We start from the raw sequence: 57,671 nt of genomic DNA, 5'->3' as shown, positions 1-57,671 counted from the left end.
CTGCCATCGTAATGTAATTGTATGGCTGGTTGAAGTGAGGCATAAAGAAGATATCACACAATGCAAGCTCTTTAATCGTGACTTTCTTTTGAATAGCCAGCGAGAACAGGTGAATTGCGGCAGACATATCGTAGTTAGAAGCCAACTGGCATCCAACAATAACTTTAGTGTCTTTCTTGTAAACGATGCGAATCTTCACCTTTGGATTCTCAACTTCCATAAACGCAGGCTTTTGAGTATCTTCAAAATCAACGTAGTCAACGTCCATGCCCTCTTTTTGAGCGGCAGTCAAGCTCAAGCCGGTGCAAACAAGCTTGTAGTCGTAAATCATCATTGCGCTAGAGCCTTGTACGCCCTCGGTTTCTACAGGAGTTCCGCAAACGTTGTGACCTGCAATCAAGCCGCTTCGAACGGCGTTGGTTGCGAGCGCAATGTAGTTTACGCGGTCTCGAGCGTTGTCGTAGATTGTAGCGCAGTCACCGATTGCGTACACGTCTGGATCGGAAGTTTGCTGCTTCTTGTCAACAAGGAAAGCACCGTTAGCATACTGCTTTAAGTGATCTTTGCCGAGCGCAACGTTTGGGTGGAAGCCAATAGCGCAAATCACCATGTCGGCTTCGTAAGTGCCTTTGCTTGTTTTAATAGCCTTGACTTCAGTGTCTCCAACAATTTCTTCAACAGTTTGACCAAGCTCAAACTTAATGCCCTTATCTTCCATAATTCTCTTCAAATTATCGGAAAACTCTGGGTCAAAGTAGCCGTTAAGAATATGTTCTTCCATGTCAATGAGAGTCACGTTCTTGCCAAGGCGCTTAAAAGCTTCCGCAAGCTCCACACCAATGTAGCCGCCGCCAAGAACCACAACGTTATTAAAATCGCGCTCTTGAAGCTTAGCAATAACAGTTTGCGCGTTCTGGAAAAGTTTTACCATTTGCACGTTTTCCAAATCAATGCCCTTAATGCGTGGCTTGTTTGGAAGGCTGCCAGTAGCTAGAACGAGTTTATCGTAAGAATCGTGAATAACAGTGCCGTCTTTAAGCTCGACTGTTACTTCTTTCTTTGCGTAATCAATGTCTAGAACTTTGCTTTCAAGATTTACTTTTGCGCCCTTTTTAACGAAATCTTCTGGCTTCTGGTAGAACAGTCCATCGCTGCTTTGAATCTGCTTTCCAATCCACAAAGCCATACCGCAGCCAAGGAAGGAAATGTTGCTATTCTGATCGTAAATTGTAAGATCGTTTCCTGGGTAGCTCAAAATTGTGTTAGCGCAGGCAGTGCCAGCATGATTTGCGCCAATCTGAATAATCTTGGTCATCGGTAATCTCTTTTCGTCGTTGATGTTATTGTTTAATTTTCATATGCGTGCTGTTAACAACATTGTTCGTTAGTTACACGCTGGTACTAAATCTTATTACATTGATACGAGTCTTGCTAATTTTGATTCTAGGTGTGTTGTTTCTGATTATTGTATAAGTTGTAATTACCATTTAATCTTTTCTATGAACGTGAAGTATGTAATAGAATCGTAAGTGTTTTATATAAGTGCATTCGTGTATATATAGTTTTCGCAATGTCTTTTGATAAATTTTGATAAACTTTGATAAAGTTTGATAAGTGAGAGTTGTATGAGGGGGTATTTTAATGCGTATTTTGATTACTGGTTTTACGCCGTTTGATAATGAGTCTATAAATCCGTCGTGGGAGATCGCGCAATCAGTGCATGCGCCTGAGGGTGTGGAACTTGTTCGTTTGCAGATTCCTACGGAATTTAACAAGGGTGCGCAAAAAATTATTGAGAAAATAGAGGAAGTTCATCCTAATGCTGTGCTTTCGTTAGGGCAATTTGGCGGTTCTGCTTGTTTTAACGTCGAGTATGTTGGCATTAACTGTAGAGCTGCGCGCATACCAGATAATAGTGGATATAAGCCTTGGTATGAGCCTGTTGTGCAAGATGGTGATGTGGCTTATAAAGCGACTTTGCCAGTTGTAAACATAGTTGACGCTTTAAATAAAGCGAAATTGCCGGCGTCTGTGTCTTTTTCTGCGGGCGCGTACGTATGCAATGATGTGCTTTACAGTGTTTGTAATTATTGCCAGACTAAGAAATTGCCGATTAAGAGCGGTTTCATTCACGTTCCATATTTGCCTGAGCAGATTCTTGATAAGCCGAGTACGAGTTCTATGAGTTTAGCTGATATGCTTCGAGGTATTGAAATTGCGTTGCAAGTAATTGCGAGGAATTGCTAATAGTTGAAGTAAAATTAGTTAAAATGTTGCAGATTTAAGGAGAAACATGAGAAGAGAATTTTCGTTTTCAGATGCTAGGAATCTGATAAGGCTGCATAAAAATTTGCAATACAATCTTGTTTCTTTAAATAATAAACAAGATGAAGCTAGGATGCTTCTTGAGCATGTTGCACAAAAATATATATCTAATCAAGCTATCAGAATGGCAAAAAATGTTTCGATTTTAGAAGTTAATCGTGAGAAAAAAGGTATAAGAGTATCAATTCTTAAGAATGCTGGTTTTAATAATTTTGCTGATGTATTTAAAGCATCAGTGTATGAATTATCGGCTATTAGAGGTATTAGCGAGAATGGTGCAATTGAAATAAAAAGAATTGTCGATGAAACTGTAGAAGAATTAAAAAAGAGAGTTAAACTGAAACTTAGCTTAAGCAATAAGAGCAAAGATATAGAAGATATTATTCGTTTCGCTTTTCTTTATAGGTATACTAATCGGTTTACGAAGGTTAGCAATAATTTATCTGATAAGTATTTTCCTGTTATAGAGTCAGCTATCGAACAAGCTAAACCAGCAAAAGGATTTTTGAGATGGGTTTTTGCTTCAAATGAAAATAGACAGCATGCAATGGAAGCTTGTAGATTGCTCAGCGATATATTGGATGGTGAATACGGTCAACAAGCTCATCATTCTTTAGAAAATTTAGATAAGATACATAATTTTAGCTGTGATCCGTGGGAAGAATTGCAGAAGAATCCGATTCAATGTGCGAATGTTATTGAAGATCTAGTTCCGGGATTATTGGGAAGTGTCGACGATTTTTATGGTTTACCTGAAGGGCTTGCTGGTGAAGTTAAGAAACAGCCTATATTGTCAGATGGTTTATCATGTCAACTTAGACGATATCAACAATTTGGTGTGAAATATATTCTCCACCAAAAAAGAGTGTTGCTTGGTGATGAAATGGGACTTGGTAAAACTGTTCAAGCTATTGCAGCAATGGTTTCTTTAAGAAATGAAGGTGGTACTCACTTCATTGTCATATGTCCTGCAAGCATTATTGTGAATTGGTGCAAGGAGATTAAAAGATTTAGTAATTTAAGAGTAGTTAAGGTACATGGTTCTCAAAAAGATAGAGAATTTGCATTACAAGATTGGATAAGCAATGGTGGTGTTGCTGTTACTACTTATGAAATGACATCATATTTTAACCTACCAGATAATTTTGAATTCTCAATGATTGCTGTAGATGAAGCTCACTATATAAAAAATCCAGAAACAAAACGCTATCAGAATACAAAATTAATTCTTAATCATGCTAACAATATTCTTTTTATGACAGGCACTGCTCTTGAAAATAAAGTTAGTGAAATGGTGAAACTTATAAAATTATTGCAACCAGATATTGCTGCAGAAATTGCTGGTACAAGAAGTTTCGTTCTTTCAGATCTTTTTAAAGAGAAAATCGCTCCTGTTTATTACCGTAGAAAACGAGAAGATGTTTTATTTGAACTTCCTGAGTTAATTGAGAATAAATCTTGGTGTCAGCTTAATGCAGAAGAAGAATCTGAATACGAAAAAGCTTTGATGAGTGGTAATTTCCATGCTATTAGGCGAGTTTCGTGGAATGTTGATGATATGCGTAGCTCGAGTAAGGCAAAACTATTAAAAGAAATAGTCGAAGAAGCAAAATTAGAGGAGAGAAAAGTACTTATTTTTTCTTTCTATTTGGATACTTTGCATAAAGTAGTTGATGTGTTCTCAAACAAATGCATTGGTTTGATAAATGGTTCGGTTTCACCAGAAAGACGAATAAAGATTATTGAAGAATTTGATAATGCGCCAGCTGGAAGTGTGTTGGTGTCTCAAATCATGTCCGGTGGTACCGGTCTTAATATTCAATCCGCCAGTGTGGTAGTTATATGTGAGCCACAGCTTAAACCGTCTACTGAGAATCAAGCAATTTCCAGAGCATATCGTATGGGTCAATCTAGGGATGTGATTGTCTATCATCTTTTAGCTGAAAAAACTATCGATGAAGGAATTACAGAAGTTCTTGAAAATAAGCAGGAAATCTTTAATAGATTTGCTGATGAATCTGTTGCGGCTCAAAAAGTTGAAATTGATGAGAAAACATTAGGAAAACTCGTTGATGATGAAGTTAATCGTATTAGTAAGAGCAAAGATAATGTAAAAAATGTTTCCGAGGAAATCGAGAGTAATGCCGAAAATAATACTAAAAATGAATTAGTATAAGTATTTATTTTCTATGCTCGCTCAAGCACGCGCTCAATAGCGTTATTTTGCGAAAGAAGATAAACGCAATACTGGTTCATGCTTATGCCTTCGGCTTGAGATTGCTCAGACAATTGCCTGTGTAATTCTTTAGGAAGACGCAATTTGAATTGCCCAGAATAATCATTTAGCTCATGGTAAGACGGCTCTTTTATGTTTACTTTACTTTCAAGTGCTGCTTCCAGCCAAGCCTTTTTAGCATCTTGCGCATTTGCTGCTGCTGCCTGCTCGGATTCCCCAGAACTCATGCATCCTGGTAAATCAGGGTAGTAGGACACAAATCCGCCTTCATCTGGATCTTTTACAATCTCAAGTTTGTATGGCAGTGACATGTAGTAGCTAAGCGTTTTATTTGTGAGTGTTTTTACCATATTTGATTTTCCTCTTTTATTTCTTCATCTTCTGCTTCTACTACAGATTTCACCATTTCTACGTATATCTTTTTGATTGGTTCATGCTTAGGAATTGTAATTGGGTTTGCGTGATTTTTGCGAAAAGTATAATGACTGCTTCCGCTTCTTGGATTGCACATTTCATATCCGTAGGCTTCTAGCACTTTTTTCAATTCATCAAATCTCATATCTTTAGATAAGCTAAGTATTCGCTTAAGTAATTTGTCCCATTGCGACATTTCACCCCCAGTTAATAGCGTGTTTTTGTGTTTATAAAATTATAAGTGGTGTTACATAAGGTGTCAATGTATTCGGTTTGCTGCATAGAAATTATGCAAATCATGATTTGGAGTGAAATATAAGAAACGATGCAAATTTAAACTAACTTTTGTTCGTGCAAATATGGAAAGTCGTAAATTTATTTTATGAACAGAAATCTATGAACAGAAATTTATAAGACTATTTTATTAAAAGAATTATTGTAATTTGTTGCCACGTAATTGGTAGGAGTAAATCCTCCATAGTTTAGGAGTAAATCCTCAATAGTTTTAGATATTTATCCATGTGGCTATATTATTGTGATTATGGCTGATTTTTCTCATATTCTTGCAACGCGTCCAGATTTTGATGAGTCTGATCGCGAATGGCTGCATCACCTTGTAGCAGACTGGCAGGTAATAGCAGACTTAAGTTTTGCAGACTTGCTTTTGATTATTCAAAACGGCAATGGTGATTACGTTGTAGCAGAACAATGTCGTCCGTCTACAGCAATCACACTTAGAACTGAAGATTTACTAGGTGTAAAACTAGACGAATCAATGCATCAAGAATTAAATGCAGCAATGAGTAAAGAAACAAGCTTCCACTCTTCTGTATTAAGAACTGTTGGAAGGGCAACAGTTTGTAATGTTTACGCCCCAGTGCGTCATAATGGCAAGACGCTAGGTCTTGTTCTTAGAGAAACAAATCTTGCTACAAGAGAATCAAACGGTAGGTATGAGACCGAAAGCATTAATGCTGGCAAAACTCTGTTCGACATGATTTCGCGAGAGCAATTTCCATACCACGATTCAATGCTAAATCAGCGCCACAATGCTAGAGTTGCAGATGGTTTTATTATTTTAGAAGAAAGCGGAGTTGTGCGCTATGCTTCTCCTAACGCAATTAGCTGTTTCCGTAGATTAGGCGGATTAGACACTATGCAAGGCGAGTTTCTATGCGAGTTTGGAGCAAGATTGTTGCACACAAACGATGTTGTTCCTGAAAGTTTGCCTCTTGTACTAAGCGGTAAAGCGGATGTTGATTGCGAACTAGAAGTTAATAATTCTGTTGTTTCTATGCGCTCGCTTCCATTGTATGGTCCAAATGATCGAACGGGTGCAGTTGTTCTTTGTCGTGATGTTACAGAGGTTCTCCGTAGGGAAAAAGAGCTTCAAACTAAGAATGCTACTATTTCTGAAATTCATCATCGTGTTAAGAATAATCTTCAAGCTGTTTCTGCTTTACTCCGTCTTCAAGCTAGAAAAACTAAGTCTGCAGAAGTACGTAAAGAATTAGAAGAAGCACAAAGACGCGTTCAGACGATTGCTCTTGTTCACGAAGGTTTAAGTCAAACAGCTGATGAGGTTGTTGATTTTGATAAGGTTATTTCTAGTTTGCTTAAAATGTCTATTGAGCTTGCTTCGCAAAATCAGAATATTACGATAGATTTTTGTGGCAAGTTTGGCATGTTGGCGGCACAAGATGCAACTCCTCTTTCTCTTGTTTTAACAGAACTTGTGACTAATGCAGTAGAGCATGGTTTTGAGGGAGTTAGTGAAGGACATATTAAGATTTCTGTTGGTAGAGGTGGGGATAATCTGAGTATCGTCGTCGAAGATGATGGAGAGGGTATTGAAAGTGAGTCTTTGCACGGTATGGCTAAGTCTTCTGGATCTGGGTTAGGAACTCAGTTAATCAATACTTTTGTTACTAACGACTTTGGCGGAACAGTCAAATGGGAGCAACGTAGAGAAGGTGGAACTCGTGTTCTTCTCGACATTAAGCTACGAGTTCCAGGAGTGGAGTAGATGTAGATTACAGTTCTGCATTTTGGTTTCTTCTTGCACGTATAGCCCTGCGTTTTAGTGATCGTCGTTCATCTTCACTAAGACCACCCCATACGCCGTAATCTTGGCTTGTTTCAAGCGCGCATCTTAGGCAATTGTCTGCAACGTTACAAGTTCTGCACACTGCTTTGGCTTCCTCAACCTGCTGATTAGATGCACTGTTACTTCCTACTGGGAAGAAAAGCTCAGGATCTTTGTCTCTGCATGCTGCTTTTGAACGCCAATCAAATGCGCTGCTCATAAATAAATATCCCCTTTAAAAAACGTAGCTTACGCTGGTTAAAACTATTATTAAACTTTGTTTTTAAAAACTATCCGCACTCAAGGAAACCATGAATATAACTTTTTTTCAAGACTTTTTTAAGAATTTTTTATTTTTTTAATTTTTTGAATAATTTAAAATATTTTTTATGTAAAGCCTTATGAAAAACTTAAAATCTGTAATAGATTAGCACTTCCAGGAATTACCATTACGCATCTTCCTGGAGTTTGATAATCATCTACATTAAGAGTTTTTAGCAAGTCTGATGGTATTCCGAGCATTGTATCCGTTCCAGCATCTCCTGTTGGGAATATTATTCTTACTGGTGCTTGTTCTGGTATACGAATATGCCTTGCATTTTGTGCGCAGAAAATTACAGTTATTTTTGGATTGATTAGTTTACTTTGAAATTCTTGAGACTTTGTGTCGCTACTAAAAGGTTCTAGCAGTGAGTCCGCATTGTCTAAAATATAAATATTTTGCGAATTGTTGTATGTGTTTCTTGATTTTATAGCTTTAGAAATTACGTTTATAAGATTAGTTTTTCCTCTCTTATTTCCTCCAATAATTGCGATATTTCCCAGATTTATAGGTAGAATTGCCTCGCTTAAATTAATGCCATCGTCTTTTAAGCCTATTAACAATCCATCTTCTTTACTTAAGTCATAGCTAAAGTCAGAATTAAACCTAGAAGATTTATCGTTGCAAAAAGTATTATTGCAATAATTTTTGATTGTTGAATAACCTAAATATCTTGGTAATGGAGCACTGAATAATTGTTTAGGTTGATTATAGTAGTAGAATTTTCCAGCTAATTTTATTGCTTGTATAAGAGAATCTTTGTTTCTGCTTTGTGAGCATTGTAATGCTATTATTCCATCTCCAGTGTTGCAGTATGCTGCTCCAGGATTGTTTGGATTTATGCTCGCTGCACAAGATGATCCTAATAATTCATGAGATTGCATTGCATCTCTAACTCTTAAACATATGTTTATAGACATATTTGCTTTCATGTCTGCATTTACTTGTGCCATTGGATTCTGTGTACATGCTATAAGGTGCATTCCTAAGGATCTTCCAACTGATGCTATTCGTATAAGACGATTCATGTAGTCTGGCAATTGATTTTTTAATGCGTGAAATTCGTCTATAACAATAGCCAGTGAAGGCTGGTATGGTTTTACTTGATTAATATCATGGCATCCTTGGCATGCTACTAATCTTTCTCTTCTATCTAATTCTTTTTCTAATCCTCTAAGTGCTCTTACTGCATGTTGAAGGTTTAGATCTCCTACATTCCCAATGCTGTGTGGGAGTGTGGAAAGAGCGTCAAATGTGGCTCCACCCTTAAAATCCATAAAAACAAATTGCAAAGATTTGGGGGAGTAGTTGAATGCTAAAGCCAAACACCATGATGTTAGTAACACAGATTTTCCTGAGCCTGTTGTTCCTGCTACAAGAGCGTGTGGTCCGTTTCTAATAAGGTCTAAACAAAAATATCCGTTTTCACTTATCCCGATTGGTGCTACGAGTTTTTTGTTTGATTCGTTGGAAGATTTTAGCCAAGAGTAAACAACATTTTTCCATGGAGGAATACTGCTATTTACTATATTTTTAGAATTACTTATGCTGCTTATTTGATTCGCATTATTTATCAGTATTGCTTCTAAATTTATTGGAACAAGCGTATTTGGAACACCTTGAACATGCTGGCGACTTATCCTTTTAGAAAATTGTGTTTCAACATGTTTTTTAATATTATTTTCGTTTTTGTTATCACTTTTCTTATTCACATTGTATTGAATAATTTGTGGTATTAAGCAAGCAATATACATCATTATGCTTGGGACAACCATGGCTAGCATCATCCAACTTTTTTGCAAGCACGCCATTATTGCTAGAGCAATATTGGCAAAAATCGGCACAATATTAGCGATAATCTGCATCCAAAACATTGATTTTGAGGATGCGTTTTTACTATAGATTGCGTTGTTTTCATAGTTCCCGTAGTTTTTACATTCCTTATATTTCATAACGCAATCATGCATGAGTTTTTACAGTTTGTGCAAGGAAAATACAGCAGTGTGGTTAAAGGTTTAAATACGATAAAACTTTTTTGTATTAATTGTGTTAATCGCGTTAATTGTATTCGTATTATTGTTGATTCATTAATTCTGCAAGTGTTCCCACGCTTCCAGGAGCATGTGTTCCTGCAGACAACTGGTTGAATAATTCAATGTTTTTGGCGTCGTCCAACAATACTGATGATCCGACTCCGTAAACCTCATAATCAGGGTTTGTCCAATAAACTGTTCCCGTTACACCATCTTTTCCTGTAGCTTCTTTAAACGCAAGCCCCATGTTTAGTAGTGTTCCAGGATTTGAGTTTTCGTCTAACATTGCTGAATCGAGAGATGCTTTTGCAAATCCTTTTACGGTTCCAAAATTTGTAAGTGTGCTGCTAGATAAGGCTTTTTTCATTATTGCGCTTATCACCATGCGTTGTCTTGCTGCTCTACCAAAGTCGGATTGTGGATCCGCGTATCTCATTCTGGAAAAAGCTAGCGCAACTGTTCCGTCTACGCTATGGCATCCAGCTGTCCAATTAAGACCACTGTATGCATCATTTACAGTACGGTTATAGCATAAATCTATTCCGCCCAGAGAATTTACAACTTTTGTAAGTCCTTCGAATTTTATTTCTGCTACATGATCTATTTTGTGACCAGTTATTTTTTCGACTGTTTTTGTTAAGGCTCGTTTTCCAATATCTTGCGCAACAGTGTTTATTTTCATTTGCTGACCATTTATTGAAACAAGCGAGTCTCTTGGAATTGATATTAAAGAGCTGTGTCCGCTCACAGGTTTTGTTAGTACAAGAATAGTGTCTGTTCTAAAGCCTGTTATCTCTTTAGCCTCTTCGCCTTCTCTCTGGTCTGATCCTAGAATAAGCCACGTTGTTTCTTGAGTGTCTTCTGTATTAGTCAACCACGGTTCGCGTTTTATTTGTGAATCAACCCAGTTCCAAGATAACGCTCCACACACTCCTACAGTAATTAAGAGCGTTACTAACAATAGAGTTAAGTATTTTAAGAAATGATGTTTTTTTCTATAACCTATAGGGTTATTAGCAGGATTATCAACTGATTCTACATCGTCTGGTTTTTCAAAGATTTCATTAGACGTTCCTATATAAGAGTCAGGTGAAATCGTATGCGATTCGGAATTTGAATATGCTGTGCTAATCGGTTGCACATTAATTGATGGTGTAGTATTCGATATTTTTGGATGACTTGTGTTACCGTTTTTGCGCGATGTTGGTGCAAAAGATGGTGCTTTTTGGTTGATTTGTGAGTTTTGATTTTCTACTTCTTTAAATTTATGATTCTGTTTAGGAGGAAAACTCGGTATTGCATTCACATTATTTGAGCTTGAATTGTGTAAATAATAGCCATTTTTATTTTTTCTACGATTAGATGGTGCAAAACTAGGAGGATTATTCTGATTCCCTGAAGCGTCTTCTGGACGTTGCTGGCTCATTTATCCTCCTGTAGCATAACTCGTATGTGTTTGCTAATTAATAATTTCTAATCGTATTATCTCAATGCAATAACTAACAATGGCATTATAAAGCATTGTGGTTATAAAGCAGTGTCGAAAATATATTTTCTATATTTCTTATTATTTCCCTTTTGGAACTGCGCAAATAGTGTTATTTAAGTATTTATCTGCAATACCCATGTAATGCCCAGTATTTGGATCTCTTATTGTTCCATCATCTGGATCAACTATGCCTCCACTATTTGGGTCTATTAGTCTACCTAATTCGTCTTTAGCTAATCCAGTTTTTGGATTAATAGCGCTAAGTTTTCCTGCTGGTCCGCTACTTGTAGAATCGTAGGAACCTGTACTGTTCGTATTATCCGAATCGTCATTTGAGGCATTGGAATCTTTAGAAGTTGATTTTTTATCTTTTTTAGAATTTTTCTTTGTAGATTTTTCAGACTTACTTTGCTTAGAGGCAAGATGCTTAGTAAGTGGTTTATTTTCTCTCATCAATTCCCAAACGTCTTCTGCACTGTCGTCAAGAATAACACGATTCTCGTCAGCTGGATCAGCTGTAATCGGTATTGTTTGTGCATAAATATTAGAAGTATTTAACTTGTGAAGGCTTGTTGCTAATCCAACCAGTGTTGCAGGATTTGCTAATCCTTCGCTTATATTAAGTGATTTTAGAGCAGATTTTGCAAGCTGATATAGCTGTCCTGATTGTGTGAACAAGTTTTTAGACAATGCTTGATGAATAAGCTGTTTTAGTAGATATTGTTGACGCGTAGTTCGCATAATATCTGAGCCGTCGCTTGCAGTATCATGTCTCATTCTTGCATACTGTGTTGCTTGAACACCATCTAAATGCTGTAATCCGTGCTTTAAATTAACTCCAGTGTAGTAATCTTTAGTATCTACTGGAATACACAAATTTACGCCGCCTATTGCGTTAATCATGTCGCTTAGACCACTAAAGTCTGCAACAATGAAATTAGTTATATCTAATCCAGTAATTTCATTTACTGTTGCAAGAGTGCACGATGCTGCAGATGCTAAATCGCCGCCTTTAGCGTATCCAAGAGCAAAAATAGAATTGAACATCACTTTGCGTCTGGAAGGAATTTTTCCATTAGTCGTATTGCATGATGCTGCTTTAACCATTGAGTCTCTTGGAATAGAAACAATATTTATATAGGATCTGTCTGCGCTGATTTGAACAATCATTGCCGTATCTGATTGATGATTTTCATCTTCGCCACCGCCCTGAAAAGCACGGTTTCTGCCTTCTCGAGTATCTTGACCAAGAACAAGAATGTTGATTGTTTTACCAGCGTTAGGGTCTACTGCTTGAACTTTTTTGCCATCTTTTGTAATCATGTTAACAACACGGGATTGTATTGTAGACGAAAAATCAAGCCAAACAGCTGCTATGATTGTAGAAAAGAAGGCTAGAATGGCAACAATAACAATAGAAATTAATTTACGAGAATTATCTAAAATATGATTGCTTAAGCTATGATGTGGAGCTGAGGAGTCCCAATAGTTAGTTTGGTACCGGCGGTCTTGTTCATAGCGAGAGGCTGCCATGCTTCCTTCTTTCGTAAACACACATATGAGCCACTATTATAGTGCATTCTATTGAGAATTATCTAAACATGCATAATACATACCCCTTGCGTACACTATTATGTATGGATTCATTAACCGCTGAGACTGATACGTTTGAAAATAATGTTTTACACGTTTTTTCAGCTTTAAATCGCAAGCAACCGCGCGAAGTTGATTCGTCGATTATTTCAATAATGAGTGTTGAGAGAGATACGCGGTTTTATGAAGACACTTTGCAAGCTTTAATCAATCAAACTGTTCTTCCAGGAACTATTGTTGTAGCTGATTGTGCTAATAGAGTAGAAAAAGAATCTGTAACATCTTTTAATGTTCAAATAGAACCAACAACATTATCTGGTCTAATTTCTAGCGCAGATTTTGTTAGTAATTATGGTGTTGATTTTTCTAACAACAATCAGGGTTATATACAGGAATCTTACGCAAAGATAAAGGTTATTGTTCTACCTATTAAATCTGCAAAATCTTTTGGCGATGCGGTAGAAAAATCTTTGAGAAAACTTTTACCATTGCAAGGCGTTAAATCCTTGTGGCTTCTTCACGACGATTCAAAACCTTGCGATAACAAGTGTCTTGAGGCTTTAAGAGAAACATGGAGAAATACACCAACAGCTTGTATTCTCGGTGCAAAACAAGTGGATTGGCAGGGTAAGATTTTGCACAATGTTGGCATGTATGCATGGAAACATAGAGTGCATTCTCTTACTGTAGAAGGTGAACCAGATCAGGAGCAGTATGATTTTCGTGGAGATGTTTATTCTGTTTCTTTGGCTGGTGCTCTTGTTTCTCTTAGCGCATGGCAAACAATGCGAGGGACTCAACCTTGGTTAACAACGTTTGAAGAGTCTAACGATTTTTGTAGGCGAGTTATTTTAAGCGGTGGGCGAGTAGTTGTTGTGCCAAAAGCTCGCATAGCGCATAGAAGAGCGCGTTTTGATGGAATCCGCACTCGAAGTGGAGAAGAAAGACCTGTTGAAAAATCTAGTATTTGCTACGGTTCTGCATATTCGATTATGGCAAAACAAAGATATTTGTACACGGATATTCGTGTGATTATGTGGCCAATTGTTTGGCTGTGTAGCCTGCCTATGTCATTAATTCGCGCCTTGCAGTCTTTGTTTGCTAAGCAACCATATGTGGCATTCATGCACCTTATGCTCCCGTGGATAGCATTAGCGCAATTTCCTAGAGCTATTTTTGCTAGAAGAAGAGTATCTAGAGTGGCGAAAGTGTCTTTGAAGAGGCTTTCGTCCCTTATAGCAAGTCGTAGCCAAATTACACGTTGGAAAGACAAGACTGTTGCTTTTAAAACTCAAAAAAAGGGAGTTATTTTAAGTCCGCTTGCAAGACGACATTTGCATAAGCGAATTTTACTTCGTTGGAGTGCTGCTATTTTTGCTTCTTTGCTTGTGTTTGCGGCTGTTATGCTTCTTTATGGTGCTCCTATTAGTAAGATTTTTTCTGGATCCTCGCTTTATTCAAGCCAATTGCTTCCTACTGGCTCTAGTTTTAATCAACTTTTTAATTCTGCAATTGGATCTTATATTCCAGATGATGGTTTTGCCTCTGCAATACCTCCATCTCCTCTTCTTATTATTTGGATGCTCGCCTCTATTGTGTTTGGTGGCAATACAATCGCTGCAGTAAGTGTTATTTTCTTCCTTGCAGCTCCAGCAATGTTGTTAAGTTTTTGGGCGCTTGCAGGAGTATTTACTCGTTCCGATATTGTAAGAGTTTGTTCTGGTATTTGTTGGACAATGATTGCAATGGCATTTGGCATATTCGCTAGAGGCGACTTACCAATGCTTCTAACAATGGTGTTTTTGCCAGCAGCATTTGCGTTTGCTTTCCACGCTGTAGGAATGTATGTTACAGAAGACCCAGTGCTTCCTGTTCCATCTATACAATGTGCTGCATGCGCGTCGTTATGCTTTATGATTCCTCTTGCAGCTTGCCCTCAGCTTATCCTACCTATGATTGTTATTTTCGTAGCATCATTGATAATGGTTCGTTCACATCGTTTTATGCTAGCGCTTATGCCTATACCTTCTGTGTTGGTTCTTCTTCCAACTCTAGGTAGTGTAGTTCGCTATTTTGAATCTGGAATGTGGCGTCAGCTTTTTGCGACTATGGCTGTTCCATCGCAAAAAATCAATGGTGCTCCTAGAGTTGTCAACTATTTAGATGTTTTACTTAGAGCTTTCAATATTGATTTGAATCATTTTTCTTCTCAATCTTTGCCTATTATGCAGCTTCGCGGAATCATAATGATTGTGTTTGCTGTTCTCGCTTTGTTAATGGCTTTAGCTTCTCTTGCTCTTCCATTTGCTTTAAGAACTTCTAGAATGATGTGGGTTGTGATAGTAAGTGGTATGGCTCTTTCATTAGTTGCATCTCGAGTCGTTATCGCAGCAGATTTTGATGGTCCTATATCTTCTAGCGTTCTTCCAGGTGTATGTTTAAGCGCGCTTGGTGTGCTTGCTTGCATGTGCATGGTCGCTGGTAAAGCTGTTCATCGTTTTGAGCCTTTGCGAAGATCTAATATAAATATTGATAATAATCCAGACGATTATACGACGCGCGTTTCTAAGCGTGCTGCTATTAGGCGCTCTGCTAAAGCGATGCTCCGTAAGATTATTCATCTTGCTAGAGGAATTTTAGCTTTTGGTATTTTTGCTGTTGCTATTCTGCTCGGATTATTTGCTGTAACAAGTGGTCCTTTAACTTCTGTTTATGCAAGTGATAACGGTTTACCAATGGTTGTTTCTGACTATTTAAGGAAGAATGACTCTAATCGAGTCCTTGCTATTAAAGCAATAAATAGTCGTGAGCTAGATATTTCACTTATGCGAACTGTTCGCGGTGATCTTATTGATCTATCTCCAGCATTACAAGTTCGAGATGTACTTTACGGGTATTCTCCTAGCAGAAACACACTATATTATGCAGCTTCTAAGCTTCTTTCTCATGCAGACGATGAGTCTATAGAAACTCTGAAACAGCTTGGAATAGGTGGAATTTATATTGTTGACGATTCCATAGCTAAAACTAACTTATCTGCTAACAATTCCATCTTGTCTTCTGATAGTACTTCTAATAAGGAGGCTACAGAAAACCTGATTGCGAACGTTAATGCTTCGGATGGTACTCAACTTGTTGTTTCATCTGATCACGGAACATACTGCCGTTTTGATGTTGATAACAGTAAAAAAGCTGTTTCAAAAACATCGATTTATAGTCATTCTCGTCCACTTTCATGGAGAATGCCTTGGTTTATTGTTTTTGCTTTAGTCCTATTATTGTATTGCTTAGTAGCGTTGCCGCGTTTTAATAATAGCAATTTAATAGAGCGTTTAGATGATTAGTTAGATGATTATGATTTATTAAACGAATAATATGTCAGGGAAGATTTAAATGAAGTCGAATAAGAATTCTAAAAATAGTCATCGCCATGCAGAAGAGTATGCTTCTGTTAATCCTTCTACTCGTTTTAGAAGATTCAAATTATGGTCATTGTCGCTTTTAAGCGCTGCAATACTAGTTTCTACTGCTGTTGTAATATCCTACACATCTCCGTTTAAACATATTATGGATGATCCTATTTATCCGAATGGAAGTGTGGAAAAACAAGTAAGTTCTACTAATTTTCAAACGGTTTGCCCGACTAGAGTATCTTTGCCAGATTTAGCAAATTATGGCGATAGTGAGTTTCAAGAATCCGAAGGTGATTTAAAGTCGGTTGCGCGATATGCATCCTTTGGCAATGTTTATAAATCCTCGGTACATGGTTTAAAAGATTCTGGGAATTCTAAAGATTTAGTCAATAAATCTTTTACTAATGCTTCTAATTTAGATGATGATAGTAAAGCTTATTTTGTTGAAAATAATGTAGATAAAGATTCTCAAATTTTAGAAAGCAATTTTCTTAATGCACAGTCTGGTACTGGATCAGTTGCTTCTAGTGTATCTTGGGCAACAAATGGGGATTTAAAAGGTTTGTCTGCTACTTCTTGCGTATCTCCATCAATGCGACAAAACTTTATTATTCCGCAAATATCGGAAGGTGTGTCAATAAGATTAAATTCTATTAATCTTTCATCAAAACCAACTGTTGTGAGTGTTAAAGCGTGGTCAACAAGTAGATCAGGTGCTCAAATGAATCTATCTACTGGAAGTACTTTTACTGTTCCAGCGCATAGTGACTCTTCTTTTAACATTTCTGCCGCAGCCGAGAAAACTAATGGGCTGTATATTCAAGTTTCAAGTGACCAAGCACCAGTTTCATCTTTTGTTAAAGTCGTTCGCGCTCAAGGACTTGTTTCTAAGGGAGTGGATATTATTCAGCCAACAACCTCAGCGTCTAAGGAACCTGTTTTACCCGGCATTACAGATGGAGATCAGGTCAAAGCTTATATTTGGTCTGATAAAAGTGGGAAACTCGATTTATATTGGCTGGATGATTTAGGAAAGAAAAGCATTAAGGAAGTAGATCTTAATGCAAGGCAAGTTCAGGTTGTTGATTTAGGAAATGCTCCTAAGGGAGTTGGCGCTATTTTTGCTCAAAGCACTGTCCCGACTTTTATTATGGCTTCTGTTGAAAGAAACGGTAAAGATGGTCAGAGCGATATTGCTTTTGTTAATGCTGTTAATCCTATGACTAATAGTGCTTTTGTATCTCCGCTTTCTGCAGATGAAACTTCGTTATATATTGCAAATGGTTTAGTGGATAATTCTCACGTAACCATAAATGCTTATGATTCTTATGGGATAAAGGTATCTTCTAAAGTGGTTGATATTAAACCTTATACTGTTTCAACAATATCTGCAAAAGATATTAATCCTAAAGCAATTATGTTTACGCTTAAATCAAAGTTTGGTGTATCTTTTGCTTCTAGGATTCAAAATAATACGGTAAATAGCGCGGGACTTGCAGGAGTTGCTTGGATTCCTTCTAAATCGCTTGATCCTAACAGAATAAGTGTTAAGGTTAGAGCAAATCCTGCTATTGTGAAGTAATTTATTTAGTAAACTACTTTAATTATCTTTACAATCCCCAGTCTGGGTCTATTTCTTCTGGTCTTCTGCCATACAATTCTGCTAGTCGTTGGACCATCTCATCTCGAATGGCGTATTGTAATTCTGCGCGACTAGTAACATGTGTGCATAGCGGCAGCCTGTACAATACGATTCTAGGTGGTATTCCTTTGGAAGCTGGAAATACTTGAGACATTATTCTTTTGTTGCTTTCCCAAAGTACTGGTTGAGATGGTGGGACATCTTCTACAGCAAACTGCACGCCTTTTGTAAGATTAGACCATGATCCATTAAGTCTTCGTATTTGACCAGCTACCATTGAGTCAAACATTCCGCTTGCTGTTCTGTACCGTGGTAGTCTTGTGCCAAACATTGGCATTCTCATTCCTCTGCCGTGTCGATTTTTATATCTTCGCTGTTCCCATATTAAAGACGTCATGCTTTAACTTTATTTGTATGCTAGGGCAATTTGACAAACTCATAGTGGAATAGTTAGTGAAATAGATGGTGAAATAGATGGTGAAATGAGTGGTCTGCAAAACATGCAAGACACGTTGTAGTAAATATGTTAATAATATGGAATACTTGAATTGCAAGGTTTGTACAGGAGGCAAGTGTTGGAGTCTAATATTCATGAGTGGAATGAGCAAGGACTTTGTGAGTATCTTGTATCGTATTCACTTATTGGTTTTGATTTAGACAATACTCTTGCTTGTTCAAAAAAGCCTATGACAAGTGGAATGCGTACAGTTTTTGGTGATTTGATAAATAGGTTGCCTATTGCTGTTATTACTGGCGGTGACTTGCGACTAGTTAAAAGCCAGATTTTAAATGTTTTACCTGCATATACAAGACTTGATAATCTACACATTATGCCGACTAATGGAGCAAGCTATTATCGCATTTCGGATGGGCAATTGTACTGCATTTACTCGCATAATATTTCTGACGATGATGCAAATCATGTTATTGAAGTAATTATATCTTGTGCTAAAAAAATGGGTTTGTGGAAGTGTGATTCAGATGAAAAACTTTGGGGGAGTCAGATAGAGAATCGTGGTACGCAAATCACTTTTTCAGCTTTAGGTCAACTTGCTCCAGTTGAATTTAAAAAACAGTGGGATCCTAGTGGAATTTTAAAAACTACTTTAGCTCAAGAAATTTCTAAAAATTTGCCTGATTTTTCTGTGCGCGCTGGTGGTTTTACTAGTGTTGATATTGTCAGCAAAGGTGATAATAAGGCTCAAGCTCTTAAGGCTCTTTCTTCCTATTGCCATATTCCTTTAAATAAGATGGCTTTTGTTGGAGATCGGATGTATGAAGGCGGTAATGATTACCCAACATCTTTAACTGGAGCTTTGGCTATTAGAGTAAAAGATCCTAGTGACACATTTAACTTGTGCACTGGAATGTTAAAACATCTTAATTCCTAGTGCGCTGATGTTTAGCCAATTTTCTAATTCCATAAATATTTTCAAATTTTAAAATAACCTTTAACCACATTGACTTAATTTTATTGCAATTACATTTTGTAATATTTATCGTCGATTTTATGCTTTTAAAAAATCTAACTCATAAAATAAATGGGCTTATTCTTAACATTTCTTGGACGAGTGTTTTTAAAACCATGGTTAATCTTATTCTTCCAGTTGGCTGCGCAGGATGTGATCTTCCTGATTGCGTTTTGTGCGATGATTGCACGAGTATGTTTAAAGAATGGCATAAGGATCCTTTGATAAGCGTAATGTGTGGAAATATTTATTCGTGCTCAACTTATGTGGGTTTTGTAAGAAAATCCTTGTTGTGTTGGAAGGATCATAGTAATCAACTTCTCGATAAGCCTTTTTCATATTTGGTTTCTCGATTAATAATCAAAGTTATTAGTGATTATAAAAATAGTTATGAAAGTAATTGCAAAAATACAGATGAAAATATTATTGAAAATCTTATTATCGTACCAATTCCATCGTCTTCTAAATCACAAAGAAAACGCGGAAGAAAACACATGGATCCTATTGCTAAATACGTTTCTAAAAATCTTAAAGAATATGGTATTAATACGCAGGTTGTAAAAGCAATCAAAATGGGCAAAATAAAAGTAAAATCAGTTCAAGTTAAAGGAAGTAGGGGACGATCTTTGCGAACCACAAAAGGGTTTTTAGTAGACACAAGAATAGTGCCAAAAGGATGCAAGGTAATACTTTTAGACGACATTATCACTACAGGATCTACGATGAAAAATTGTGTTGAAGCATTAAAAGATTGTGGTATAACAGTTTTTGCGTGTTTTGCTATAGCAGGAGTATGGTCAAAGGAAAGTGATTTATACGGATTATAATAACTCGTTATTTGTTATACGTAAGCGGTAGTGTAATCTCAAAATTAGCTCCACGCTTATCATCAACAACTTTTACAGTACCGTTATGCAATTGTGCAGCCCATCTTGCAATAGACAAACCCAATCCTGTGCCACCAGATTCAGTTCCAATACCTTGGCTTCCCTTAACAAATTTTCGGAAAATATCAGCCCTATCCTCCTTAGGAATCTGGTTTCCAAAATTAATAACGTTACAAACTAGAGTATTCTTCTCATGATTTGATTTTGCTGTTATAAGAATCTTAGTATTGTCTGCAGAATGTTTAATAGAATTAGACACAACATTAGTAAACAATTGCGATAGGCGATTTTTGTCCCCAACAAGCGTAATATCATTTTCGACATTAAGACTTATATGATGATTATGCCCAGCATCCGCTATTTCTATAGGTTCAACAATACTGTTAAGAAAATCTTTAAAATCGAACTCTGTAATAACAAGACTTTCTGCACCAGCTTCTACTCTAGACAAATCGAGTAGAAAAGTGATTAAATCAGCCAACTTGTGAATCTGATTTAGAATAGCCTCCATATTCGACGGTGTTGGCTCTACAACTCCATCAGCAAGATTTTCTACCATAGCTTGTAATGCACTAACAGGTGTTCTAAGCTCGTGGCTTACATTAGCTATAAGATCACGCCTCATATTATCAGCATGCTCTAGTTCTTCAGCCATTTCGTTAAAAGCTAGAGTTAGTTTTCCAACCTCGTCTTTTCTATTCTCAATCTGAACTCGCACGGAATAATCGCCATCTGCCATTGCTTCGGAAGCATCTCGCATTTGTCTAAGCGGAGCAGTTAATCCTCTGGAAAATGCGTAAGTTATACCTAGCGCTACAGCTAGCGTTATAGGCATTGCAATCCATCCGCTTAACCCAACTTTTAGAAGAAACCAAGCCATTACAAATGCTATAGCTGTTGCAACAACAATAATCGCAGATAATTCACCTTTTAAAGACGCAAAAAACCCTATAAAACGATTAGGGTGCAAAGCAGATTGCAAAGTGACCTCAGAAAAAGAATCGACTTTACCTACTTTATCAACAGAATTGTTATTGTTATTTTTATTATTTCTAGTTAAATATTTGGTCATAATCTTCATCAGGTGGCTCAAAAGCATAACCTATTCCATGTATTGTGCGAATCCAAGAAGAACCAATTTTATGTCTTAAAGATTTAACATGTGAATCAACAGTTCTAGTTCCAGAAGCATCTGGCCAATCCCAGACTTCTTCTAAAAGTGTTTCTCGTTTTAAAACATCATGAGGATGCTTTGCAAAAGTAGTCAATAAAGAAAATTCAGTAGGAGTAAAATGAATTTCTTTACCGTTAAGAGTAACAAGCCTCTGTCTAGGGTCAATAATCAAATCTCCAAACTTAAATAGAGCGTTATATTGCGCTCTATTTGCGATTAAAGTAGCTCTTTCAACTCTCCTCAAAATAGCAGCACATCTTGCGATAAGTTCTCTAGGAGAAAACGGTTTAGTAACATAATCGTCTGCTCCAGCGCTTAATCCAGCAAGTTTATCCGACTCAGCATCTCTAGCTGTAAGCATCAGCACAGGAATAGGGTATCTAGATACTATTCTGCGAGTCGCCTCAATGCCGTCCATAACAGGAAGCATGACGTCCATAATTATAAGATCAGGCTTTAAGGTTAAAGCAGCTTTAACAGCAGACACTCCATCAGAAACAACTCTAGCCTTCCAACCTCTGGCAACAATACGTTGCGCAATAGCTGTGGCTAAATCTGGCTCATCCTCTACAACAAGAATTGTTCGAGGAACACCTTTTTCTGATGGAGTGTCCAACATTTTAACCTAATTCAGATTCCTAACTTAAGTTATTAATTATCAACTAACTACTTGCTGACTGGCTTAAGGAATACAGCTCCAAGCGCTGGAACAGTAATCCTTGCAGAATATGGTCTTGAATGATACTCTTCGGCAGCGGCTGTGAATGTGCCATTGTGAATATCAGAACCACAATACTTAGCGTCGTCTGTTGTAAGAACTTCTTCCCATTGACCACCCTTAGGCAATGCCACTTGGTAATCTTGCCAAGCTTGACCAGAGAAGTTAACAACCACAACAATTTCTTCACCGTTATCACCAATACGGATGTAGCTTAAAGTATTGTGATCAGAATCGTCGCTAGTAAGCCACTGGAATCCGTCTGGCGTAAAGTCTTGGCTCCAGAATGCTCTAGAACTCTTATACAAAGCGTTAAGATCTGCTACCAACTTTTGTACACCTTGATGGAACGGCCATTGAAGCTCATGCCAATTAAGCGAATTGTTGAAGTTCCATTCGCAAGACTGACCAATTTCACCGCCCATAAACAGGAGGTTCTTTCCTGGGTGAGACCACTGATATGCCAAAAGCGCACGAAGGCCAGCAAATTGCTGCCACTCGTCTCCAGGCATCTTTCCAAGAAGAGATCCCTTGCCATAGACAACTTCATCGTGGCTCAAAGGCAACACATAATGTTCGGAATATGCGTAAACCATAGAGAATGTGATTTCGTTGTGATGCCAACGGCGATTAATCGGCTCTTCCTTAAGGTATTGCAAAGTGTCGTGCATCCAGCCCATGTTCCACTTTAAGCCAAAGCCTAAGCCGCCCATGTCTGTAGGAGCAGTAACGCCTTGATATGCAGTGGACTCTTCTGCAATCATCATAATTCCAGGATTATTCTTGTATGCAGTAGCGTTTGCTTCCTTAATAAAGTCAATAGCCTCAAGGTTTTCGCGTCCGCCATACATGTTTGGACGCCATTGGCCAGCTTCACGGCTGTAATCCAAGTAGAGCATAGAAGACACAGCGTCTACACGCAAAGCATCAACGTGATACTCGCTAAGCCAGAAGCAAGCGTTAGCAACCAAGAAGTTACGAACCTCGTGTCTGCCAAAGTTAAATATGTACGTTCCCCAATCTGGGTGCTCGCCGCGGAGTGGATCTGGGTCTTCGTAAAGCGCGGTGCCGTCGAATCTACCCAAAGCAAAGTCATCCTTAGGGAAGTGTGCTGGAACCCAATCCATAATCACACCAATGCCAGCCTTGTGGAGCTTGTTGACCAAGTACTTAAAGTCGTCTGGGCTTCCAAGCCTAGAGTCAACAGCGTAATAACCAGTCACCTGATAACCCCAAGAACCTGAGAACGGGTATTGGGTAAGAGGCATAAACTCAACGTGAGTAAAGCCTTCTTGCTGAACGTAATCAACCAGGTGATCTGCAAGTTCGCGATAATTATCGTAATCGCGATTCCAGCTATTTGCCTGAACTTCGTAGATGCTTACAGGACCATCGTGAGCATTAGTCTTTGCGCGATGTTCAAGCCATTCGCTATCGTGCCATTTAAATTCGGAATCAACAACAACAGATCCAGTATTAGGTGGAAGCTCATGAGAGCGCTCCATAGGATCTGCCTTCATAATCCAGTTTCCAGCTTGAGTCATAATCTCAAACTTATAAACTTCGCCTGCACCTACTCCTGGAATGAAAAGCTCCCAAATACCGCTAGATCCAAGAGAACGCATTGCGTGGCGGCGACCATTCCAATAGTTAAAGTTGCCAACAACTCTTACAGCGCGTGCGTTTGGCGCCCACACCGTAAAAGCAGTTCCAGTAACTTTTTTAACCATCTTGCCTGTTTCTGGGCTAACAAGACCCCAAGAATCGGTAATGCTTTTAACATGAGCGCCTAAAGCTTCCCAAAGTCTTTCGTGTCTGCCTTCGCCAAACAGATACATGTCCATATCGCCAATCTGAGGCAAGTAACGGTACGGATCATCATCTACAGACTCAGTTCCATCCACTTCCACAGTGCGAATACGATAGCTAGGAACAGACCACTCTTTGCTCTTAGAATGCTTTGTGGCAGGAACAACAGCAGTAAAAATACCGTTGTATTCGTGTTTGGCTTCGTATTCTCCGCCCTTAGTAAGAATTGTTACCTTCTTGGCCATTGGTCGCAATACGCGAACCGTGGCAGTACCAGCGCCTTTGCCAGTTCCGAGATGTCCACCAAGGACCTCGTGTGGATTGTAGTATTCTGCGTTGCTGACCGCAGCAAGCACGTCCTGACGGACAGCCACTGCGATTGCATCTTCATTGATGTTAGATACTGTACTCATGTTGTCTATCATACAACATTATTTGCGTATGTCTTGTGTGTTTTGAGCAAAGTTTGACTAATCAGTCAAAAAAATACCTTTTCGAGCCTCAAGTCTTTGCCTTATGGAAAACTGAAATGAGTTTTTCTGTGCATACGGAGGGTTCTGTGGGTTATCAAGTCGGCGATATGGTCGTCTATCCTCGTCATGGTGCGGCTCGAGTCGAGGAAATTAGTGAACGCACTGTCAAAGGTATTACTAGGCAATACTTACGCTTAGTTGTATTGTCTTCAGATGGTTTAGAGATTAATGTCCCAGTAGACAATGTCAAAAAAGTTGGCGTTCGAGATATTGTAGGCGCAAAAGAAGTTGCTAAAGTTTTTGAAATTTTACGCACTCCTATTCTCGAAAAAGAAATGAATTGGTCTCGTAGATACAAGCTTAATGTTGAGAAAATCGCTACTGGCGATGTTAACAAGATTGCAGAAGTTGTTCGAGATTTATCACAGCGAGATGTAGATGAACATGGTTTGTCTGCAGGAGAAAAGCGTATGCTTGCTCGCGCTCGCAGTATTCTTATTTCGGAAATTGCATTATCTGAAAAGATTGACGAAGAGCAGGCAGAACGCTTGTTAAATGTGAATCTTGGATATGCTGATCCTCTGCCTGGAGATGAGCAACACCATACTCAAGCTCCAGAAGAAGCTGCTGCAGATACTCTTAGATTGCTTGCCGAGAGGTCTAAAAAATCTAAAAAGAAATAGGACATAAAAAATTACCTCCTAAGTTATAAAAATTTAGGAGGTAATTTTTATTCTTTATTTATATCTTTTTATATCTTCTACTTATTTTTATTTTTCAGATTTACTTTCCAGGATCCTGCTGACCTTCGTTAGACCTACTTGGATCTGGCTTAGAAACTGTAGGCTTCTCTGTAATTGGTTTATTTTGTTGAGAGGCTTCGTGCTTTCCCAACTCTTTTCTCATGTTAATCGTAGCTTTACCGGCATTGTCAATGTCTTCGCAAATTTTCATAACCCATTTTCTTAAATCGGTTGCATACGTTGGCATGAGCTCGTTAACCCACATTACAGACGTGTAGCTTCTTCCAGCTGTTCCAGTCAAAATGCTTATGTCAGTATTATTTCGTTGACTGTTGTTGATTATTACGTCAAATTTTCTTTCTTCTATTAATTTCTGGAATTTGTCCACATTAGTCTTATCAATAGCATCGTCTTGAGCAGCCTGAGTAGCATATTCTTTAGGAGTAGAATCCTCTATATTCATATCTGACATAAGCCAGAAAAGAATAGGATTAGTTGACGCATACTTTAAGTTTTTGTGATCTTTACCAAACTTTTCAATATATTCGTCAAGATTCTTTTCTTGAGATTTAACAGTATTAAGTCTTTTAGTAAAAATCTTCTTCTTTGACGGAAGAATCTTAGAGAAAACGTCGCAAATATTAGACGCCATAGCACTTCTCGCATCTTTGGACAACCATAAGTAAGGATTATCACCATTTAAAGCGCCAACTGTAGAAGCAGCATTTACTGTTTCGCTCTTTTTAGATAAGTGTTTTGCAATCCAACTGTCATATCCAGCTCCGTTAGAAATAACAACTTGTGCATCATAAAGTTTTTGCAAATCCTTACTGGATGGTTTAAATGAGGAGGAATCAACATCTGGCTTGTTTATTATTGACTTAACAACAACATCGTTGCCTCCGATTTCTCTGGCTAAGCTTGCCCAAGATTCAAGTGTGGAAACAACTTTAATTTGTTTAATTTCTTTTTTTGGATGTGTTGTTTTTTCAGAAGATTGTGAATTTGCACCGCACCCAGCCATGCCAATCAACATTGATGGCACAATTGCGCAAGCTAAGATCGCTTTGCATATTTTCTTTGCGCGACTTAAATGAAAAGTATTTTCGCACATCTTTGCGCCCCTTCCGTAAACAGCGTGCACGTACAAAAGTGTGGTACTGCTAATAAGTTGTATTACTTTACTAATAATAAATACCATTCTATTATTAATATCCTGTTATTAGTAGTTGTGTCGCGCACCTCTATACCTCACGATAGCCTATCCATACGAATATACTACGCGTACGAATTGTGTTAGAAGATTTGTAAGTTGAACATAAGAATTAACATGCGAGTTGGGAAGTGAATCATGGTTGTTGTATTAGATGGAAAAGCGCTAGCTGCAAGTATTAAAAGCGACTTAAAAAATAGAGTAGAAAAGCTTAAAGAAAAAGGCATTAATCCAGGGCTTGGAACGCTTTTAGTTGGAAGCGACCCTGGTTCGTTGAAGTATGTTGCTGGAAAACACAAGGATTGCGAAGAAGTGGGGATTCGCTCAATCCGCTGCGATTTGCCAGAAGACGCTAGCGAAGACGAAATTCTTGCTGCTGTCGAAAAATTAAATAATGATCCTCTTTGCACGGGTTTCATAGTGCAATTGCCTTTGCCAAAAGGCGTGGATTCTAAGAAGATTATTGAGGCAATAGACCCTGCAAAAGATTGCGACGGAATGCATCCGTACAATTTAGGCGAGCTGGTTATGCATATTTCGGGAGATATTGTTACGCCTCTTCCATGCACGCCGCGAGGAATTTTGGCACTGCTAGATGCTTATAACATTGATCTTGAAGGCAAAAATGTATGCGTTCTTGGACGAGGAATCACGGTTGGCCGAACAATCGGGCTGCTTCTTACGCGCAGGGGAGTAGATGCAACTGTAACATTGTGCCACACGCGCACGCGCGATCTGCATGATATTATGATGCAATCTGACGTTATTATTGCGGCAATGGGCAGTGCTGGATTTGTAAAGCCTTGCGATGTTAAGCCTGGATGTGTGTTGGTTGATGTGGGTGTATCGCGCGTTTTTGATGAAGAAGTGGGCAGATATCGTGTAAAAGGCGATGTTGATGTTGCTTGTAGAGAAGTCGCGGGAGCGTATTCGCCAAATCCTGGTGGAGTGGGTCCAATGACTCGCGCAATGCTATTGGCTAATGTTGTTGACATGGCTGAGCGAGCAGCAAGCGGCGAGTAAGTGTTAAGTAGCAAATATCAAGTAGTGCGACACGCCCGAAGTAAAACGGCGATTTTGGCTATGCCTATATATAACATTGACAGAGCGCGTGCATAGTGCGCGTGCAAAAGTCATAATTTAATATCGAGTAATATCCACCCCAAGAAGAAACCACTAATAAGTAATGGCAGAGAATAATAACGAAGTCGCCAAGGTTGCGATTAATGATATTGGCACCGAAGAAGACTTCATCAAGGCAGTCGATTCAACCATCAAGAATTTTGACGATGGTGATTTAGTTGAAGGTACAGTCGTAAAGATTGATCACGACGAAGTATTGTTGGACATCGGCTACAAAACTGAAGGTGTAATCCCTTCCCGTGAACTTTCCATCAAGAAAGACGTTGATCCAGATGATGTTGTTGAAGTTGGCGACACCATCGAAGCCCTTGTTGTAACTAAGGAAGACAAGGAAGGACGTCTTATTCTCTCCAAGAAGCGTGCACAGTATGAGCGTGCTTGGGGTGATATTGAGAAGATCAAGGATGCAGACGGCATTGTTGAAGGTACCGTTATTGAGGCTGTTAAGGGCGGCTTGATTGTAGACATCGGTTTGCGCGGCTTCTTGCCAGCTTCCCTCGTTGAAATGCGTCGCGTTCGCGATCTTTCCCCATACATTGGTCAGAAGATTAAGGCTAAGATTCTTGAGCTTGATAAGAATCGTAACAATGTTGTACTTTCTCGTCGTCAATTCCTCGAGGAAACCCAGTCCGAAGTTCGCGAGACCTTCCTTTCGCAGCTTAAGAAGGGTCAGATTCGTGAAGGCGTTGTGTCTTCTATCGTGAACTTCGGCGCATTCGTTGATCTCGGCGGTGTTGACGGTCTCATTCACGTTTCCGAGCTTTCTTGGAAGCATATCGATCACCCATCCGAGGTTGTTAAGGTTGGCGATAAGGTCACTGTTGAGGTTCTCGACGTTGATCTCGATCGCGAACGCATCTCCCTCTCCCTTAAGGCAACTCAGGAAGATCCATGGCAGCGCTTCGCTCGTACCCATGTTCCTGGACAGGTTGTTAAGGGTAAGGTCACCAAGATTGTTCAGTTCGGTGTGTTCATCTCCGTTGAAGACGGCATCGAAGGCTTGGTTCACATTTCCGAGCTTGCTAACCGTCATGTAGAGAACCCAGAAACTGTTGTTAAGGGTGGCGAAGAAGTATTCGTTAAGGTTATTGACGTAGACCTCGATCGTCGTCGTATCTCGCTCTCCTTGAAGCAGGCTAACGAGGCTGTTGATCCAAATTCTGAAGATTTCGATCCAGCTCTCTACGGCATGCCAGCTGAGTATGACGAAGAAGGAAACTACAAGTACCCAGAAGGCTTCGATCCAAACACTAATGAGTGGATTGCTGGTTACGAGCAGCAGCGCGAAGAGTGGGAAGCACAGTATGCAGCAGCTCACGAATTGTGGGAGCAGCACAAGGTGTTTGCCGCTAAGGAACTCGCAGCTGCAGCAGAATCCGCAGCCGCTGATGGTCAGAACGAAGAAGCTGAAAAGAAGCCAGCTAAGGAAGAAAAGAAGGAAGAAGTTGCTTCCAACTATTCTTCTGAAGCAGCTAGCGAAGGTGCTTTAGCTGATTCCGATCAGCTCGCAGCTTTGCGCGAACAGCTTTTGAGCGGAAAGAAGTAGTTTCTACTTTCTACTAGAAGCTTATTAACAATTGCCCTGATGAGTGATCATCGGGGCAATTTTGTTTATGTTTGACTACTATTTTGAGTATGTTTTACGAGTATTTTTGTGACTCAAGTTTTGTAATTAAATATAGGTACAATTAATTTTCTTTTAAGAATAATGATTATATGATGCTTTTAAACATTAATCATAATTCTTAAAAGGATTGGTGAAGATTATGAGCACGTTTGACAACAATCAGAAAAATGCTCAGTTTCCTTCGTACGATGGGAATAATGAGGAAAACGCTAAGGCAACTTTAGTAAGCTCGCGTAATAAAATTGTTGCAGGTTTGCTAGCAATTTTCTTAGGATCTTTAGGTATCCACAATTTTTACCTTGGTTTTAAGACTAAGGCGATTGTGCAATTACTTATTACTGTTCTTTCCTTTGGATTCCTGTTGATTATTACGGTAATATGGTCGTTTGTTGAAGGTATTTTGATTCTTTGCTCAAAGCCTGGAACTAAGTGGCATAAGGATGCTGATGGTGCTGAGTTAAAAGACTAAAATAAATATTTAGTATTAAGATTTATAAGTAATTTTACAAATAAAAGATGCGTTTTAGAATTCAATTTCCAAAACGCATCTTTTATTTTTATGCCTAAAGCATTAGAACAAATGAATAATATAGCAAATACACTTATTCTTTAATATTGCATATTTTTTAATTTCATTAATGCTGCAGAGATAATTAGTACTTATATAACGATGGTTATGTAAAATCAAATATGCATGTGTCGATTAAATATGTTGTGTTGTAATACGGATAGTAGCTTGTATAAAGGGTTTTTATGAAGAATATTGAAATTAAAAAATTAGATTATTTAGAAGCCAAAGATAATATGAATATAATTTTAGATTTATATCTAAAAGCATTCCCTAAAGAACTAGATCGTATAGATAATGTTCGTGAACGCATATTAGATAGTTTGAAATATAACAATAGTGCGCTTTTACTTGTTGCTATGATAAATAATCGTATTATCGGTGTTTTATATGGCATAGAATTATTACAAGATAATTGGTATGCGAATCAAATTAAGCCATTTTTATCAGAAGATTATGATTGGTTCAATAAAAGCTTAGAGCTAAATGAGTTGTTTGTGGACACCGAATTTCAACATTTAGGTGTGGGTAGTGCGCTTATGAAGAAAGTCGAAAATCTTGAATTATATAAAACAATAATTTTATCTACAAAAAAAGATAACAATGCTGTTGCTTTAGATTTTTATAACAAGCTTGGATACAGTTTATTAACCGATAATTGGAAATCCTATTACGGGCCTATTTACTGCGTACTATATAAGAAGTTTTAGTAGGGTCAATGAAAATTTACGCTATTGTGAGAAATGTATCGTTTATAATCAAAATATGACAATGATGCGGATTGCTGTAACGGGCGGAATCGCTGCTGGAAAATCTACAGTAGTAAACCATTTGCGTTCGCTTGGCGCGTTTGTTATAGATTACGATGTTTTAGCGCGTAAAGTAGTGGAACCGGGAAGCGCAGTCTTGCAGAAAATCGTAAGCATTTTTGGGGAAAATGCTGTTTTGAATGATGGCTCTTTAAATCGCGAGTTTATTGCAAAGCATGTTTTTGGAGACTCCGACGAGAGTTGTGAAAATCGTAAGAAGCTTGAGTCGCTTATTCATCCTGCTATTTATGATTGCGCAAAGACTTTAGAAATCGAGTATAAAAGCGAGTATAGAAACGAGTGTGATAGGAAAATTTCTAAAGAAGATTGCTGTGAACGCGCATCTTTAAGCTCAATTATTGTGCACGATATTCCGCTTCTTGCACAAGTAATTGACAGCATTCCATTTAGTTTTGACTATATTATTACAGTTGAAGCGCCTAAAGATGTTCGCATTGCGCGAATGATAAGAGAGCGCAAAATGAGTAAGAATCAGGCGGAGCAGCGCATAAATAATCAAGTCGAAGAGATTGCGCGCAAGAAAATCGCGGATTTTGTGGTTGATTCTACAAAGCCTATGGAAGTTATGCTTAAAAGCGTTGATTCAAAAATTAAAACGTGGATGGGTGAGGAGCATTAGAGACCGCGCGGAAAAATCGCAAGCAACCGCGCGATTGTTGGGTTTTAGTAAAATAAATAAAATGCTCTTGATGCTCTTGATGCTCTTGGAGAAAAATAATGTCGAATAAAATTCAGCGCACAAACAAGCCGTTTGTAGTAAAAGCGCCGTATGCGCCTTCGGGCGACCAGCCGCAAGCAATCGAAGAGTTAGCAAATCGCATTGAAAACGGCGAAAACGACGTTGTTTTAATGGGCGCAACTGGCACTGGTAAAACTGCTACAACCGCTTGGCTAATTGAGCGTTTGCAAAGGCCTACACTTATTATTGAGCCGAATAAAACATTGGCAGCTCAGCTTTGCGCGGAATTTCGTGAGCTTATGCCAGATAATGCTGTGAGCTATTTTGTGTCTTATTACGATTACTATCAGCCGGAAGCGTATATTCCGCAAACAGACACGTATATTGAAAAAGACTCGAATATTAACGACGATGTTGAGCGTCTTCGTCACGCTGCTACAGCGAATTTGCTTACGCGCAGGGATTGCGTTGTTGTAGCTACTGTTTCGTGCATTTATGGACTCGGTACCCCAGAGGAGTATGCTGAGCGAATGCTTATGCTGAGTGTTGGGGAGACGCTTGAGCGAGACGATTTATTGCGTCAATTTGTGAGCATGCAATACAAGCGCAACGACATTGCGTTTACGCGCGGAACTTTTAGAGTGCGCGGTGACACAGTTGAGATTATTCCAGTTTACGAAGAATTAGCTGTGCGAATTGAGTTCTTTGGTGACGAAATCGACAGAATTACAATGTTGCATCCGCTTACTGGGGAAGTGATTCGCCAGGAGAGCAGCGTTCATATTTTTCCAGCATCTCACTATATTGCGGGTCCTGAGCGCATGGAGCGCGCGCTTGAGGCGATTGAGAAAGAGCGAGACGAAAGAGTTGCGCAGCTTAAAAAGCAGAACAAATTGCTGGAAGCTCAGCGTTTGGAAATGCGAACTACGTATGATTTGGAGATGCTTCGTCAAGTTGGAGTATGCCCGGGAGTGGAAAATTATTCAAGGCATTTTGACGGACGCGATGCAGGCACGCCTCCGCATACTTTGCTTGACTTTTTCCCAGACGATTTTTTGCTAGTTTTGGACGAATCGCATGTAACTGTGCCGCAAATCGGAGCTATGTATGAAGGCGATGCTTCGCGCAAAAGAACGCTTGTAGAGCATGGCTTTAGGCTTCCTTCTGCAATGGATAATCGTCCGTTAAAGTGGAAGGAATTTTTGGAGCGCGTTGGTCAAACTGTGTATCTTTCGGCAACACCTGGAGATTACGAGCTTGGGCTTTCGGATGGCGTAGTTGAGCAGATTATTCGCCCAACTGGCTTGCTTGATCCTAAGATTGAGGTTCGACCTGTGGAAGGGCAGGTTGACGATTTGCTTGCGGAGATTAAGGCGCGTGTTGCAAAAGATGAGCGCGTGCTTGTTACTACACTTACGAAGAAAATGGCGGAAGACTTAACTGATTACTTTTTGGAGCTTGGTATTAAAGTTGAGTACTTGCATTCGGATGTTGATACTTTGCGCAGAGTGGAGCTTTTGCGCGAGCTTCGCGAAGGGAAAATTGATGTGATTGTTGGCATTAATTTGCTTCGTGAGGGCTTGGATTTGCCAGAAGTTTCGCTTGTTGCGATTTTGGATGCAGATAAGGAAGGTTTCTTAAGATCTTACCGCTCGCTTATTCAGACGATTGGACGCGCTGCTCGTAACGTTTCGGGAACTGTGCTTATGTATGCGGATGCTGTTACGGATGCTATGAGCAAGGCGATTAGCGAGACGGAGCGCCGCCGCGAAAAGCAAATCGCGTACAACAAGGCTCATGGAATTGACCCTAAGCCTTTGCGAAAGAAGATTAGTGACGTTAACGACATGCTTGCTAAAGAGGATGTTGACACTCAAACTTTGCTAGCAGGCGGTTACAGGAATGCTAATAAGGCTGGGAACTCGCATTATGGCGTGCCAAAAGAGCCGAATCTTGGGCAGCAAAGCAAAGAGAAGCGTATGGCGAATATTTCTGAGTTGCCGCAAGACGATATTATTTCTTTAATTAAGAATTTGAGCGAGCAGATGCATGTTGCTGCAGAACAGTTGCAATTTGAGCTTGCAGCGCGATTGCGCGACGAAATACGCGATCTAAAGAAAGAATTGCGTCAAATGGATGAGGCTAATAAGTGAACTGGTAAGTGAGCGTTGCTAATAAATAATTGTTTGCTATTGCTCGCTTTTATCGTTAAAAGGTGAGCTCAGTATCCGTGGATAGGCACTCAAAAAAGTGTAGATATACTCGTAAAGCCTATCAATACATGTTTTATGCTGAGCATTACTCAATGCCTATAATCGTGTGATAAAAAACACTAAAATACGTATAATTATGTGATTAAATGCACCAAAATACGTATAATAATGTGATACGCGATAAGATATAGCCCAAAAAGCCCAAAATATAACAAAGGCTGATTACACGGATAAGCTTATAGAACTTGCGCTAAAAGAAAACAACTAGGAAAGTTAGTCGTAGTTAGTCGCGGCTAGTCGCAAGGTAATCATGTTTTAATAAATGAGTGTTGCTAAGTGATAAGTGTGCCTAATAAATAGACGCGATAAATAAATAAGCGCGAGTTTTGCCTATAGGTCACAATTTGCTGGTACACTATTACTCGGAAAGTGGGTATTTTCCCATTTAAAAATAAACAAAGGAAACAGGCAGGCATTATGAGAAAAGCCAAAATTGTTGATACTATTGGACCAGCTACCGAATCGTTGGAGGGCATTACCAAGCTTGTTGAAGCTGGCATGGATGTTGCTCGCTTAAACCGTTCGCATGGCACTCCTGAAGATCATTTGCGCGTTTACAACAATTTGCGCGAAGCTTCAAAGACTACTGGTCGTAATGTTGCTGCTCTTGTTGATTTGCAGGGTCCAAAGATTCGTTGCGGATGGTTCAAGAAGAACGCTGACGGCGAAGACAAGGTTTATTTGGAAGAGGGCCAAGAGTTCGTTATTACCACAGACGATATTGAGGGTGATGAGCATCGCACTTCCACAACCTTCAAGGGTTTGCCAGGAGATTGCCACGCAGGCGATCCAATTTTGATTGATGACGGCAAGGTTCGTCTTGAGGTTACCAAGGTAGAAGGCAACGACGTACACACTAAGGTTGTTGTTGCTGGCCCAGTTTCTAGCCACAAGGGCATTAACCTTCCAGGCGTTGCCGTGTCTCTTCCAGCATTGACCGAAAAGGATGAGGCTGATCTTCGTTGGGCTATTCGCACGGGTGCAGACATTATTGCAATGTCGTTTGTGCGTTTTGCTACCGATATTGATCGCGCTCACGAAATCATGGACGAAGAAGGCCGTCGCATTCCAATCGTTGCAAAGATTGAGAAGCCACAGGCTGTTGCAAACTTGGAAGAGATTGTTAAGACCTTCGATGGCATTATGGTTGCTCGTGGAGATATGGCAGTGGAGATGCCACTTGAGCAGGTTCCACTCGTTACCAAGCGCTGCATTGAGCTTTCTCGCCAATACGCAAAGCCAGTAATCGTTGCTACCGAAGTTCTTGGATCAATGGTTAACTCTCCAGTTCCAACTCGTGCAGAGGCTTCTGATTGCGCTAACGCTGTTCTTGACGGCGCCGATGCAACTATGACTTCTAACGAGACCGCAGTCGGCAAGTATCCAGCAGTTACCGTTCAGACCATGTCTCGTATTTCTCAATACGCGACTGAAAATGGCTATGATCGCATTCCATCTGTGGAGCTTGACATGTCTAGCACGGGTGCAGTTTCTTCTGCAGCTGTAGACTTGGCAGACAAGCTTAACGCTAAGGCGATTGTTGCTTACACTCAAACTGGTCGTACCGTTCACCGCATTTCTCGCGAGCGTCCAGCTGCTCCAATCTACGGCTTAACCAACAATGAGCACACTTATCGTTGGTTGGCTTTGAGCTGGGGCACTGAAGGCTTCTTGATTAGCGAGGACTACCACGATATGAACCGTCATGATCTTATGATTTTCACCGACAAGGTTCTTCGTGAAGCTGGTAAGGTTGAAGACGGCGACAAGATTGTTGTTTTGAGCACTGCTCAGGGTGAGCGCCAGGCCGGTCGTACCGACTCCATTTACGTTCACACCGTTGGTGCTTGCGATTAATCGCTAGTTGATTGCTAGCTAATCGTTAGTTTTCTAGACGCGCATCCTTTTTGGGTGCGCGTTTTTGTTTATCATGAATTTGGTGATTTCTCACGTTACGATTTAAACTCGAAGTCGTCGATTTCCGCGTTGTTTATCATTTGAGCCAATGAGGGAGCAAACGCAGGAATGAAAGCGACTGCAAGGATTAGGCGTGTTGTTTGGTGTTCTGTTCAAAATTGCGTGAGAGTGATGGGGAAGATAACAAAAACGCCGCTTAGAATGTAAGCGGCGTTGTGCACGTGCCCCCGGTGAGACTCGAACTCACACTGCACAGATTTTGAGGCTGTTTCCTCTACCAATTGGGATACAGGGGCATCTTAAATTATCCGCGTTTTAACGCGACTTGATGACTATACCACATTTTGTAGAGTAATCAAATATACCGCGTGTTGCGCGTAAGAAAGCTAGTTGCGTGTGTGCGGAAGAATCGCAAGCAACCGCTCGCTAAAAACCCAAAGTAAAATCAAAATAAATAAATATAAATCAAAACGGAGTCAAAACAGAAATATTAATTTGCAAATTATTTAAGACTAGGGTGTGTTGATGTGAGAATTTTGGTATAATTGCAACTTGCGCCTCTGTAGCTCAATGGATAGAGCAACGGCCTTCTAATCCGTTGGTTGCGCGTTCGAATCGCGTCGGGGGCACTTGTTTGATTTTCTGCTCTTGTATTATTTCGAAAGCATTTCGACAATATCTCATAAAAACAAGGAGCGCGCGTGGAAAAGCATAATGATAATGTAGCCGCAGCGATAATTCTGGCAGCAGGTGATGGGACGCGCATGCGTTCAACAACGCCGAAAGTATTGCATCCGTTCGCTGGAAAAACGTTCTTAAATCGCGTAATGGACGCAATGGCAGGCGTAAACCCTAAGGAGCTTGCTGTTGTAGTTCACGCTCAAGCGCAACGAGTGTCGGCAGCTGCGCGAAGCTACAATAACGCCGTGCGGATTGTGAACCAGGATGATAAGCCTGGAACGGGCAGGGCAGTGCAGTGCGCAATGCGAGATCTTAATGAAGCTTCAAAACAAGAATGTGGTAGTGCGCTTAAAGGTTCTGTGGTAATTGCGGCAAGTGATATGCCACTTTTAGACACGCAAACATTGCAATCATTAATTGATTTTCACAATAATCAAGGCAATGTAGCAACTGTTTTAACCGCTGTTTTAGACGATGCCACTGGCTACGGGCGAATTGTGCGAGAAGCAAATGGTGATGTGCTAAGAATTGTTGAACACAAAGATGCTAATGCAGGAGAGCTTGCGATTAAGGAAGTGAACACATCTGTGTACGTGTTCGATGCGGAAGTGCTTACAGACGCAATATCTAACCTTAATTCCAAGAACGCTCAAGGCGAATTCTATTTAACAGATGCGCTAGAGCACGCTCGCACAATGGGACGTGTTGGAGCAATGGCAGCATCAGATTCGTTGAGAGTAGAAGGCGTAAATACGCGCGTTCAGCTAGCTGCACTTGCAAAAGCATACAACAAGCGCGTTTGCGAAAAGTGGATGCTTGAAGGCGTAACGATTCTAGACCCAGAAAACACGTGGATTGAAGACGATGTTGTTTTGCAAGAAGACGTTACAGTTCTTCCAGGTTGCTTCTTGCAAGGGCAAACGATCGTTAAAAGCGGTGCGGTTGTAGGACCATACACTACGCTTATCGATGCGCAAGTAGATGAAGATGCGGTTGTGGAGCGCTCGCGTGTGCAAGAGTCGCATATTTGCCGCGCTGCAAACATTGGTCCGTGGACGTATTTGCGACCAGGAAATGTGCTTGGCGAGGAAAGTAAGGCTGGAGCATTTGTGGAGATGAAGAAAGCGCATATTGGAAACGGCACTAAAGTTCCACACTTAAGCTACATGGGCGACGCTGATTTGGGAGAGCACACGAATATCGGCGGTGGCACAATTACAGCAAACTACGACGGCGTGCATAAGAATCACACGACTATTGGCTCTAACGCGCATGTTGGCGCAGGAAACCTGTTTGTAGCTCCCGTTACTGTTGGAGATGGAGTTACAACGGGTGCAGGCTCTGTTGTGCGTCACGATGTTCCAGCGGATTCCATGGTGTATTCAGAAAATACGCAGCACGTTGTAGAAGGTTGGAAGCCAGCTTGGGAGCGTTAGTTCGATAGTTCGTTAGTTCGATAGTTAAGGAGAAACAATGGCAGCTTTAGAAAGCTCTGTTAACGCGATTAGGATTGCTGCGGCTGCAGCCGATAGGTTAAAAGCCACTAATATCCAGGCTTTTGACGTTAGCAATCTGCTTGGAATTACAGACGCAATGCTGGTTGTTTCTGCATCTAACGAGCGTCAAGTCTTAGCTGTTAGCGAAGAAATCGAAAAAGACTTGTACTTAAAAGACAATAAGCGTAAAGCTTTATCTCGAGAAGGCTTAGAACTAGCACAGTGGATTTTGCTTGATTTTGGCGACTTTGTGGTTCATATTATGCACGAGGAAGCGCGCGAGTTTTATCGCCTTGAGCGCTTGTGGAATGATTGCCCTGCAATTGATTTGCAACTTCCAGAGCATGATGATGATGCGCGTGGCGATGACGATGATGCGCAAAATGGCGATCAAGAGTCTGAAAGGTAGCGCAAGATAATGGTGGATTTTGTTGAAAGCGCAACGCAAATTGCGCATAATGCAAATAAAAACAGCGCTCACGAAGGTATTGCGCGTTCTGTAATGCTTGTTCGCCATGGTCAAACGCCTTATAATGCGCAATTTAGACTTCAAGGCATGATTGATATTGCTTTAGATGAGTCTGGAATAGACCAGGTGACTCGCTCTGGCAAGGCTTTGCGCGTTCTTTTTGGAGCTTCCGACTTAGAAGACCCAAAGAATCCAAATAGCGCTGAACACGTGCGCATTACTCCAGAAGAAGCAGACGCGAGTTTTGTCGCAATTGCTTCGCCGCTTATTCGCGCTCAGCAAACTGCGCATGCTTTTGCAGATAAGATTGGTCTTAATGTTCACGTTGAAAATGGTGTGCGTGAGCGCTTTTTTGGTGAGTGGGAAGGTCTTAATCGCCAGCAAATTAGCGAAAAATGGCCTGAAGATTTTAAGTCATGGGTTGATGGCAAAGGTGGGGAACTCAACCACGGTGCAGAAACAAAGCAAGAAGTTGGCGAGCGCGCGGCGAAAGCTGTTGAGGATTGGGCGCGCAAAACTGGCTCGGATCGCGATTTGCTAGTATTTTCGCATGGTTCCTGTCTTTCGCAAACTGTTCATAAGCTTCTTGGATTAGACAAGGTAGATTCTTCTTATAAGACGATTGGCGGAATGGGAAACGGCCGTTGGGCGCGCTTAATTCCAAGCCTTAATGCGGACGGCTCGATTCATTGGCGTTTGGATGCTTACGATCAAGGCCCTGCAGCCGACCCTACGAGTCAGCGTCTTATTCGCATTTGGGGTGCTGCGTAATCTCTCCTTTACCGCTTATGTTCCAAAAGCTACCGTTTAGCAGTTTTGTAAAGACAGACTATTTACAGTGCCGTATAGTCAAAATTACAAAACAAAAAGCTAGCAAACGCTAAGAAAAGCTAGCAAAAGCTAGCAAACGCTAACGGTAGTATACGGAAGGGAGGCTTGATGAAAGTAACGATTGCTATTGTGCCGCCAGAAGAAGAGCAGCACGCTCAATTGTCAGTTCACAATATTGACGACAATCTTAAACGCATTATAGCCAATTTGCAAAGCATTGATTCTAAAAATGCAAAAGCAAGTAACGCTGAAAATAATACTGTAAATGCGGAAAATAGCAACAATAATTCATTTATATATGGTTATATTAACGATTCGATTATTGTTATGCACGAGCCAGATGTGATTATGATTTGCGTAGAAAATTCGCGCGTAATCATCCACAGTGATAAAGGCGAGTGCGTTTCTTACAAGCGCCTAATGGATTTTGACAATCCGCAATTCGCGTCGTTTGTGCGCATATCTAAATCCGCAATCGTGAACTTGAATCGCATTGTTCGAGTAGATCCAGGATTCGGCGGAAGTATGAGCGTAAAAATGGACGACGGAAGCGTTGAGTGGATTAGTCGCAGATGCTTGAGCTCGTTCAAAAAGCGCTTAGGAATGTAGTTTTAAGCGTAGTCAAATATAAAACTATCAAAAATTTTAATACTAATTTTTTAATACTTAAAAAGGAAATGATTATTATGGAAAAGCAAGTTACAACTTTAGGCAAAACAATGGCAAAAAACATTGTCAAAGGCATTGGCATAGGGTGCACTATTTTTACTGCAATCAGTTTTGTATCTAGCCTGTTAGCGCATAGCGCAGTTGGAAACAGAATTGCATCTTATGCTGTAGCAACGTTTGTTATAGGCATAGGCTATGGAGTGTTCGCTATTTTTTGGTCGAATGAGCGTATGTCAAATCTTGCAAAGTTCGTTTTTGCGCTAGTTCCACCAATTGCTATTCAATTTATTGTATCGGTGATTGTTGGGTGGATTTCATTCAAAGATGAGCCAGCTGTGATTTGCGGATGGATTGCGTTCACTGTTATTTTCCCGATTGCGATTGCTGGAATAATCTATTACTTCGAGAAGAAGAAAGCGGAAGAAATGAACGCTAGATTGCAAGCATTGCGTAAAGAAAACAAGTAAATTAGTGACAATTAAATAATCAAATAAAAATTAATCAAATAAAAATTGAGTGGTGTTCATCTTCGCCATTGAGGACGAACGCCACTCGATATTTTATGACGCCTACTATAAACGTACTAATTCGGCGTTTTGTTAGATTTTTACTAAAAATTAGTATTTTGACTAATCTTTAGCAATTGTCTTTCCAGCATTAGCTCCAGAAGTCAAATCCTGAATCTCATTAATCTCCATAACAGGAACGGCAGCAGGCTTCTTTGTGCCCTTTTCTTCGGCAACGCGAACTTGCTCATTGTAAATCGCGTCATCCGTGTGAAGCGTAACAGTTCCGCGGAAGCGATAGCCCTTCTTTTCTGCCAAATTTGCAACGGCCACAACCAACTGGCTGCCATCTTGCAAGTTCTTAAAATGCTGACCTGCAGTGCGCTCGTGGTAAGCAAGGTGATTATCGTCTAGAACAAACATTGACATCTTTGGTCCAAGATCAAGCTCGCCATCTTTGCTAATCGTTGCAATCCAAGCCAAATTGTTCTCAATAAAAGTCTTCATATCTTCACTAAGAGTTGCCATGTTGAGTCCTTTCTTCAACTGATTATTTTGCAATCGCGCAATCATATGATTATGATTCAATCACATCTAAGATTACGCGCAATCCTGCATATAAATGCTTAAAATTCGACAGGTTTTTGCAAAAACGCCTAAACTTGTGACATAAATCACCAATTGCACAAACTGCGCGAATCGACTTGCATGGGCGCTTAGACCGCGCGAACGAAGCGCTTGGATAATCTTGGAATTGCATAGCGCACTATATAAATCATGAATCGTAAATATTAAGGTAAAGTCGCAGTGTGTACAACCAATTCAGTTGTCAATTAGGAAATTTTCCGAAGGAACGCCGATAGGTTGTACTTTTCTTGTTTTTGTGGCTATTCTATAAAGTTTATAAGGCAATTTAGCTAACTTAAAGAAAAATTTAATGCTATAGACTTGTGATTTGCAAGAAATTGAGGGGAGTGACATGAGTGAAATAAATAGCGCGGTTCAACCAAGACAGAACAATCGAATTAACGTAAACTTCGCGCGAATCATGTTGCTCTTATGCGCCGCAATTTGGGGCGGAAGCTACGTCTCATCTAAATACGCTCTAGAAGTATTCCCACCTCAATGGCTTATGGGAGTTCGCATGCTTGGAGCGTGCATAATAATGGGCGCAGTCTTCTTTAAAACAATCCGCAAAAATTTTACTAAAAAGCTAATAATTCCTTCGCTTTTAACAGGTGTTACATATTACGCATCTTTAGTTACTCAAACAGAAGGATTAAGGTGGATAGACCCAGGTAGAAGTGCTTTTCTTACAGCCGCCTACTGTGTTATAGCGCCATTTTCAGCTTGGATGATTATTAGAAAAAAGCCAACGCTTTTAGGAATTATTGCAGCTCTAACATGCGTTGTAGGTGTTGGATTCGTTGCGCTAAAGCCAGGCTTGCTTGTTCTTACGCTTTCTCACGGAGATGTTTTAACTCTTATTTGCGCGGCTGTTTTTGCGTTTAACTTAACATACTTAGCGTATTACTCTAGGCAATACAATCCCGTTGCTTTAACATTCGGCCAGTTTAGTGTTTCTGGAGTTCTATTTTTGTGCGGAGCTGCAATAAGCGAGCCTCTGCCTAATTTTAATGCTGAAGATAATTGGATTACGTTTACAAACATGTTCTATCTTATAGTGATAGTAACTGTTCTTGCGCAAATTATTCAAAACTATACTCTGATTTATCTTTCAACAGCTAACGCTTCCGTGATTATGTGCACAGAATGCTTGTTTACATTGCTATTTTCTAGCATTCTATACAACGAGCGCGTAACAAGCGTTGCTTTTATTGGCTTTGCATTGATTTTTGCTGCGATTCTGCTTGCAAGTTTGGCAGAGCATATTGAGCTTATAAAAATCAAAAATAAGCAGAAAATTTCTGAAACAGAGTCTAAAGTTGCATCTGCAGCAGCATCTACAATTTAAATAGTTGTCAATTTAAATAGTTGTCAATAATTGTCAATTTGAATAGTAGTAAATAATAATTTTGTAAGGTGGTACTTGTGAAGAACTTCTTCAAAGGAATATCGTTTACGCAAGTGCTGGCTGGTTCTTTAGCAGCTGTTACAGCATTCCTTCTATCGTCAAAAATCGGTATAGCAGGATCAGTAATTGGTGTTGCAATAGGTTCGATTGTGTCTGCTGTAGCATCGCAACTTTATCAAAATGTTATTCACGCGTCTTCAAAAAAGATCCAATCTTCTTCTGCATTAAAATCAGTTTCAAGCCATTATGCAGATGATGACACTAAAGTTGTAAATAATGCGCGATTTATTGCATTAGAGGATGATATGCCAGAAGAATATGAGGTCCATGAAGCGAACGAACCTCGCAGAATAAAAACAGTTAGAAAAGTTATGGCTACTGCCTCTGGGCAAAATGCTGATAATAGCGTTGATAACACAAGCATTATGGAATTGTCTTCATTAAGAAAGATGAAAGAAGAAGATAATTCGCTTTCGGAAGGAGATTCGGATTCTCTGCTTACGCTAACCGACGCAAAGCGTAGATTAGGTAACAATAGTGATTATGACTATGCAAAGCAGAAAAAATACGTGGATGATGAGTCAAGGTACAAACGACTTACTATTTTAGTTGCTGTTCTTAGCGCCCTTGCTGCGGTGATTATTACTGCTGGCATGGTTCTATTGTTTACGCAAGGAAAAGGCACTGATAATTTAAACAATTTACCGCAGAATCCTGCGCAAAATAACAATCAGACTAATAGGGGAAATCAGACTCCTGAAAATAGTGAGAATAATCGTATTCAAAATCAGAATCAAGATTCAGGCAACTATTCCAAATCTAATGAAGACAATAAGAATGATGAGAATAGTTCGGATAAAAAACCGTCTGATAAAAAAGATGAGAATAATCATGAAGGAAACTCTTTAGATGATAAAAACTCTTCGAATAGTGGTGATTCAAAGGGTGCGGATGGATTAAACAATTCTGGATCTGACTCAAAATCTAGCGGATCTAAGGGTGATTCTTCACAAAACACAGATTCTGGATCGGCTTCGTCTCCTTCATCTCCTTCTTATTCTTCACCTAATGGTGCAGATGGTGGTACTTCTGTACAGCAGGGAGAATCTGGATCGCAACAAACATCGGGTGGTGGCGAATAATAGTTTTATGCGGCAAGAAATCCATATTTTTACAACAAAAATTGAGGAGCTTACGACACGCCGAGTTTGGTTGGTAGCAAAATCTGTTGTATTCTATCAAAGGTTCGTTTGAGCCGCACAATTAAAAACGGGGCTATGGCGCAGCTGGTAGCGCATCTCCATGGCATGGAGGGGGTCGGGGGTTCGAATCCCCCTAGCTCCACAATTTGAAACGTCACTTCTAAGCGAGGTGGCGTTTTTTGTTATATTTCGATACGTATCCTATATACTTATAAGTCCTAGGTGCATAAACTTTATCGCATAAAATTTATATGCCGTAAATTGTTAAACAAAAGTTGAAAGTAAGAAGTCGAAACTAAAAACTAAAAGTCAAAAGTCAAAAATAGAAAATAGAAAATAAAAGATAGAAAATCGGAGGGAAGATTTACATCATGCTAAGACGCTCTTGGAAAACAGTATGCAAAATAGCCAATAATGAGCGTACATCTGGGTTAATTATGCTCGGATTTGCTTTAGCTGGATTAATGCTTGCAAATTTGCCATTTACGTCTCCGATTTTTGAAGCTGTTTCTCACACGCAAATCGGAATTCCGTACACCAATATTCACATGTCGATTAGCCACTGGGTTCAAGACGGCGTGCTAACTATTTTCTTTCTTACAGTTGGTTTAGACTTAAAACACGAGCTTATTGCAGGATCGCTTAGAGACCCTCGCGCGGCAGCAATGCCAATGATTTGCGCGGTTGGAGGTATGGTTGTTCCTCCTATTCTTTTTGCGGGAACTGTTACAATATTCTCGGAGTTGCACGCTGGTCAAGAGATTATGCGACTTACTTCTGGAGCGCTTCCGTCTTTAGACATGGTTCGCGCTGGCTGGGCTATTCCTACGGCAACAGATATAGCATTCTCGCTGGCTGTTCTTGCGCTTTTTGCTAAAACGCTTCCTAAAGCATTGCGCGCATTTTTAATGACTCTGGCTACAGTAGACGATCTTCTTGGAATCGCATTAATCGCATTGTTCTTCTCTTCGCTTAACGCATGGTATTGGTTTGTAGGCGTTGTTTTATGCGGATTAGTGTGGACTATGCTTGTGCGATTAAAGCGCGTTCCATGGCCTGTTGTGGCTCTTGTTGGCTTGCTTGCGTGGGTTATGATGTATCAAGCTGGCGTTCACCCAACTCTTGCAGGCGTAATGGTTGGTTTGCTAACTCCTGCGCATCTTGTTCACGGCGAAAAGTCGCTTAGAGCCGAAAGGTATCGCCAGAAAATTCAGCCTTTGTCTTCTTTGTTTGCGCTGCCAGTTTTTGCGCTTTTTGCAACTGGAGTTCATTTTGAAACATTGACTTGGCAGCTGTTCTTGTCTCCAATACTAATTGCGATTACGATTGCGCTAGTTGTTGGAAAGCCACTTGGAATTATGATTACTGCTTGGTTTGCTAAGAAAGTTATTGGCTTGCGCGTTCCAGACGATTTGCGTGTTCGCGACCTTTTGCCTACAGCATGCGCGTGCGGAATTGGTTTTACTGTGTCTTTGTTAATCGCTTCTCTTGCGTACAGCGATGCGGATCTTTCGGGCGAAGCGCGATTCGGCGTGCTAGTAGCGTCTATTATTGCGGCTGCTGTTTCTGGATTCTTGCTTGCAAAGCAATCGAATCATATGGAAGAAGAATTAGACGATATTGAAGAGTGACTTTAATGCGTTTATTTAACGCGATTACAAGACGACTAGAAAGTGACTAGAAAGTTCTAAAGGTGACTTATGGTTTCTAAGAATAATTTAGATAATTTAGGTAATTTAGATAGTTTAGATAATTCTGGTAAATCTGATAATCCAGATAATTCTTGCGACTTGCGCGCGCAAAGCGAACAGAATTCACCTTGGAAAGACACTTATTACAGCGGCGCCGTAATGATGCGCGGTCCAATGATTCCTAAGGAAAGCACAACTGAAACGCTATTGCAACACGATTTGCCTAACGGCGATTTGCAAGATAATCATGCGTGGCAAGGACTTGACCCTTGGCGAGTTCTTAGAATACAAGCCGAATTTATTGATGGCTTCGACGCTTTGGCAAAACTTGGATTAGCTGTTAGCGTTTTTGGCTCTGCACGAATAAAGCCAGATGCGCCAGAATACAGTAGCGCTCGCATAATGGGCAAAGAGCTTGTAAAACGCGGTTTTGCTGTGATTACGGGCGGCGGGCCTGGAATTATGGAAGCGGCAAATCGCGGAGCGGCAGAAGCCGGAGGAACAAGCGTGGGGCTAGGAATCGAATTGCCTCACGAGCAGGGCCTAAATCAGTGGGTGAATCTTGGAATGCAATTTCGTTACTTTTTTGTTCGCAAAACAATGTTCCTAAAATATTCTTCGGGAATTATTGTGTGCCCAGGCGGTTTTGGCACAATGGACGAGCTTTTTGAGTCGCTTACGCTTGTTCAAACGCATAAGGTTTCTAAAATTCCTGTTGTTCTTTTCGGCAGCGAATATTGGAAAGGCCTTATGAATTGGATTGAAACTACAGTTAAAGAAAGAGGACTTATATCGTCTTTTGACCCTAGTTTGCTTGCGATTACAGACGACCCTCTAGAAGCTGTGCGAATTGCAACTGGAGACAAGTTTATTAATTAGTTTTGGCTAGTTTTGGCTAGTTTTGGCTAGTTTTCCTTCATTTTTCGCTCATTTATAAGCGTTGTAAGTTGCCAAATTTCTTCTCCAACGTCGATTCCGCGTGGGCATTGCCTAGAGCACGCGCGCACGGATTGGCACGCGCCTATGCCGTCGCTAGAATCCGCCAAGTCTAATCTTCGATCAGTGGCGTTATCTCTAGAATCATTAATAAATCGCGCAGCATTTACAAGTGCTGCAGGTCCAATAAACGCTTCTCCGCCTGCATAGACTGGGCAAATTCCTTCACACACGCCGCACATTATGCAATTGCTTAAAAGCTCAAACTTTGCAAGCTGCTCTGGGTGCTGCAAAAACTCAATAATCGCAAGCTTTCCGCTGCTGTTTCTTGTTTGAACATTTTGCGTTTGCAAATATGGCTCAAGTCTTTTAAGCTGTGCAATCATTGGGGAAAGGTCGCAAATAAGGTCTCTTTGAACAGCAAAGCCTGAAAGTGGCGCAATCTCAATAATGCCAAAGCTTCCATTTTGGATTAAAGAAAGAGTTTCTTTAGATTGTGACTGCAGATTGTGATTTTCATCGGCTGTTGGTGTTGTAGTTAGTGTTGCGGTTGCTTGCGACTTTACGCTACCAGTTTTTCTAAAACCGCTTGATCTAACACCTTGAGTTTGTGTATTTTGCCTAGCGTTTTGAGCGATTGTAGCTGTGCAAAGTAAAGTAGGCATGCCGTTTACGTTTGCAGCATCCGATCCGCAAACGCCGTGACCGCAAGAGTATCTAAATGCCAAAGTGGGGTCTATTGTGCGCTTAATTTTAAGCAAGCAGTCTAAAATTGTGTCATTTTTGCGCGCACGAATCGTATAATCTTGAATCCAATGTTTTCCGCTTAATGGTTTAGCTGGTAAATCGCCAGAATTTTGCGTTGAAAATGGGCTACTTTTGCGCTTTTTTGCAAAAGGGCTTTCTCGGTGCCTTCTAACTAAACCAGGGGAGTTAGTGGAGGCGATTGGTGCTGGGTTGGTGGCTGAATCGGTGCTTGAATCGCCAGCAACCGCGGAGTCGCCAGCAACCAACGAATCGCAAGAACCGTCATTTGGCGTAAAACGAGATACGCGAAAAGTCACAAAAGCTTCATCGCTTGTAGTGCAATCTTGATTATTAGAATGCGCAAAGTTGCGTCTAAAATCGTCAACCATTTGCGCATACCTCCAATTCGTATAATTCTAGTTTGCCATAATACTTGCACAGAAATACTTGAGTAGAAATACTTAAGTAGCAAAGATGTTGGCTGCGCCTAACGTTAGGCTTAAATTATGACAGATGCTTTGTTTTTGCTGGATACGAATAAAGACGATGCGCCCGTTCTTGCAAATGGGATTGAAGAGGGCTGGACTCTTAGCTTGCCTCAACACGTTAAAAGGCACGCAATAAGCGCAATGCGACTTTCGGATGGCGATTCGCTAGACCTTTCGGACGGCAAAGGAGTGCGAATTCACGCAACGATTACAGACAGCGAAAACGGCTTAGTTACAGTAGATTCGTTCATAAAAGAGCCAGCGCCAACAACCAGATTAGCGCTTATTCAGGCTCTCGCAAAAACGGGTCACGACGAGCAAGCAATAGACATGGCTACGCAAATCGGAGTAGACGAAGTAATTCCTTGGTGCGCAAATAGGTCGATTTCAAAATGGAAGCCAGGGCGCACAGATAAGCGATGGAATCAGGTGCTTGAGGCTGCAACGGAGCAATCTCGCAGAGCGTGGATTCCACAGCTTTTAGAGCCAGTTACAAGTAAGCAGATTCTAGCGATTTGTAGGCGTGCATGCGTTTATGGAAGTCTTGTAGTTGTTTTGCATCAAGACGCAACGGATTCTTTTAGTCAAATCGAAAACTACGTAAACGACTTAACGGAAAAATGCTTAAAAGATGGAAAAACGCGCACTGTTTATGTAGTTGTGGGGCCAGAAGGTGGAATTAGCGAAGAAGAAGTGCAAAGTTTTATAGACGCTGGAGCTAAAAGTTGCGTTTTAGGAAGCAATATTTTACGCGCATCTACAGCAGGGCCAGTATGTTTATCGTTGCTTTCTAGAGCACTTGGCAGGTATGAGTAGTAAGCAATCTTTGCAAGCTTTGTGCGTGTTTTGTGTAAAATAGTAAATGGTGTTCGGCAATAAGAATTGCAACAAGAATTGCAATAAGAATTATTGAAAAGTGGGCAAAATAATGGATAAAGCATGCAAAACATACAAAACTGACGACGATTGCATTTTTTGCAAGATAATTGATGGGCAAATCCCAAGCAGCAAAGTGTATGAAGACGATGAAGTAGTGGCTTTTAAAGACATTAATCCGCAAGCCAAGGTGCATGTTTTGATTGTTCCGCGCAATCATTACAAGAATGTTGCAGATCTTGCTCAAAATGATTCTGATGTTTTGGCTCATATTGCATGCGTTGCGCAAAAAATTGCAAACGACTTTTATAATGGCGATTATCGCCTTGTTTTCAACACTGGTTTGGGAGCTGGTCAAACCGTGTTCCATGTTCACGCTCATGTTTTAACAGGCGAAAAACTTGAAGAAGGTAGTTTATAAATCGTGGCAAATAGTACAACGCGTATTGTTCAAATTCCAAGCGAATTAAGCCCAGTTGCTGTTTTGGGAGCAGCAGATTCAAACTTAAGAGAGTTGGAGAAGGCTTTTCCAAGCATAGATATTTCCGTTCACGCGGATTGTGTGAAAATCGTATCTAGAAGCGCAAGAAGTGAAGAAGACGCTTGCAAAGCCGAACACGCGTTGCGCAAAATAGTTGATTGCGCTTACGAAGCTCCTGTTGATTCTTATGCTGTAAAACGCATGCTAGAAAGAGATGTGCTTAAAGGTATCGAGCATAATGTGCGAATCGATAGAATTGGGCACAATGGCGGAGTTTTAGGAGGAGCGTTTAGCGGATTAAAGTCTTTTGGTACTGGAGCTGAATCTGGCTTTGGAACTGGCGCAATGGAAAGCGATTTTGCGCGCGGTTCTGCCGATTTAATGCCATCTAGTGAAGATGCTAAAAGGCGCGCAATGAGCAGAAAAGCGCGAATGGCTAAAGGTGTTATAACGTTTGCAGGAGGAAATCCTGTTCGCGCAAAAACAGCGGGTCAAACAGCTTATGTGCAAGCAATGGAATCAAATACTGTAACGTTTGGAATTGGGCCTGCTGGTACAGGAAAAACGTATTTAGCGGTTGCTAAGGCGGTTAGAGCTTTAGAAGATGGGCGAGTGCGAAGAATAGTGTTGACGCGCCCTGCTGTAGAAGCTGGGGAAAATCTTGGATTCTTGCCTGGAACGCTAAACGACAAAGTGGATCCATATTTAAGACCGCTTTACGACGCGCTTTCCGACATGTTGGGAGCGCCGCAACTTAAGCGATACATGGACGAGAACGTTGTGGAAGTGGCTCCGCTTGCATACATGAGAGGTCGCACGCTTAATGACGCTTTTGTTATTTTAGACGAAGCGCAAAATGCTACTGTTCAGCAGCTTAAGATGTTTTTGACGCGTCTTGGATTTAACACCACAATGGTGATTACAGGAGATAGAACGCAAGTTGATTTAGCGGTTCCAAAATCTGGATTAGCTTCGATTGAGAACGTGCTGAAAGACGTTAAAAGCATTGCGTTTGTTCACTTAAATGCGCAAGACGTTGTTAGAGCTGAGCTTGTTGGGCGAATCGTAGAAGCGTACGAAGCGTGGGAAAATCGCGAGGCTGATTTTAGGCGCGAGAAGGCTAGAAATAGGAAAAGTCTTGAATCGCCAGCAACCGAAGAATCGCAAAGTCTTGAATCGCAAAATCTTGAGAGGAATATCAAGTAATCATGAGTGTTGAAGTGATGAACGAAACCGTTTGGCAAATCGACCCAAAAATATTCTCCGACCTTGGAATGTGGGTTTTGCAACAAATGCGAGTAAGCGTTCAATCCGATTTGTCAATTACTTTTGTGGACCCAGAGCCAATCGCTAGTCTTCACGAAAAGTGGATGGACTTAGAAGGTCCTACAGACGTTATGAGCTTTCCAATGGACGAGTTGACTCCTGGAAGCGACGACAAAGTGAGTGAAGGAATGCTTGGAGACCTTGTGATTTGCCCGTGGGTGGCGGCTCAACAGGCAGCAGCGGCAGGGCATAGCACAATGGAAGAGATGCTATTGCTCACGATTCACGGAATGTTGCATTTGCTTGGATACGATCACACTACGCCTCAAGAAGAAAAGCAAATGTTTGGCTTGCAAAGGCAGCTTTTGCTAACGTTCTTTGCGGCTAGATCTGGCGAGCTTTACGACGCCACTTTGCCAGCTGGTGCCGTAAATGAGCTGGAAGAATACGAGAAAAATCATGCTAAATAACATTACAATTCCGCCGATTCCCGATTTACCTGCACATATGTGGGCTTGCTTGTGTGCAATTGCAATAGTCGCAGTTTTGCTTGTGTGGCTTTCGCTTGCAATGGCGGCGGCGGAAGGTGCTGTGCCAAGAGTCACAAGGTCTAGTCTTAATAATCTTATGATTGAAGAGCAAACGAACGATAACGAAAGTCAAATCGTTCGCTTGAGGAAGCTTGCTAGAATTCGCAGAGCAAAAAAGCTTATAGCAGATAGGTATGCTACGAGCGGAGCGTGCGCGTTTGTGCGAATCGTGTGTAACGTGTTGGACGGCGTGGCTTTTTCTGCAATCACGGCGACTCTTGGTGCGCCTCTTTGGTTAACGCTATTAATCGGGCTAATAGTTGCAATGATTGTTGCAATTGTTTCTGTTCTTGTGCGGCCAAGAGCAGTGGGAGCGGCTCAGCCAGTTTTTAAGCTGATGCGCTTATCTAGAATAATTTCGATTGCTGTTTTTATGAATCCTTTTGCAAAAATCGCAAGCCGTGGAGATTCGCAAAATCAAAGCCAAAATCATAAGAAAAATGCTGCTCTTTCCGACGACGAAGAGTTGGAGAATATTCAATTAGACCAAGCTAAAGCGAGTATCGATAGGCTTGTGGAAGCAAACGATTTTGACCCAGAAGTTTCAGAGATGATGCGCAACGTGCTTACGCTTTCCGACACGTTAACGCGCGAAATCATGGTTCCGCGAACCGATATGATTTGCGTTAAAAACGACGAAACGCTGGAAAATTTCCTAAAATTGTGCTCAAGATCTGGATTTTCTCGCGTGCCTATAATTGGCGAGTCGGTTGACGATTTGGAAGGAATCGCGTATTTAAAGGATGCTGTGCGCGCAACCGTGTTTAATCCAGCAGCATCTGAGCGCGCGGTTTCTACGATTAGTCGAAGCCCAATGCTTGTACCAGAGTCCAAGCCAGTGGATGATTTGTTCCACGAAATGCAGCGAATCCGCCAGCATGTTGCCGTTGTTGTAGACGAATATGGCGGAATTGCAGGGCTTGTAACGATTGAAGACGCGATTGAGCAAATTGTTGGAGAGCTAGAAGACGAGCACGACCGCACTCAGCGCGCGGATCCGCAAGAGGTGAGTAAGGGTGTGTGGAAAATGCCTGCGCGCACGCCGATTGCCGATTTGGAAGATATTTTTGAAGTGCATATAGACGAAGACGATGTAGACACTGTGTTTGGGTTGCTTACCAAGTTGCTTGGAAACGTGCCGATTGTTGGGTCGAGTGCTGTGACTCGCGGTCTTAAGCTAACCGCGGTTGATTCTGCTGGGCGGCGCAAGAAAGTCTCCACGATTCTTGTTGAGCGAGATATTCAAGGTCTTAAAGATATTCAAGGACTTAAAGAAGAAGACGATGGTGATGGAAAGAGCGGCGGAAAGAGTGACAGCAAGGCTGATGCCAAGAATAATGGCAAGAATGGCGATAAAGATAGTGGTAAAGATAGTGAATCATCGCAAGCTGATGGCGATAAATAGTGTTTAATTATGAATGATATGAAAGATGTTAATGATATGAGTGACGATATGGAAGATATGGACGACGATATGAATGACGAAATGTTTGCTAATTTAGATCCTTCTCTAAAAGCGAGCGTAGAAGTGCCTGATTTTAACGGCTATAAATCGGGATTTGTTGCTGTAGTAGGCAGACCAAACGTTGGAAAATCAACGCTTATGAACGCGCTAATCGGAACGCAAATCGCAATCGCGTCTTCTCGCCCAGAAACAACGCGCAAGGCGATTCGCGGAATCTTAACAACTCCAGACGCGCAAATGGTGTTAGTTGATACGCCAGGAATCCACAGGCCTCGCACTTTGCTAGGCCAGCGTTTGAACGATATTGTAGACGAGTCGCTTGCGGATGTGGATGCTATTGCTTTCTTGCTTCCAGCAGATCAAGAGATTGGGCCTGGAGATAGAAGAATCTTAAGCCGACTTCGCTCCGATTTTGCTAAAAAAGACGCGTCTGGAAACTGGGTGTGGAAGGTTCCGCTTATTGGAATCGTCACTAAAATTGATACGCTAAGCCGCGATGAGTTGGTGTCTCATTTGATTGAGATTCAACAGTTTGCCGATTTTACGGATATTGTGCCAGTTAGCGCTTTGGAACGCGACAATGTTGACGAAGTTAAGAAGGTTTTGATTGACAATCTTCCAGAAGGTCCGAAGATGTATCCAGACGATCAGCTTAGCGAGGAGAGTCCTTCTAGCATGATTGCGGAGTTGATTCGCGGGGCTTTTCTTGAGGAGCTTGACGACGAGTTGCCACATTCGCTTGCGGTTGTTGTAGATAGCATTGTGCGCCCAGGAGATGAGGACTATGCACAATATGACGATAATAAAGCGCATGTGATTGTGTCGGTGTATGTTGAGCGCGATTCGCAAAAGCCGATTATTATTGGGCGCGGTGCGGAGCATCTTGTGCGCGTTAAGAAGCGTTTGCGCACTGCGGTGAATCGTATTACAGGCGCTAAAGCTGTGCTCGATTTGCACGTAAAGGTTGCAAAGGGGTGGCAGAGCGACCCTAAGAAGCTTGAGCGCTTGGGGTTCTAGCGAATCGACTTGCATGGGCGCTTAGACTGCGCGAACGACATTCTCTGTTTGCTGTTGCGCGATGGCTGGATTCGTTATATATGTCTCGGAGGTACGACATTTGTAACGCTTTTTGGCTGATTTTCGTTACATTTGTCTCGCGCATGAGGCATTTGTAACGCATGAGCATGGTGTAGATACGAAACGTGGGAGTGTGGGTTGATACAAAAAACCGCGGCAGACGAGTCAGTTATAAGACCAGTCAACCGCGGTTTTTGTTTTATTTAGTTTTGATTATGGACGACGATGGCGAGCGAAGTAAGTGCCGCCTCCGATTGCTGCGATTCCTGCAACAACAGCCGCTAGAGCTGCAACAACCTTAAACGTAGTGCTGTTGGACGCGCTTTGCGCGCCGTCTTGTGCGCCGCCAGAAGCTTGAGCGTTCTTAGACTCATCCTTAGATTCGCTATTGGAATCATTCTTGGATTCGCTCTTAGACTTGCTCTTTGCAGAATCCTTTGCATCGTTCTTTGCAGAATCCTTAGCAGCATCTTGTGCTTTAGTAAGATCTTTAGCAAGATCCTTGACTGCAGCTTTAGCGCCACTTGCAAGAGCAGCTGCTATGTGGTTAGCGCTGCTTGCGCTAAGAGTGTTAGCGTGCGCTGCGCCTGCAACATTATTTGCTGCAACGCCATTAGCATTTTGAGCGTTTTGAGCGTTTGCACCGTTAGCTCCGTTTGCACTCTGCGATTGTGCAGCTGGAATAGCAGCGTGGAATCCGAGTTGCTTGCTGCCAAATAAGTTGTTTGCGTATCCTGCAAGATACTGGTTGTAGTAGTTTTCGAAGGATTCGCTAGAACTCGTACTATTGCTCGTAGTGTTGTTAGTGCTGTTGCTAGTGTCATTCTGCGTTGAGCTAGTTGAACCAGTATTTTGATTAGCGTTGTCTGATTCAGTGTTTTGCTCTTGTAATCCAGTGCCAGTGTTGGTATTAGAACCACCTTCATTATGGTGTTCTGGTACTACTGGTGGTTCTGGCTTTGGAACTGGTGGTACTACTGGTGGTTCTGGCTTTGGAACTGGTGGTACTACTGGTGGTTCTGGCTTTGGAACTGGTGGTACTACTGGTGGTTCTGGCTTTGGAACTGGTGGTACTACTGGTGGTTCTGGCTTTGGAACTGGTGGTACTACTGGTGGTTCTGGCTTTGGAACTGGTGGTACTACTGGTGGTTCTGGCTTTGGAACTGGTGGTACTACTGGTGGTTCTGGCTTTGGAACTGGTGGTACTACTGGTGGTTCTGGCTTTGGAACTGGTGGTACTACTGGTGGTTCTGGCTTTGGAACTGGTGGTACTACTGGTGGTTCTGGCTTTGGAACTGGTGGTACTACTGGTGGTTCTGGCTTTGGAACTGGTGGTACTACTGGTGGTTCTGGCTTTGGAACTGGTGGTACTACTGGTGGTTCTGGCTTTGGAACTGGTGGTACTACTGGTGGTTCTGGCTTTGGAACTGGTGGTACTACTGGTGGTTCTGGCTTTGGAACTGGTGGTACTACTGGTGGTTCTGGCTTTGGAACTGGTGGTACTACTGGTGGTTCTGGCTTTGGAACTGGTGGTACTACTGGTGGTTCTGGCTTTGGAACTGGTGGTACTACTGGTGGTTCTGGCTTTGGAACTGGTGCATAAGTGCTTAGACTATTGCTCATGCTATTTAATTTGACAAGATTTTCATTTAATGTATCTGCACTACTATTCAGCGTAGGTGTAATATCATTTAATGATTCATATCCTTGCATAGCTGCATAAGTAGCTATTTTGGTTTTCAGAACAATAATCTTCTGGTTTATTATATTAATCTTAGTTTTTGTGTTACTGAGTTTTGTTTGTGTTTCTCCTGCTTTCTTTTTTACAGCATCAAATATTTTCTTCTTTTCTGCAACTATTTTATTATCATTTTCTACACGTTTGTTTGCAAGTTTCAAAGATTTTATTGCATTATCCACAGTTTTACTTGCTTCACGAAGTTTTGCGTCAAGTTCACTTTTTTCACGCACTAACTTGTTAAGCTTTTTTTGTACGGCAGCGACTGAAGCTTCAGCTGAGGTTGCTGCCGTTGATTTATTTTCAAATTTTGAGATCGCTCTACTGAGTTTTGTTTGTGTTTCTTCTGCTTTATTTTTTGCAGCCTTAAGTATTTTGCGTTTATTTTGTACTATTTTTCTCGCATTGTCTATATTCTTTTCACTATTAGAAAGTCTTTCCCTAATTTTAGAAAGTTTATTTGTAAGTGAAGCGATTTTCAGACCTACAGATTTCAATTCTTCGTTTTTTGAAGAGGCATAATTTTGTTTTTCTTGTGCAATTTTAGCAGCAGCATCTGCAGATTTAGTTAACGAACTAGTTTTTGAATTTAAATCACTTAGTTTATTAGTGAGCTGTTGAATCTTTTCAGCTTTTTCTTCATTATATTTTTTAAGATCAGCTTTTGCTTTTTTTAATGTTTTATTGGTTTCCTCATATTCTTTACTTAACTTTTCGAATTCTGATTTAACAGTTTTTGCATTTTCAACAGCGAGATTATAGTTAGCTTCAGAAGCTGCTTTTTCATTGTCAACTCTTGTAAAGGTATCCTTCAGAAGCTTCACTTTTTCGTATTCTTTTTTAGCTGCATTTCTTGATTTTATAGCAGAATTCAACTGTTGTTGTTTTTGACTTAGGATAGATTTAGCATATTTAATATCCTCATCTACTGTTTTTAAAATTTCTTTATCTCTTAAATAATCATTAACTTTTTCAGGAATATTTTTCCATTTTTCAATGTTTTTCTCGTAAAGTTCTACATATTCTGTTCCTAGTTTTTTATTATTTTCATTCCGCTTAAGTTCTTTATCTGCAGCATTTACAGCGGATTGCTTTAATGAAACTTCTTGATCTTGTAAACCTGTTTTTTCATTGTCATCAGCAGGAAGATTTAAATCATATTGTACTTTGCGAAGATTGTACCTAGCTTCAAACAAATCCATATTTGCTTTATTAGCTAGACCATTAAGTTTTTGTAGTCGGTCAATAACACCTTTTTTCGTATCCTGTTTTTTAACAGTATTAACGTAACCATTTAGAAGATCCTTGTACTCATTAACCGTAATTCCAGTATCACGATCCCCATGCCAAACAGCTACATCTTCAGTTGGCCATGTTGGATAAGGTATATAAATATCTCCTTCAGAGAATCCACTACTTTTAATATTGCTTTGAGCAAAACTCAAATAATGCCCCGTGGCTTCAGTGAATAGGTATGTAAGATGCTCGTTTATATTAGCTTCTTCAAATAATTGCAGTTTATGTTTACGCAAATACGATAATATATCATAACGGTGTTCTTCAAGAATAGTTTTTGCAGCAGGAGTTAATCTATGCTCAATTGGTTTCTTGTTAGAATATGTTAAGAAAATGCCTTCGCTAATAGCTTTATCATAACGATGTTTTTCTACTGTGTACCATGCGTTTAGAGCGCTAATCGTTACGCCTGGGTGTATAGAACAGTGCGTCATTCCATTTTCATCTATATTGCATTCGTCATCTTTAATTTTATAACGGTCTTCACTGTCCCCATCGTAATCACCCCAAGCTAAATTCTCATTAGCCTTATACGGATTTGTATTCATTATTTCTGAATTTTTATAAATTTTTCGTAATCCAGCATGTTCACCATAGAGTGCGGCAGAGTAGAAGGAATGCACAATTGATTCAGCTATCAATCTAAGCTTTACCCCAGTTGCTGATAGAGTTGGAGAATCTTCATTTCGCAGTTTATTCAGCAAATCATAATATGTGGCAGCTTCCTTCATGTTTTCTAAGGAATCTGCGCTGCCGATTCGACCTAAACCTTTAGCTACAACGTCTTTATACCATGTTGGTGATTGAACATCATATGCGGCAAAATATCTTCCATCGCTTAGTACTCTCTTGGGAACAGTGTATTTCTCACCTTTAAGAATGCTTTGTGCGTATTCAGCGTCTTTAATGAGTGCATCATTTTTATTCTCGCCCTTTCTGTTCTCAATATCGATAACATATTGCAGGAATTTATAAAAATCAGATCGTTTTGATATTTCTGCTTTAGCATCATAAGTACTATCAGCAGCGTTGTATGCGTCGTTTGCTTTCTTTGCGTTGATTTTAGCTTTTTCTAATTCTTCTTCTGCTTTGATAAGTCGACTACAATACCCATTATTATCACAATTCAGTTTTGCAGTATTAAATTCTTCAGTTTTTGAAGCTAATATTGACTTTTGCTGGGAAACGTATGCATTTTTTGAATCTAAATCTGATTTTGTATTATTTAAATTAACTGTAGTTTCATTAATCTTTTTTTGTAATTCTTTAATTTTTTCATCATCTATATTTGATGTACTATTTTTAATATTATTTATTTCATTTTGTATGTTAATCTTTTCTTGCTTATTCTTTTTCAGTGCCTCATTTGCTAAAGATTTTGCTTTTTCTGCACCATTAGCGGCTTCGACTGATTGATTATATTCTGCCTGTAATGTTTTCTGACTATTTTTTGCAGAACTTAATTCATTCTCTACATTAGATTCATTCTGTTTTTCTTCGTTGTGCGAGGAAGTGTAAGTGTCAAAATCAGATTGTGCTTTATTTAGCTCAGACTGATTTTCTCTTACATTACTGTTTGCTTCGCTATTCTCTTTTTCTGCTTTTTGTTTTTCTTCTTCAGCTTTATTCTTTTCTTCTTCAGCTTTATTCTTTTTTTCCTCAACTCTTGATAATTCTATATTGGTATTGTCTATATTATTTTGATTTTCGCGTGATTCTTCTTCAGTTTTTACTTCTAGCTCTTTTGCAGTTTTTAAATCCGTTTCACATTGTATTTTATTTTGTTTTGCGTTATCTGCCTCCGTATTCGCTTCATTGTTCTCTTTTTCTGCTTTCTTTGCTTCAGAGTCAACTCCATTTGCCTCATTGGCAGCTGTATTAGCTTCATTGCTAATAGAATCTGCTTCATTAATAATTTCTGTGGCGTCTTTTTTGATTTTTTCTACTTCAGATTGTGATTCATTGGTGATAGATGTAATAGGAGTATTAGTTGCAGTTGTAGAAGTAGTTGCAGCATTTGCCACATTTGCCATGCCGAATAATGCAAGAGAACTT

General features: G+C 40.3%; 45 protein-coding genes and 3 tRNA genes (2 of these 48 cut by a window edge). 32 read left to right on the top strand and 16 right to left on the bottom strand.

The window, feature by feature from the left end; all coding sequences use genetic code 11:
* Positions 1 to 1,315, bottom strand: the 5' portion of a protein-coding gene (gene nox, locus HXT24_RS05735) for a H2O-forming NADH oxidase (protein ID WP_422119328.1). The gene continues 26 nt to the left of window position 1, outside the view; only the first 1,315 of its 1,341 coding nucleotides appear in the window; it begins with the start codon at positions 1,313 to 1,315; the stop codon falls past the left edge of the window.
* A 326-nt stretch (positions 1,316 to 1,641) separates the two neighbouring features.
* On the opposite strand from nox, the gene HXT24_RS05730 reads away from it, so the two are divergent.
* Together HXT24_RS05730 and HXT24_RS05725 are read left to right on the top strand one after the other, a co-directional pair.
* Complete coding sequence (locus HXT24_RS05730) at positions 1,642 to 2,247, top strand: pyroglutamyl-peptidase I (RefSeq protein WP_415684196.1); 606 nt, start codon at positions 1,642 to 1,644, stop codon at positions 2,245 to 2,247.
* A gap of 46 nt (positions 2,248 to 2,293) precedes the next feature.
* Entirely contained in the window at positions 2,294 to 4,501 is a 2,208-nt protein-coding gene (locus tag HXT24_RS05725; RefSeq protein ID WP_422119327.1) for an SNF2-related protein, read from the top strand.
* Positions 4,502 to 4,512: 11 nt separating this feature from the next.
* Here HXT24_RS05725 and HXT24_RS05720 read toward each other — a convergent pair whose 3' ends face one another.
* Both HXT24_RS05720 and HXT24_RS05715 read right to left on the bottom strand, forming a co-directional pair.
* Entirely contained in the window at positions 4,513 to 4,911 is a 399-nt protein-coding gene (locus tag HXT24_RS05720) for a toxin-antitoxin system HicB family antitoxin (protein WP_422119326.1), read from the bottom strand.
* On the bottom strand, positions 4,905 to 5,171 hold the full coding sequence (locus tag HXT24_RS05715) for a type II toxin-antitoxin system HicA family toxin (protein ID WP_076002769.1): 267 nt from the start codon (positions 5,169 to 5,171) through the stop codon (positions 4,905 to 4,907). Before HXT24_RS05715 ends, HXT24_RS05720 begins: the two co-directional genes overlap by 7 nt.
* A gap of 345 nt (positions 5,172 to 5,516) precedes the next feature.
* On the opposite strand from HXT24_RS05715, the gene HXT24_RS05710 reads away from it, so the two are divergent.
* A complete protein-coding gene (locus tag HXT24_RS05710) occupies positions 5,517 to 7,001 on the top strand; it encodes a sensor histidine kinase (RefSeq protein WP_004114821.1) in 1,485 nt (494 codons plus the stop codon).
* A gap of 7 nt (positions 7,002 to 7,008) precedes the next feature.
* On the opposite strand, the gene HXT24_RS05705 is transcribed toward HXT24_RS05710, so the two are convergent.
* The 4 genes from HXT24_RS05705 to HXT24_RS05690 all read right to left on the bottom strand — a co-directional run bounded on the left by HXT24_RS05705 (position 7,009) and on the right by HXT24_RS05690 (position 12,438).
* Entirely contained in the window at positions 7,009 to 7,281 is a 273-nt protein-coding gene (locus HXT24_RS05705; RefSeq protein ID WP_004113182.1) for a WhiB family transcriptional regulator, read from the bottom strand.
* Between the two features lie 179 nt (positions 7,282 to 7,460).
* A complete protein-coding gene (locus HXT24_RS05700; RefSeq protein ID WP_422119325.1) occupies positions 7,461 to 9,350 on the bottom strand; it encodes an FtsK/SpoIIIE domain-containing protein in 1,890 nt (629 codons plus the stop codon).
* 106 nt (positions 9,351 to 9,456) lie between these two features.
* On the bottom strand, positions 9,457 to 10,842 hold the full coding sequence (locus tag HXT24_RS05695; RefSeq protein ID WP_422119324.1) for an LCP family protein: 1,386 nt from the start codon (positions 10,840 to 10,842) through the stop codon (positions 9,457 to 9,459).
* Between the two features lie 141 nt (positions 10,843 to 10,983).
* Positions 10,984 to 12,438: an LCP family protein gene (locus HXT24_RS05690; RefSeq protein WP_415686250.1), complete on the bottom strand. Its 1,455-nt coding sequence runs from the start codon at positions 12,436 to 12,438 to the stop codon at positions 10,984 to 10,986.
* A gap of 104 nt (positions 12,439 to 12,542) precedes the next feature.
* Here HXT24_RS05690 and HXT24_RS05685 point away from each other — a divergent pair, with 104 nt between their 5' ends.
* Positions 12,543 to 15,842: a glycosyltransferase family 2 protein gene (locus HXT24_RS05685; protein ID WP_422119323.1), complete on the top strand. Its 3,300-nt coding sequence runs from the start codon at positions 12,543 to 12,545 to the stop codon at positions 15,840 to 15,842.
* 49 nt (positions 15,843 to 15,891) lie between these two features.
* Positions 15,892 to 17,493: a DUF5719 family protein gene (locus tag HXT24_RS05680; RefSeq protein WP_422119322.1), complete on the top strand. Its 1,602-nt coding sequence runs from the start codon at positions 15,892 to 15,894 to the stop codon at positions 17,491 to 17,493.
* A 28-nt stretch (positions 17,494 to 17,521) separates the two neighbouring features.
* Here HXT24_RS05680 and HXT24_RS05675 read toward each other — a convergent pair whose 3' ends face one another.
* Positions 17,522 to 17,950: a metallopeptidase family protein gene (locus HXT24_RS05675; protein WP_422119321.1), complete on the bottom strand. Its 429-nt coding sequence runs from the start codon at positions 17,948 to 17,950 to the stop codon at positions 17,522 to 17,524.
* Positions 17,951 to 18,125: 175 nt separating this feature from the next.
* On the opposite strand from HXT24_RS05675, the gene HXT24_RS05670 reads away from it, so the two are divergent.
* Both HXT24_RS05670 and HXT24_RS05665 read left to right on the top strand, forming a co-directional pair.
* Positions 18,126 to 18,944, top strand: a complete 819-nt coding sequence (locus tag HXT24_RS05670) for an HAD-IIB family hydrolase (RefSeq protein ID WP_410311773.1) — start codon at positions 18,126 to 18,128, stop codon at positions 18,942 to 18,944.
* A gap of 119 nt (positions 18,945 to 19,063) precedes the next feature.
* Positions 19,064 to 19,849 carry a ComF family protein gene (locus HXT24_RS05665; protein WP_422119320.1) on the top strand — a complete coding sequence of 262 codons (786 nt, stop codon included), beginning with the start codon at positions 19,064 to 19,066 and terminating at the stop codon, positions 19,847 to 19,849.
* Between the two features lie 7 nt (positions 19,850 to 19,856).
* Here the strand turns inward: HXT24_RS05665 and HXT24_RS05660 are convergent, their stop codons facing one another.
* Genes HXT24_RS05660 through glgB form a run of 3 tightly spaced genes read right to left on the bottom strand, consistent with a single transcriptional unit; the run spans position 19,857 to position 24,023 of the window.
* Positions 19,857 to 20,990, bottom strand: coding sequence for a sensor histidine kinase (locus tag HXT24_RS05660; RefSeq protein WP_004117611.1), 1,134 nt, complete (start codon positions 20,988 to 20,990; stop codon positions 19,857 to 19,859).
* A complete protein-coding gene (locus HXT24_RS05655; protein ID WP_004113162.1) occupies positions 20,962 to 21,702 on the bottom strand; it encodes a response regulator transcription factor in 741 nt (246 codons plus the stop codon). Before HXT24_RS05655 ends, HXT24_RS05660 begins: the two co-directional genes overlap by 29 nt.
* A 47-nt stretch (positions 21,703 to 21,749) precedes the next feature.
* A complete protein-coding gene (glgB, locus tag HXT24_RS05650; RefSeq protein WP_422119319.1) occupies positions 21,750 to 24,023 on the bottom strand; it encodes a 1,4-alpha-glucan branching protein GlgB in 2,274 nt (757 codons plus the stop codon).
* Between the two features lie 146 nt (positions 24,024 to 24,169).
* On the opposite strand from glgB, the gene HXT24_RS05645 reads away from it, so the two are divergent.
* Complete coding sequence (locus HXT24_RS05645) at positions 24,170 to 24,766, top strand: CarD family transcriptional regulator (RefSeq protein WP_009994378.1); 597 nt, start codon at positions 24,170 to 24,172, stop codon at positions 24,764 to 24,766.
* 100 nt (positions 24,767 to 24,866) lie between these two features.
* Here HXT24_RS05645 and HXT24_RS05640 read toward each other — a convergent pair whose 3' ends face one another.
* Complete coding sequence (locus HXT24_RS05640) at positions 24,867 to 25,940, bottom strand: metal ABC transporter solute-binding protein, Zn/Mn family (protein WP_415681054.1); 1,074 nt, start codon at positions 25,938 to 25,940, stop codon at positions 24,867 to 24,869.
* A gap of 237 nt (positions 25,941 to 26,177) precedes the next feature.
* Between HXT24_RS05640 and HXT24_RS05635 the strand changes: the two genes are divergently transcribed.
* The 7 genes from HXT24_RS05635 (at position 26,178) to pyk (ending at position 35,016) form a co-directional block, all read left to right on the top strand.
* A complete protein-coding gene (locus HXT24_RS05635) occupies positions 26,178 to 27,062 on the top strand; it encodes a bifunctional methylenetetrahydrofolate dehydrogenase/methenyltetrahydrofolate cyclohydrolase (RefSeq protein ID WP_415681055.1) in 885 nt (294 codons plus the stop codon).
* A gap of 163 nt (positions 27,063 to 27,225) precedes the next feature.
* A complete protein-coding gene (rpsA, locus tag HXT24_RS05630; protein ID WP_422119318.1) occupies positions 27,226 to 28,728 on the top strand; it encodes a 30S ribosomal protein S1 in 1,503 nt (500 codons plus the stop codon).
* Between the two features lie 220 nt (positions 28,729 to 28,948).
* The gene (locus HXT24_RS05625; RefSeq protein WP_020761285.1) at positions 28,949 to 29,278 is read left to right on the top strand and encodes a TM2 domain-containing protein; all 330 of its coding nucleotides are present in this window, start codon (positions 28,949 to 28,951) and stop codon (positions 29,276 to 29,278) included.
* Positions 29,279 to 29,562: 284 nt separating this feature from the next.
* Positions 29,563 to 30,087, top strand: a complete 525-nt coding sequence (locus HXT24_RS05620) for a GNAT family N-acetyltransferase (protein ID WP_415681056.1) — start codon at positions 29,563 to 29,565, stop codon at positions 30,085 to 30,087.
* A 55-nt stretch (positions 30,088 to 30,142) separates the two neighbouring features.
* Positions 30,143 to 30,826, top strand: a complete 684-nt coding sequence (coaE, locus tag HXT24_RS05615) for a dephospho-CoA kinase (RefSeq protein ID WP_422119317.1) — start codon at positions 30,143 to 30,145, stop codon at positions 30,824 to 30,826.
* A 98-nt stretch (positions 30,827 to 30,924) separates the two neighbouring features.
* Positions 30,925 to 33,039, top strand: coding sequence for an excinuclease ABC subunit UvrB (uvrB, locus tag HXT24_RS05610; RefSeq protein ID WP_422119316.1), 2,115 nt, complete (start codon positions 30,925 to 30,927; stop codon positions 33,037 to 33,039).
* Positions 33,040 to 33,576: 537 nt separating this feature from the next.
* Positions 33,577 to 35,016, top strand: a complete 1,440-nt coding sequence (pyk, locus tag HXT24_RS05605; RefSeq protein WP_422119315.1) for a pyruvate kinase — start codon at positions 33,577 to 33,579, stop codon at positions 35,014 to 35,016.
* Between the two features lie 282 nt (positions 35,017 to 35,298).
* On the opposite strand, the gene HXT24_RS05600 is transcribed toward pyk, so the two are convergent.
* Positions 35,299 to 35,372, bottom strand: a tRNA-Leu gene (locus tag HXT24_RS05600).
* 260 nt (positions 35,373 to 35,632) lie between these two features.
* On the opposite strand from HXT24_RS05600, the gene HXT24_RS05595 reads away from it, so the two are divergent.
* The 6 genes from HXT24_RS05595 to HXT24_RS05570 all read left to right on the top strand — a co-directional run bounded on the left by HXT24_RS05595 (position 35,633) and on the right by HXT24_RS05570 (position 39,689).
* Positions 35,633 to 35,705 (top strand) — tRNA-Arg (locus tag HXT24_RS05595).
* 72 nt (positions 35,706 to 35,777) lie between these two features.
* Complete coding sequence (gene glmU, locus HXT24_RS05590; RefSeq protein ID WP_410311764.1) at positions 35,778 to 37,193, top strand: bifunctional UDP-N-acetylglucosamine diphosphorylase/glucosamine-1-phosphate N-acetyltransferase GlmU; 1,416 nt, start codon at positions 35,778 to 35,780, stop codon at positions 37,191 to 37,193.
* A gap of 37 nt (positions 37,194 to 37,230) precedes the next feature.
* A complete protein-coding gene (gene rsfS, locus HXT24_RS05585) occupies positions 37,231 to 37,662 on the top strand; it encodes a ribosome silencing factor (protein WP_019261771.1) in 432 nt (143 codons plus the stop codon).
* A 9-nt stretch (positions 37,663 to 37,671) separates the two neighbouring features.
* Positions 37,672 to 38,493 carry a histidine phosphatase family protein gene (locus tag HXT24_RS05580; protein ID WP_422119314.1) on the top strand — a complete coding sequence of 274 codons (822 nt, stop codon included), beginning with the start codon at positions 37,672 to 37,674 and terminating at the stop codon, positions 38,491 to 38,493.
* 168 nt (positions 38,494 to 38,661) lie between these two features.
* Positions 38,662 to 39,162 carry a LytTR family DNA-binding domain-containing protein gene (locus HXT24_RS05575; RefSeq protein ID WP_422119313.1) on the top strand — a complete coding sequence of 167 codons (501 nt, stop codon included), beginning with the start codon at positions 38,662 to 38,664 and terminating at the stop codon, positions 39,160 to 39,162.
* Positions 39,163 to 39,239: 77 nt separating this feature from the next.
* On the top strand, positions 39,240 to 39,689 hold the full coding sequence (locus tag HXT24_RS05570) for a DUF3021 family protein (RefSeq protein ID WP_422119312.1): 450 nt from the start codon (positions 39,240 to 39,242) through the stop codon (positions 39,687 to 39,689).
* A gap of 162 nt (positions 39,690 to 39,851) precedes the next feature.
* On the opposite strand, the gene HXT24_RS05565 is transcribed toward HXT24_RS05570, so the two are convergent.
* Positions 39,852 to 40,256, bottom strand: a complete 405-nt coding sequence (locus tag HXT24_RS05565) for a pyridoxamine 5'-phosphate oxidase family protein (protein WP_004132948.1) — start codon at positions 40,254 to 40,256, stop codon at positions 39,852 to 39,854.
* 451 nt (positions 40,257 to 40,707) lie between these two features.
* On the opposite strand from HXT24_RS05565, the gene HXT24_RS05560 reads away from it, so the two are divergent.
* The 5 genes from HXT24_RS05560 (at position 40,708) to HXT24_RS05540 (ending at position 45,535) form a co-directional block, all read left to right on the top strand.
* Positions 40,708 to 41,703, top strand: a complete 996-nt coding sequence (locus HXT24_RS05560; protein ID WP_422119311.1) for a DMT family transporter — start codon at positions 40,708 to 40,710, stop codon at positions 41,701 to 41,703.
* 77 nt (positions 41,704 to 41,780) lie between these two features.
* Positions 41,781 to 42,905 (top strand): hypothetical protein, encoded by a 1,125-nt coding sequence (locus tag HXT24_RS05555; protein ID WP_422119310.1) that lies wholly within the window; start codon positions 41,781 to 41,783, stop codon positions 42,903 to 42,905.
* A 129-nt stretch (positions 42,906 to 43,034) separates the two neighbouring features.
* Positions 43,035 to 43,107: transfer RNA gene (locus HXT24_RS05550), tRNA-Ala, on the top strand.
* A gap of 229 nt (positions 43,108 to 43,336) precedes the next feature.
* Positions 43,337 to 44,596 carry a Na+/H+ antiporter NhaA gene (locus tag HXT24_RS05545; RefSeq protein WP_116692003.1) on the top strand — a complete coding sequence of 420 codons (1,260 nt, stop codon included), beginning with the start codon at positions 43,337 to 43,339 and terminating at the stop codon, positions 44,594 to 44,596.
* Between the two features lie 69 nt (positions 44,597 to 44,665).
* On the top strand, positions 44,666 to 45,535 hold the full coding sequence (locus HXT24_RS05540; protein WP_422119309.1) for a TIGR00730 family Rossman fold protein: 870 nt from the start codon (positions 44,666 to 44,668) through the stop codon (positions 45,533 to 45,535).
* A 26-nt stretch (positions 45,536 to 45,561) separates the two neighbouring features.
* On the opposite strand, the gene HXT24_RS05535 is transcribed toward HXT24_RS05540, so the two are convergent.
* A complete protein-coding gene (locus HXT24_RS05535) occupies positions 45,562 to 46,728 on the bottom strand; it encodes a succinate dehydrogenase/fumarate reductase iron-sulfur subunit (protein WP_422119308.1) in 1,167 nt (388 codons plus the stop codon).
* A gap of 117 nt (positions 46,729 to 46,845) precedes the next feature.
* Between HXT24_RS05535 and HXT24_RS05530 the strand changes: the two genes are divergently transcribed.
* From HXT24_RS05530 to era, 6 genes are all read left to right on the top strand, one after another.
* Positions 46,846 to 47,643: a 16S rRNA (uracil(1498)-N(3))-methyltransferase gene (locus HXT24_RS05530; RefSeq protein ID WP_019261762.1), complete on the top strand. Its 798-nt coding sequence runs from the start codon at positions 46,846 to 46,848 to the stop codon at positions 47,641 to 47,643.
* Positions 47,644 to 47,755: 112 nt separating this feature from the next.
* Positions 47,756 to 48,124, top strand: a complete 369-nt coding sequence (locus tag HXT24_RS05525) for a histidine triad nucleotide-binding protein (RefSeq protein WP_004114864.1) — start codon at positions 47,756 to 47,758, stop codon at positions 48,122 to 48,124.
* 3 nt (positions 48,125 to 48,127) lie between these two features.
* Positions 48,128 to 49,390 (top strand): PhoH family protein, encoded by a 1,263-nt coding sequence (locus HXT24_RS05520; RefSeq protein WP_422119307.1) that lies wholly within the window; start codon positions 48,128 to 48,130, stop codon positions 49,388 to 49,390.
* A gap of 2 nt (positions 49,391 to 49,392) precedes the next feature.
* A complete protein-coding gene (gene ybeY, locus HXT24_RS05515; protein WP_004114866.1) occupies positions 49,393 to 49,920 on the top strand; it encodes an rRNA maturation RNase YbeY in 528 nt (175 codons plus the stop codon).
* On the top strand, positions 49,910 to 51,445 hold the full coding sequence (locus HXT24_RS05510) for a hemolysin family protein (protein WP_422119306.1): 1,536 nt from the start codon (positions 49,910 to 49,912) through the stop codon (positions 51,443 to 51,445). Before ybeY ends, HXT24_RS05510 begins: the two co-directional genes overlap by 11 nt.
* 9 nt (positions 51,446 to 51,454) lie before the next feature.
* Positions 51,455 to 52,522: a GTPase Era gene (gene era, locus HXT24_RS05505; RefSeq protein ID WP_422119305.1), complete on the top strand. Its 1,068-nt coding sequence runs from the start codon at positions 51,455 to 51,457 to the stop codon at positions 52,520 to 52,522.
* Positions 52,523 to 52,795: 273 nt separating this feature from the next.
* On the opposite strand, the gene HXT24_RS05500 is transcribed toward era, so the two are convergent.
* On the bottom strand, positions 52,796 to 57,671 hold the 3' portion of the coding sequence (locus HXT24_RS05500) for a hypothetical protein (protein WP_422119304.1). Its footprint extends 38 nt past the window's final position; only the last 4,876 of its 4,914 coding nucleotides appear in the window; its start codon lies off the right edge, out of view; the stop codon is at positions 52,796 to 52,798.

The organism is Gardnerella sp. DNF00354, assembly GCF_049262755.1.
In the GTDB taxonomy this organism is placed as follows: Bacteria; Actinomycetota; Actinomycetes; order Actinomycetales; family Bifidobacteriaceae; genus Bifidobacterium; species Bifidobacterium vaginale.
The sequence above is the reverse complement of the archived record's forward strand: the minus strand, read 5'-3'. Positions and strand labels throughout refer to the sequence as shown.

What these genes read in the sequence shown, in the direction of transcription:
- HXT24_RS05730 (WP_415684196.1), top strand. Translation starts at nt 1,642, where the DNA reads ATGCGTATTTTGATTACTGGTTTTACGCCGTTTGATAATGAGTCTATA.
- HXT24_RS05725 (WP_422119327.1), top strand. Translation starts at nt 2,294, where the DNA reads ATGAGAAGAGAATTTTCGTTTTCAGATGCTAGGAATCTGATAAGGCTG.
- HXT24_RS05720 (WP_422119326.1), bottom strand. Translation starts at nt 4,911, where the DNA reads ATGGTAAAAACACTCACAAATAAAACGCTTAGCTACTACATGTCACTG.
- HXT24_RS05715 (WP_076002769.1), bottom strand. Translation starts at nt 5,171, where the DNA reads ATGTCGCAATGGGACAAATTACTTAAGCGAATACTTAGCTTATCTAAA.
- HXT24_RS05710 (WP_004114821.1), top strand. Translation starts at nt 5,517, where the DNA reads ATGGCTGATTTTTCTCATATTCTTGCAACGCGTCCAGATTTTGATGAG.
- HXT24_RS05705 (WP_004113182.1), bottom strand. Translation starts at nt 7,281, where the DNA reads ATGAGCAGCGCATTTGATTGGCGTTCAAAAGCAGCATGCAGAGACAAA.
- HXT24_RS05700 (WP_422119325.1), bottom strand. Translation starts at nt 9,350, where the DNA reads ATGCATGATTGCGTTATGAAATATAAGGAATGTAAAAACTACGGGAAC.
- HXT24_RS05695 (WP_422119324.1), bottom strand. Translation starts at nt 10,842, where the DNA reads ATGAGCCAGCAACGTCCAGAAGACGCTTCAGGGAATCAGAATAATCCT.
- HXT24_RS05690 (WP_415686250.1), bottom strand. Translation starts at nt 12,438, where the DNA reads ATGGCAGCCTCTCGCTATGAACAAGACCGCCGGTACCAAACTAACTAT.
- HXT24_RS05685 (WP_422119323.1), top strand. Translation starts at nt 12,543, where the DNA reads ATGGATTCATTAACCGCTGAGACTGATACGTTTGAAAATAATGTTTTA.
- HXT24_RS05680 (WP_422119322.1), top strand. Translation starts at nt 15,892, where the DNA reads ATGAAGTCGAATAAGAATTCTAAAAATAGTCATCGCCATGCAGAAGAG.
- HXT24_RS05675 (WP_422119321.1), bottom strand. Translation starts at nt 17,950, where the DNA reads ATGACGTCTTTAATATGGGAACAGCGAAGATATAAAAATCGACACGGC.
- HXT24_RS05665 (WP_422119320.1), top strand. Translation starts at nt 19,064, where the DNA reads ATGCTTTTAAAAAATCTAACTCATAAAATAAATGGGCTTATTCTTAAC.
- HXT24_RS05660 (WP_004117611.1), bottom strand. Translation starts at nt 20,990, where the DNA reads ATGAAGATTATGACCAAATATTTAACTAGAAATAATAAAAATAACAAT.
- HXT24_RS05655 (WP_004113162.1), bottom strand. Translation starts at nt 21,702, where the DNA reads ATGTTGGACACTCCATCAGAAAAAGGTGTTCCTCGAACAATTCTTGTT.
- glgB (WP_422119319.1), bottom strand. Translation starts at nt 24,023, where the DNA reads ATGAGTACAGTATCTAACATCAATGAAGATGCAATCGCAGTGGCTGTC.
- HXT24_RS05640 (WP_415681054.1), bottom strand. Translation starts at nt 25,940, where the DNA reads ATGTGCGAAAATACTTTTCATTTAAGTCGCGCAAAGAAAATATGCAAA.
- HXT24_RS05635 (WP_415681055.1), top strand. Translation starts at nt 26,178, where the DNA reads ATGGTTGTTGTATTAGATGGAAAAGCGCTAGCTGCAAGTATTAAAAGC.
- rpsA (WP_422119318.1), top strand. Translation starts at nt 27,226, where the DNA reads ATGGCAGAGAATAATAACGAAGTCGCCAAGGTTGCGATTAATGATATT.
- HXT24_RS05625 (WP_020761285.1), top strand. Translation starts at nt 28,949, where the DNA reads ATGAGCACGTTTGACAACAATCAGAAAAATGCTCAGTTTCCTTCGTAC.
- HXT24_RS05620 (WP_415681056.1), top strand. Translation starts at nt 29,563, where the DNA reads ATGAAGAATATTGAAATTAAAAAATTAGATTATTTAGAAGCCAAAGAT.
- coaE (WP_422119317.1), top strand. Translation starts at nt 30,143, where the DNA reads ATGACAATGATGCGGATTGCTGTAACGGGCGGAATCGCTGCTGGAAAA.
- uvrB (WP_422119316.1), top strand. Translation starts at nt 30,925, where the DNA reads ATGTCGAATAAAATTCAGCGCACAAACAAGCCGTTTGTAGTAAAAGCG.
- pyk (WP_422119315.1), top strand. Translation starts at nt 33,577, where the DNA reads ATGAGAAAAGCCAAAATTGTTGATACTATTGGACCAGCTACCGAATCG.
- rsfS (WP_019261771.1), top strand. Translation starts at nt 37,231, where the DNA reads ATGGCAGCTTTAGAAAGCTCTGTTAACGCGATTAGGATTGCTGCGGCT.
- HXT24_RS05580 (WP_422119314.1), top strand. Translation starts at nt 37,672, where the DNA reads ATGGTGGATTTTGTTGAAAGCGCAACGCAAATTGCGCATAATGCAAAT.
- HXT24_RS05575 (WP_422119313.1), top strand. Translation starts at nt 38,662, where the DNA reads ATGAAAGTAACGATTGCTATTGTGCCGCCAGAAGAAGAGCAGCACGCT.
- HXT24_RS05570 (WP_422119312.1), top strand. Translation starts at nt 39,240, where the DNA reads ATGGAAAAGCAAGTTACAACTTTAGGCAAAACAATGGCAAAAAACATT.
- HXT24_RS05565 (WP_004132948.1), bottom strand. Translation starts at nt 40,256, where the DNA reads ATGGCAACTCTTAGTGAAGATATGAAGACTTTTATTGAGAACAATTTG.
- HXT24_RS05560 (WP_422119311.1), top strand. Translation starts at nt 40,708, where the DNA reads ATGAGTGAAATAAATAGCGCGGTTCAACCAAGACAGAACAATCGAATT.
- HXT24_RS05545 (WP_116692003.1), top strand. Translation starts at nt 43,337, where the DNA reads ATGCTAAGACGCTCTTGGAAAACAGTATGCAAAATAGCCAATAATGAG.
- HXT24_RS05540 (WP_422119309.1), top strand. Translation starts at nt 44,666, where the DNA reads ATGGTTTCTAAGAATAATTTAGATAATTTAGGTAATTTAGATAGTTTA.
- HXT24_RS05535 (WP_422119308.1), bottom strand. Translation starts at nt 46,728, where the DNA reads ATGGTTGACGATTTTAGACGCAACTTTGCGCATTCTAATAATCAAGAT.
- HXT24_RS05530 (WP_019261762.1), top strand. Translation starts at nt 46,846, where the DNA reads ATGACAGATGCTTTGTTTTTGCTGGATACGAATAAAGACGATGCGCCC.
- HXT24_RS05525 (WP_004114864.1), top strand. Translation starts at nt 47,756, where the DNA reads ATGGATAAAGCATGCAAAACATACAAAACTGACGACGATTGCATTTTT.
- ybeY (WP_004114866.1), top strand. Translation starts at nt 49,393, where the DNA reads ATGAGTGTTGAAGTGATGAACGAAACCGTTTGGCAAATCGACCCAAAA.
- HXT24_RS05510 (WP_422119306.1), top strand. Translation starts at nt 49,910, where the DNA reads ATGCTAAATAACATTACAATTCCGCCGATTCCCGATTTACCTGCACAT.
- era (WP_422119305.1), top strand. Translation starts at nt 51,455, where the DNA reads ATGAATGATATGAAAGATGTTAATGATATGAGTGACGATATGGAAGAT.